The sequence below is a fragment of the Megasphaera sp. AM44-1BH genome (genome assembly GCF_003467125.1).
In the GTDB taxonomy this organism is placed as follows: Bacteria; Bacillota; Negativicutes; order Veillonellales; family Megasphaeraceae; genus Megasphaera.
In genome coordinates, this window is record NZ_QSFA01000017.1 from 1 (window position 1) to 57671 (window position 57671).

A 57671-nucleotide genomic window follows, 5' to 3' on the forward strand; every position below is an offset into this window, starting at 1 on the left:
ACCAGATTGTCGTTGACCTGTTTGATGACTTTATCCTGTGCAGCATCGGCACCGATACGGTCTGCAATTTCCTTATGCAGAGCCGTATCTACATTAGTGAGATTCTGACCGATAGACTGATCTTTCTTAATCAAATCACTTTCCGATGTGACATTCTGGTTATTAGAGATCAGATTGACCCGGTCTTTCAATCCATTAGCAACATTATTGGCATTGGTGGCGGCTGCCGTAGCATCACTAGCTGCCTGCGTAGCAGCTTTAGTAGCATCAGCCGTAGCTAAAGCGTTGGCATTCTTCAAAGTGTCCTGAATATTGGCAATATCCTGTTTGTTCTGGGCAATATTACCTGCATTAGTATGGATTTCAGCATTTGCCTTATCTACCCGGCTATCGGTGTCAGAAAGATGCTTTTCCAAATTCTTTGCACTGTCAACGATAGCCTTAGAATTGTTCTGAACGGCTGTAGTCAACGTTTCATTAATCTTACCTTGGTTAGTTAAAGAGTCGGTAATATTTTTCTGAAGGTTGGCAACATCGGTCTGGCGAGCTGTTGTTTCTGCATCAATATTCTTCTGTAAGGTCTGGTCTGCAGCGTCACGTGCCTGAGCTTCAGCAAAATCGTTCTTGTTCAGTTGATCGGTAATCGTTCCGATATTCTGATTAATTGTATTGAAACCATCGGTTACATTCTTATTGAGTGCGCTAATGACTTTATCCTGCGCAGCATCGGCGCCTTTACGATCAGCCCGTTCCTGTGCGACAGCCTGATCACGGGCAGTTGCTTCTGCGTCGATATTCTTCTGCAAGGTCTGGTCTGCAGCATCACGTGCCTGAGCTTCAGCAAGATCGTTCTTGTTCAGTTGATCGGTAATCGTTCCGATATTCTGATTAATTGTATTGAAACCATCGGTTACATTCTTATTGAGTGCGCTAATGACTTTATCCTGTGCAGCATCGGCACCTTTACGATCAGCCCGTTCCTGTGCGACAGCCTGATCACGGGCAGTTGCTTCTGCGTCGATATTCTTCTGCAAGGGCTGGTCTGCAGCATCACGTGCCTGAGCTTCAGCAAGATCGTTCTTGTTCAGTTGATCGGTAATCGTTCCGATATTCTGATTAATTGTATTGAAACCATCGGTTACATTCTTATTGAGTGCGCTAATGACTTTATCCTGCGCAGCATCGGCGCCTTTACGATCAGCCCGTTCCTGTGCGACAGCCTGATCACGGGCAGTTACTTCTGCATCAATAGCTTTAGCATTAGCATCTACGCTGTTTTGCAGCTTCGTATCGGCATCTGTACGGGCAGTTGCTTCATTAGCAATAGCTGTCGTATTGGCAGCAATATCTTTAGAGTAATCTTTTGCAGCCGACTGTGCGCTTTCCAACTGGGAAATTCTCTGGGTATTGGAATTAACGCCTTGTCTTACTTCATTAAATTCCTGATCTGTAACTTCAGCAAATACACTGCCACCGAACATGGTTGCGCCCATCAAGCCTGCTAAAATAGCGGTCGTTAATTTTTTTCCTGATAAATTCATGATTCTCTCCTCCTGTTGCATGAAATATGTTTACAGACTTTTATTTCACGAGCTAATTGCGCTTGTCCCTGACCGGTACGTCAGGTTTCCCGAAGGAAGGAGCAGAGAATATAAAACAGGCAGCATATCGTTGTGGCTGTGTCTTTTTTTATATTTATGGTAATGATTTCTTATATTAATATAAAGTAACGTTGAACAAATACCCCCCCCGGTATATTTGAGAGTCAAAAATTACTTCTTTTTCATATGTCATATCATATGTTGCTGACACAAATATACACTGGTCAGGAGCCATATTGCCACCTCCTTTCTTATACATATTAAACAAAGTAAACAAATCATTTTGCTTGCCCCTATTGTACCAAATTTATATATATTTGTCACGAAATTACCATGTTTTTACCTTGTAATGATATTTTGTTCTATGTTTACGCCTATTTTGCTCTAATATGTATATAAATATTCTATATTGATATATCCGCAACTGATACGCTCCCTTCCAAATAAACAAGCTTTTATTATTTCGCTTGTCTACCTAGAAGAGAGTATATCATTATGATAAATTCTATTTATTTGTGTATCCTATTTTAAAAATTCGTTACTTATTTTTGTTTCCCTAAAAGATTAAATTTTTTTAGTTTATATTGCAACGTTCTACGAGAAATCCCTAAATATTGCGCTGTTTTCTCCCTATGTCCTCCATTAACTTCTAACGCTCGTATGATTTGTAATTTCTCATTATCTTTTGTTAACTTCTTACCAAATCCTTCCTCCTGAAATAGGCCCCGTGGCACTTCATGCAGTGTAATTGTCTCGGCTGTACTCATAATCATCATTCGTTCAATGACATTTTTTAATTCTCTTACATTTCCGGGCCAGTCATAGGAAATCAAGGTTTGATAAACCGATTTAGAAAATTTCTTATGCATTGAATAACGTTCGCAAAATTTGTTTAGAAAAAAGTCTATCAATGTAGGAATATCTTCTTTTCGTTCTCGTAGTGGTGGTATTGTAATTGGGATAACATTCAATCGATAAAACAAATCTTCACGAAATGTCTTATTCAAAACACATTGCCACAAATCTTTGTTGGTTGCAGCAATCAAACGAAAATCCACATCAATAGGACGTGTAGAACCTAACCTCGTAATAGATTTATTTTCCAATACCCGCAACAATTTTGCCTGTAAATCTAACGGCATAGAGTTTATTTCATCAAGAAATAATGTTCCTTGATTTGCTGCTTCGATTAAACCAATTTTCCCCTTACTAGATGCTCCTGTAAAAGCACCTTTTGTATATCCAAATAATTCCGATTCTAAAATAGATTCCGCAATAGAGGCACAGTTAATTTCTATCATAGGTCCCATTTTAACAGGGCTGTGATCATGAATATAGTGAGCAAATACCTCTTTTCCCGTTCCCGATTCACCTTGTAATAAAATAACACTGGCTACTGAAGCAGCTTGTTCTATCTTTTTTATTAAACACTCCATAACTTTGCTTTTATAAATAAGTTCAAATTTTCTATTATGTCGTTTTACAAATGATACTTCGTCTTCTTTCTTCGCTTTTATAGCAAAATCAAATTTACCCTTCACACGTGATACTTCAATGCGATCTGCAACGACAAATTTAATTTTCCCATAACTATTAAAAATTGGGGTTGCTGTAACGACATAATCAATAAGTTGTCCATTTTCTTTTTTTGATCTCTGTAATCCCGTTATTTTCTTTTTCTCTTTAAAAACTTTTGTACAAATCGGCTCGTCTAAAATGTGGAGTTGTTTAAAATCCATCACCGATTTTCCTTCGTAAAAGCGTCTGGGTCTGCCACTACATTTTGTTACATAACGATTGACCCATAAAAAATTTCCCTTTTCATCAAAAATACTAACTCCCCAATCTAAAGCATCTAATAAGGAAAATAAATCTGGTAATAATAACTCAGACATACTCATACCAATCACCTCTTTTAACAAAAACATCAGCATGACCATACTTTCACAAAAGGTAATGCTGATGTTTTTATTATACGCAATATATAATCCTGTTTGCAAGGAATCGATATGTAATCATTCACCCTGCATCTTGGATATATTTTAGTGCCATTTCCCTTAATTTGCTGTTCTTTATTTTCCCATTGGCATTAGTAGGGAACGATTGCAGATATACAAAATACTTGGGGATTTTAAACGGAGCCATTTTTTGTTCCAGGTAGTGGTAGATTTCTTTTTGCTGCATAACATGTCCCTTTTTCCAAATAATGCAGGCACATACAGCTTCTCCATATACATAGTCGGGAACACCAATTACTTTACATGATATAACTTCTTGCAGCTGGTTGATAACATTTTCTACTTCTGTCGGGTTTATTTTTTCACCACCGCGATTAATCAGTTCTTTGACTCGCCCAGCATAATGGAGATATCCATGTTCGTCCTGCCATGCAAGATCGCCCGTATGAAGCCAGCCATCTTCGTCGATTACTTCTTTTGTCAAATCAGGCCTCTTATAATAACCCGTCATTAACAAGGGACTCTTCATGTAAATTTCTCCCACCTGGCCCTGCTCTGCTTCTAACCCCGTCTTCATATCAACAATTTTCCCTTCACTGTATGAGACAAAATGTCCCAACGTTGTACTCCTCACTTCCAGGGAATCAGAAATATCCGCAATAGCCACACCAGCCGTCGCTTCTGTCTGCCCCAGTCCAGGCAGTAACGTAAGTCCAAAATTCTTTTCAATATTAATGAATTGTTCCGTCGAGCAATATGCTCCACCCACAATTCCCGTACGGAGAGACGAAAGATTATACGTATAAAAATCATTTCGTTCCATCATAGCCCAGAACATACAGGGAATACAACTAAGGACAGTACAATGTTCTTTTTCAATGGTTTCCAAAATACTCTTCGTATGCAAATCAACTGGCATAGCCAACTGAGCTCCGCTGGTAAATGCAGCCATAATATTAACATCAATGCAGAAAATATGGGGCATCTGCAAAGCACAACAAACAACATCTTGTTCCGTAATATTTTGTGCAGCTGCTTTTTGTATACCTCCATTAATGAGATTAAAATAACTGGAAACGATAGCTTTCGGCATTTGTCCCGTTGTTCCAGAGGAAAACAGGATCATTCCATTATCCTGACAGGAAATGGGGAGTTGTCCCGTTTGATACGAATCTTCCCGGCCGGCTCCCATATTCCGGAGATCATCGAATGAAATATACCCTTCTCTTGGTTCGAATGAGATATCAAATATTTTCTGAAGCAAATAATTTTTCGTCGCTTTCTGAACGGTAAAGGCAAAATCATTCTGTTTGTATGCACCGCCTATCATCAAATATTTAAGATCTGCCAAATGAAATAATCTATGTAATTCATCTGCATTCAGTGCCGTATTAAACAGACAGGCAACAGCTCCCATTTTTTCAATAGCTAGGAAAGAAAAGATCGCATTCGGAGTGTTTTCAGAAAGGATTCCGACATGATCTCCTTTTTGGATACCTTGCAAATTAAGCCCGGCTGCAATTTCTTCAGTTATGACATCCAATTCTTTATATGTCCATTTGATATTGCCATAGCTAAGTGCTGTACGACTACCATATTGGTCAGCCATTTTGTGTAATATCATGGACATCGTATCCTGTACAAGCGGTTTCATTTGTTTCTCCTTCTTTTATTATCAGATAATTGCCTGTGCCAACTGCAGCCCTACAATAAAAAGAAGCACCAGACTTGCTGCAGCCGCAGTCATACCGTAATTGAACAACCGTGACGTCTTAATCCAGCCCGAACCAGCTACGATAGCAACGGGCGGTGTTGCAGGCGCCGTAGCAAAAGCATAATTGATTCCCATCGTAATCATAACGGCCATGACAAAGGGATCAATAGCCCCTTGATAAATCGTCGATACCAATGGCATGGCAATAGACATACATACAGCACAGGTAACAGCATTAGACATAAAATTCGTACCAATGACAGCAACGGATGTAACCAGAATAATGAACACGATAGGAGAAATCCCATCGCAAAGACTGCCAATGGTTGTACTCATCCAGGCAGAAATCCCGATTTGTTTGTTTGCAAAAATGCTTCCTAGTTCAAGCAAAGCCCCCATAAAGAGCAGCATACCAATGGGAGCTCCTTTTAAGGCATCCTTATAAGATAAAACGGGTTTACCATTGACGGAAATAAAATTAAGCAGAATCAATGCAACAATAGGGGGATAACATTGCTGAATTACGCCAAATAAGGGGGCCAGTGAAGGCGTAATATACTTGGAAAGCCCTGGTGCCAGCCAGAAGAAAATGACCATTATATACAGACCGGCTGCAATTTTTTCTTCCTTTCTTATTGGTCCTAAATCGCCTTTTAAAGCTTCGTAATTCAGATGCTGGAAGCGGGATGTATCAGGACGAAGTAAAAATTTACTAATCAGGAACCAGGCAACAACAACGAGTATTCCCATAGGCAAAGCTACCATGACATACTGACCAAAATCCATCGTCTGTCCTGTATAACTGGCATACTGTGAAAAACCGATAAGTGTCATAGCATGAGAGATAGGAGTCGTTGACTGGGCAACCTGACATACGATGGGTAAACTGGCGATGAGAACTGCCGGAAGCTTTTGATCGTCGCCTTTGGTATAACCTAATGACTCAATAATTTCATATAAAATTGGTAAAAAGATCATAACAGTTGCGCTTGACGAAAGTCCTGATGACAGAACAAAGATAGAGATAAATATCATAGCAATCGTATGCCATGCACCTTTACGGCTAAAATCGCAAGTCAAAAACCAAACTGCCAAGCGATGAGCTACACCGGTAACTTTCAGACTTTCCGCCAACATGAAACATAGCATCAAATAAAATACCAGCCCATTTCCCAAAGAGCCAGCAGCAGCCTTCCCCATACCAACTTCTGGAATCAGAGCCATTGAGAAAATGACTGCCATACTGGTCCAGTCTACTCCGACCAATAACCACATGAGCAACCCGCCTATCATGATAAAAAGCGTCTGCGTACCTGACGGGCTCAGTCCATCAAATACAGGAATATACCTGCCAAAGAAACATAAAAATAATCCAATCACAATTGCAACAATCTGATACGTTTTGTATCCCTTCATCCTTATTCCTCCTTTTTTTGATTCCGGTCAGTATATATCTTACACAAATTATCATGAAATAATTATGCCATAAAAAACCTGTAAAAAACTTTCTACCAATCATTTTTTTGCACTATTTGCACACAAAGAGCCTGGCATTTATTTTATAATTGCACAAAATATGGTGCAAACTCAATTTTCAATTGTGCAGTGTCATGTAATTTTTTCGTAAAATCAGTGCAATATTGTGCAATTATCCTTTTATTGCACGTATTTTTTTGTAAACGATATGGCAAGCTTGCACATATATATGTTGAAACCAATAATTTTACAATCTAATTCATTTCAATAAGATTTAATTTTCCATTCTTTTATAGTCCATATACAATAAAGTAATGCTTTATTTTTATATTAATATAGGTATAAAAAAGTCATATTTTTTGTATTTAAGCAATATTGGCATTTAAATTTCATATATATTGGCAAGTAATACATCAAACACCAAGTTTCAATACACGTGTTTATTCATTGTCAATTTTAATCAAGATTAGGAGGTCAAGATATGAAACCCTTAGAAGGCATTAAAGTAGTCGAATTGTCCACGTATTTTGCAGCACCTATGTGTGCCCGTATCCTCGCCGATTGGGGAGCTGAAGTCATTAAAATTGAAGGACCTAAAGGAGATCCATATCGGCATGCATACAAAGGTCAACGGACTCCTCAATTTGAGGAAGGCTGCCCTAGTTTCGACTTAGAAAACTCAAATAAATCCTTTGTTTGTCTGAATGCAAAATCCGAAAAAGGGCGCGATGCTATCTTAAAACTGATTGCTGGCGCCGATGTTTTCCTTACAAATAACCGCCCCAAAGCGTTGCAGAAAATGGAGCTGACCTATGATGATATCCACAAGCTATATCCTAATGTTGTATACGCTGAAATACTCGGGTATGGTGCCAAAGGTCCTATGAAAGACCGCCCAGGCTATGATTACACAGCATTCTTCTCCCGCAGCGGCCTCATGGCAGATCTCAGTCCAAAAGGGGAAAGCGTCATGAGCACCTGCGCAGGTTTCGGCGACCACGCCGCTGCTATCACTCTGGCTGGCGGTATTGCTGCCGCTCTCGTTAAAGCCAAAATGACCGGCGTTGGAGAACACGTCACGACTTCTCTCTATCAAACGGCCATTTACATCCTCAGCAATGGAATTCTTTGTGCCGAATACGGTCGCGAATATCCCCGCTCTCATTTCGATTGCAACAGCCCGTTGCTGCAATGTTATAAATGCAAAGATGGAGAATGGATTTATCTTTCTATGCCTGAATACGATAAAATGTGGCCGATTATTTGCACAAAAATTTTTGATCGTCCTGATCTTGCAACAGATCCCCGTTTTTACTGCATCGCTGAAACAAATAAACGTATTGATGAAGCTGTTCGGACACTGGATGATATATTCATTCTGCATGACAGCGAATATTGGGATAAAAAGATGGTAGAAAACGATATTGCCCATGAAAAATTAGCCCATTTCAAAGATGTACTCAAAGATGAACAAGCCTGGGCCAACGATTTTCTTCAAGAATACACCTATCCTTGTGGTGAAAAAACAGCCTTCTCTAGTACACCCGTATGTTTCTCTTCCATTGAGAAAATGCCATTTAAACATAGTGGAAAAGTAGGCCGCGATACGAAAGAAGTCCTGAAAAAATTCGGATATACCGACCAAATGATTGATGAAATGATTGCTGCTGGCGATGCCAAATAATAAAAAGGAGTTGTAACTATGCTCACTCTCGGTATCGATATTGGTTCGACTACATCGAAAGCTGCCATCATAGAAAATGGACATAAAGTTGTTGCCAAAAATATTATTCCTGTTGGTACAGGTACGCGCGGTCCTGAAGAAGTGTTTAAGAGCGTTCTTGATCAGCTTCATATCAAAAGGAATGATATAAACCGCATCGTCGCCACCGGGTACGGCCGCATGAAATTTGAACATGCTGACCGTGAACTCAGCGAAATCAGCTGTCATGGAAAGGGCGTCCGTTTTCTCATACCTGATGTCCGCACCATCATTGACATCGGCGGTCAGGATGCCAAAGTTCTTCAATTAAATGATAAAGGACTTCTGGAAAATTTTATCATGAATGATAAATGTGCTGCTGGTACAGGCCGATTTCTCGACGTTATGGCCAGTGTCCTGGACATTGATATCAATGATATGGGTCCCCGGTCACTACAAGCAGACGCTCCCGTTTCCATCAGCAGCACCTGTACTGTATTTGCCGAATCTGAAGTTATTTCGCGCCTGTCCAATGGTGAAAACATCAATAACATCATTGCCGGCATCCATCGTTCCGTAGCAAAAAAAGTAGGAGGACTTGCTATCCGTCTGGGATATACAGACCATGTTGCTATGAGTGGCGGTGTAGCACGAAACATTGGAATCGTGAAAGCGATGGAAGAAGAATTAAAATGTCCCATCGCAGTACACCCGGACTGCCAATTAGCCGGAGCCATCGGTGCAGCTCTATTCGCTTACGATGATTTAACTAAAAAATAATTACTATAAAAGGAGCGATTAAAATGAGTGAAGAAGTTATCAAAAAGCCAAAAAGAAAAAAATCAAAATCTCAGTTAATGGCCAGTGCTTTACTGGACAAAGCCTATCAGGAAACGATTGAAGCAAAAGCCCGTGGTGAAAAAATCGGCTGGTCCACCTCTTTATTCCCGCAGGAAATCGCCGAAACATTGGGACTGCACATCGTTTATCCTGAAAATCACGGTGCTGCAATCGCAGCCAAAAAATTAGCTGACCCCTTCCTACAATATGCAGAAGCCCATGATTGTAACAATGACCTCTGCTCCTATGCCAAAATCGATCTGGCATATGCAGATATCCTTGATTGCGATGCCAGCAATATGCCCCGGCCGGATTTTCTGCTCGTCGGCAATAATGGCTGCAACGAAATCACAAAATGGTTCGAATTATTAAGCCGCAAATATAATATTCCTCTCTTTATGGTAGATATGACCTACAACCATCAAGATCATGTTACAAAATCCCGTACGAAGTATATCCGTGCCCAACTAGAACAACTGATCACTGACCTTTGCGAACTGACAGGCCAAACATGGGACCCTGACAAATTCGCTGAAATCATGAAGATTTCCACAATAAACCGGAATCTTTGGGAACAAGTAGCAGATTATCTGGCAATCGTACCTAGCCCGATCAGCGGTTTTGATTTATTCAACTATATGGGACCTATGGTTTTTACCCGTGGCCGCACAGAAACAGCTGATGTCCTCCGCCAATTGATTGCAGAAACAGAAGAAAATATTAAAAATGGCAAATCCACTTTCCCAGCAAAAGAAGAATTCCGCGTATTCTGGGAAGGAATCGCCTGCTGGCCTTATCTGTCACATAACTTGAAGACCTTGAAAAAATACGGCATCAACGTCTGTGCTACCGCCTATGCCCGCGCCTGGTCGCTGGATTATACCCCTGGGGATCTTGATAGCCTGGCTGCTGCCTATTCGTTCACCAGCTCCAATAATATTCTTCTGGAAGAAAGTGTCAGAAGGAGAAAAGAATGGAATGAAAAATTCCATATCGATGGCACAATTTATCACGTTAACCGCGCATGCAAAGTCATGGTCTGCCAGCAGCAGGAATTAATGAGACAGGTTTCCGAAGCCTGTGGCGGTCTTCCTTATATGAGTTTTGATGGAGACCAGGCAGATTATCGCAATTTTAGTGAAGCTCAGTTTGAACAAAGAATCGAAGCATTTGCTGAAACGATGAGAAACCGCAAGGAGGCTTTGAAAAATGGCTGATTTACATGAAAATTTACAAAAACTACGGAATATTTCCCATAATCCAAAAAAACAGCTAGATACGTATCTTTCTGATGGAAAGCAAGTTATAGGCGCTTTTCCGTATTACACGCCGGAAGTAATGGCCGATGCTGCAGGAATCATCCCAATGGGGATGTGGGGCGCCCAAACCGAATTTTCCCTGGCAAAGAAATATCTCGTCCCCTTTGCATGCCCTATCATGCAAGCCTGCATGGAATTGGGACTGCAGGGCAAATATGCTGGCGTCAAGGCTGTCATGATTCCGACTATGTGCGATACACTCCGCGACGTCACACAAGATTTTAAAACAGGTGTTAAAGACATTTCCACAATCGCTTATACATTGCCTCAGAACCGTAAATTAGCTGCAGCAAAAGAATATTTGATTGAGGAACTTACCTATGTAAAAGAACAAATTGAAAAAATTTATGGCGTCACGATTACGGAAGAAGCCATGCAAAAAAGCATTGCTGTCTACAATAAGCATAATTCGGTTATGCGTGAATTTGCTGCTATTGCCAATGATCACCTTGATATCATCACTCCGGCCGTCCGTCATTCCGTATTTAAGAGTGCATGGTTTATGTCCAAATCAGAGCATATTGCGGCAGTTGAAGAAATCATCAATCAACTGAAAGCCCTGCCGGTATACAATTTCACCGGACACCGGCTGATTCTCACAGGCATCACGGCAGAACCGTGCAGCCTGCTCAACATTCTTTCTGACAATAACTTTGCCGTTGTCGGTGATGATGTTGCTCAGGAAATGCGTCAGTACCGTACAGATATTCCGGAAGATACCTCGTCTCTTGCCAGCTTGGCACAACAATGGCTGGACCGTAGTGACCCTATGGCACATGATGACCATATCGATCGCGTTAATCTGTTAGAAAAACTGTATAAAGAAAATAATGCTGATGCAATTTTAGTATGTCTTATGAAATTCTGCGATCCGGAAGAATATGAATTCGTCGCATATAATTCGGCACTCAAAGAAGCTGGTATCAAGGTGCTTTCCATCGATATAGACCAACAACCCAACAACTATGACCAGGCCCGTACACGTATTGAAACATTGGCTGAATTACTCTGACCTACTACGCAGAAAGGATTAAAGACTCATGATTTTAGATGAAGAACACGTAATGATGCAAAAAGTATTCCGTGATTTCGCCGAAAGCGAATTTACTCCGGAATTGCAGGAACGGCTCGATACAACTGGTGAATTCGACTGGGACATGCATAAAGAAATGGCAAAGTATGGATTCATGGGCGCGCGTATTCCAGAGGAATATGGAGGTCAGGGTGGCGATACTTTGACTTACGTCCTCATGATGGAAGAATTTGCCCGTGTCTGCCCTGTACTGGCTATTTATCCGAACACACCGAATTCTCTCGGTGGCGGCCCAATTATGGCCTGTGGCACGGAAGAACAGAAAAAGAAATATATTCCCTTGATTGCAACAGGCAAAAAGAAACTCTGCTTTGCTCTAACAGAACCGGGTGCTGGTTCCGATGCCGGTGGCACGACGACCAAGGCTGTCGCTGACGGTGATGACTTCATCATCAATGGCCGCAAGACATTTATTTCTGGTGCTCCAGTTTCCGATTATGCTGTCGTTTACGCTAAAACCGATCCAACACAAAAAGGCAGCAAAGGCATCTCCATGTTTATCGTGGACTTGAAACTGCCCGGCGTATCGTTTGGAAAACCAGAAAAGAAAATGGGTATCAATGGATATCCGACTAGTGATATTGTATTCGACGATGTACGCGTTTCCAAAAATGATTTGCTTGGTCCGTTGCATAATGGATTTTCCACTGCTATGAAGACACTTGGCATTGGCCGTCTCGGTGTATCCGCTCAAGCTCTCGGCATTGCCCAGGGGTGTCTCGAAGCAGCTGTCAAGCATGCTAAAGAACGTGAACAATTTGGCCGTCCTCTGGCAAAATTCCAAGCTATCAGCTTTATGTTAGCTGATATGGCAACGGAAATAACACTGGCACGTGAATTGATTTACAATACAGCTGTAGAATTTGATGCAGGCAAAGACGTAGCTGCCAAACTCTCTATGTGCAAGTATTTTACAACAGAAATGTCAAATAGGGTCGCCTATAAGGCCGTCCAGATTCATGGCGGGTACGGCTACATCAAAGACTATCCTGTTGAACGCATGTATCGTGATGCGCGCATTACGACGCTGTATGAAGGTACCAGTCAGATTCAGCAGCTTGTTATTGCCCGCAGCCTATTAAAATAACATTTCCTTCTTTTTGTAAATAAGGAAACCTGCTGTCGGCAAATGCCGTAACAGGTTTCCTTATTGCTTTTAGAAGGTAATATGAAGATGGTACAATGATTAGATAACGCCCGATAGTTTCAAATATTGTTCGAGATGTATATCTACCCAGGATGTTTAAAGTAACACAGCACTTTCCCCACGAAAAACTGGATTCTTCCAAAATTCCTGAAATAATCACAGCGTTGTTATCTACTCCCAAATTTTCTAACCAAATCAAACCAGGTATGCGCATTGCTATTACAGCCGGATCCCGTGGTATAGCCAATATGCCACTCATTACTCGTTCTATTGTAGATGTCGTCAAGTCTCATGGATCAAAGCCTTTTATTGTACCGGCTATAGGAAGCCACGGAGGCGCAACAGCTGAAGGACAAAAGGCAATGTTGGAAACACTGGGATTTACAGAAAAAAGCATGGGATGCCCCATTATCTCTTCCATGGAAGTAAAAAAAATCGGCGTTACCGAGGAAGGTGAAGATACTTTTATCGACAAAAACGCCGCAGAAGCCGATGGCATTATTATTAGCTGCAGAATCAAGCCACACACAGGCTTCCGGGGGAAATATGAAAGCGGTATTATGAAGATGATGGCGATTGGGCTCGGAAAACAACACGGCGCTGAAGTCTGCCATAGAGAAGGCTTCAAAAACATGGCTAAGAACATCCCTCTTTTTGGTAAAGCCATCATTAAACATGCTCCCATTCTTTTTGCTGTTGCTACACTAGAAAACGCCTTTGATGAAACTCGTAAGCTCATTGTATTAAATGCCGATGAAATAGAAAGAGAAAAGCCCAGATTTTTAAAAGAAGCTTTTCATTATATGCCGCGTATCCTGGTTGACTCTTACGATATTCTGGTTGTTGACCAGATTGGTAAAAATTACGCCGGCAGTGGCATGAATCCCAATATCACTGGCACATTCAGCACACCTTATGCCAGTGGCGGAATCAAAGCTCAACAGGTATGCGTTCTGGACGTAAGCCCGGAAAGCCACGGAAATGCTATTGGCATTGGCAATGCCAACGCCACAACAACACGAGTATTTAATCAGCTTGACGTCGCTGCCATGTACCCAAATGCTATTACAGCTAAAATACTAAGTGTTGTCCGCATTCCCATCGTTATGGAAAGTGACAAAGAAGCTATTCAAGTATGTGTAAAAGTTTGTACAGAAATTGACGAAAAAAAATCCCCGTATTGTACGGATTCCAAACAGCCTTCATATTGAGCATATCTGGCTTTCTGAAGCATATTATAAAGAAGCCATGAACAATCCGGACCTTATCATCGAAACTGAACCGGATTACATGCCTTTTGATGAAAAAGGAAATTTATTATAACTAATTTATAAAAAAATAAATATTTTACAATGTGAGGTAACCTTATGAAAATTGGTATTTTTAATACCGTTCGCGACGGTAATACACGCTTTAACGAAAGCGTAAAAAAATACGATGGAAAATTAGAATTGTGCTACTTTGATTGTCTGCCTACAATCAAAAATCATAGTTTACTAAAAGATTGTGAAGCACTCATCTATACGCCTGCAGGAAAAACAACAGATGAGTTTTGGAAATCGCTAGCAGATACCGGCATCAAATATGTGTTAACACCCACCGAGGGCTATGATCACTTCGACTTGACAGCCATGAAAAAATATGGTCTGAAAGGGGCTAACGTTCCTCGATATTCCCCTAATGCTATTTCAGAAACAGCTGTAGGTTTTATTTTTGCATTATTGCGTAAGTTCCGGGAGCAGATACACCGAATTGATAAGGGAGATTTTACACTTTATGGATTAATGGGTAAAGAAATCCGAAACCAGACAATAGGTATTGTTGGAGCCGGCCGTATCGGCTTTACTACAATGAAATGCCTCAGTGGATTTGGTCCTAAGAAAATATTGGCTTACGATCCATACCAAAATGACGAAGTAAAAAAAATTGCCAGTTATGTTACATTAAATGAATTATATGCACAATCTGATATTATAGTTTTTCACTGCAATGCTACAAAAGAAACATATCACATGGTAAATAATGATTCCATCAAAACAATGAAAAACGGTGTATTTCTGATTAACGTTGCACGAGGACAATTGTTTGATAATGATAGCATTTTGAGTGGAATAAAATCAGGGAAATTAGGCGGGGTCGCCATGGATGTAATCGAAGGGGAAAATGCACTAAAAAATATAAGCCAGGATGTTTGTCCTATATCTATTTTAAAAGAACTTTTAACTTATGAAAATTTTATTTATACTAGCCACTCCGCTTTTTATACTGATGAAGCAGATAGAAACATGTCTGATACAACAATGGAAAATGCATATTCATATATGACAACGGGAGCATGCTCTAATGAATTAGTCAAATAAAAAATTTCTAATTGAAAGGGCTGTAACAAAATGAACTTTTTGTCCATCTTGTTACAGCCCTTCTCATTTTCTGATATCTTATCCGCCCAATAAAAAGCGAGGGATGTCTTATTCTATTCTTTTAATACGTATCCATATGCACGGATGCGATTACCTTCGTGTTCCAGGTATACCCCCTGTATTTCCAGGGCAAAGCCGGGGAGTTCATTCAGGCTTTCTTCCAATGCCTTGAAATACTGGACAGCCGTATGGGACCAGCGTTCCCCCGGTACGACGCAAAGGACGCCCGGTGGATATGGGAGTGCTCCTTCCAGGGCAATGCGGCCTTCGATTTCATCGAGAGGCACCAGTTCCCGTTCCCCCCGGATAAAGGCGTAATGGGCTTCCTGGGGACGCATAACATATTCCGGGAAAAATTCTTTGCGGAACAGTTTTTTCTGCAGATCTTTGACATTCCGGTCTTTGAAGAAATCGTGCATTTCCTGACAAAGCTGGCGCAGCGTATATCCCGTATAGCGGCCGGGATACTTATTGTATACTCCCAGCAGGACTTCCTGCATAGGGACATTGTTATCCACAAACCGTTCGAAGCGTACAAGCTGGCTCGTAAGAAAGCGGAGTTTGTTCTTGTTTTCTGCCGGCGTCAGCAGGAACAGGATAGAGTTGAGATCGCATTTTTCCGGAATGACGCCATTTCCCCGCAGATACGTGGCCAGAATATTGGCATGGATACCGAAGTTTTCATATTCCCCTGTTTCGGCATCAATTCCAGGCGTTGTCAGCAACAATTTACATGGATCGACGCGATACTGATTGGGACCATACCCTTCAAAGGCATGCCATCTGGCACCGGGTTCAAAGGTGAAATAATCGATATCATCAGCCATGGCTTCCGTATTTCCCTTCTGCCATGGCCGGTCATGCACGACAGGTGCCACAAAGGGACGGATATAGTGGCAGCGACGAAGAATATCCTTACGGGCTTCTATTCCCATCTTCACGCAGTCCCGCCACATTTTGCGCCCGGCATCGCCGGCATGGATTTTGGCATTGACATCGAGAGTGGCAAAGAGCGGATAAAAAGGACTCGTCGTCGCCTGAGCCATGAATGCATTATTAATGGTCTTGTGATTCACATAACGCGGCTGGTCGTGAATATGACTATCCTTTTTGTGAATCTGTGACGTCTGGGAAAAACCAGCCTGTTGTTTGTGTACAGACTGGACGACAAAGATACCCGGATCGTCTTTTCCCAAGTCCAGAAGCAGGGGACTACTGTCTTTGAGCATGGGAATGAATTGTTCGTATCCGGCCCAGGCCGAATCAAAGAGGATGTAATCGCAGAGATGTCCGATGCGGTCTACTACATAACGGGCATTGTACAGCGTACCATCGTAGGTATCCAGCTGGATGACTGCCAGGCGGAACGGTCGGGGCTGCTTCGCCTTTTCCGGATCCCGTTCGGCCGCGAGCTGCCGCAGATACGTTTCGTCGAAGCAATGAGCATCAATGCCGCCGATAAAGCCGTACGGATTCCGGGCCGTTTCCAGGTACACCGGCGTAGCTCCGGCCTGTATGAGTGCGCCGATAGCCACGGATTTATGATTATTCCGGTCATAGAGCACCAGATCTCCCGGAGTAAGAAGAGCATTGGTCACAACACGGTTGGATGCGGACGACCCATTGAGAACAAAGTACGTCTTATCCGCATGAAAGACCTTAGCCGCAAAATCCTGTGAATCGAGAGCCGGCCCTTCATGGATGAGCAGATCCCCCAACGTGACGTCGGCATTACAAATGTCTGACTGAAAAATATGAGAACCAAAGAAATCGTACAGATACCGGCCTGCGGGATGCTTTTTGAAAAAGGCGCCATCCTGATGGCCCGGGCAGTCGAACGGGTTATTCTTTTCGCTGACGTATTCGACAAGCTCCCCGAAAAACGGAGGTAATACGGTCTGTTCATAATTACTGGCCAGCCGTTCTGCCGTTTCAATGCAGCGGCTCTTATTGACCATTTCTTCCGATAGGACCATATCTACCTTGTCCAGATAATGGGACGGCAGCTTTTCCCCACTTGGCATGATGACCATGATAGGGACACCAAACCCCGTAGCATCAATCTTATCAATGTAGTCGTAATCCTGATCCGATAAAACGGCGACAGCCACATCAGTAAAATCTGTCTGTTCCACAGGCACGATTTCCCGGTCGCTGTCCACAAAATAATACTGCACGTCAAAACTGTACGCAATCTTTAAATGTTTCATATGTTTTCTCTCCTATCCTCTTCCTTTCAATTTGATAGCCCTATTTTAGTCTTAATATGTAAGAATAACAAGACTTGACAGACAATTTTTATCTAAAGTAAAATAGTTAAAAGAATCAGACATGTTACGTTTCCTGCACCAAGACATGATGCAATTAAATAAATCTATCACATCCTTACATTATCTAATATTCCTCGCTAAGGTATAATCACCGTTGAATTTGTTGTATGCTGTACCGAGTTGTAGTTCCCTAATATTCCTCGCTAAGGTATAATAAGAGTGGTGCGGATTTCACGCAAGACCAGGTTGTAGTTCCCTAATATTCCTCGCTAAGGTATAATAAAGGGATGATTCAGGCCGGTGCTGTTACGGTTGTAGTTCCCTAATATTCCTCGCTAAGGTATAATCATACGTTGAATAAATATGGTTCCGTATGGGTTGTAGTTCCCTAATATTCCTCGCTAAGGTATAATCAGGCTATCTTACGGTATGACATGCTGAGAGTTGTAGTTCCCTAATATTCCTCGCTAAGGTATAATGCAGAGCAACTCTATGCCTACAGCAATGCTGTTGTAGTTCCCTAATATTCCTCGCTAAGGTATAATGAATTGCTGAAACAGTATCGCACAGCCGAAGTTGTAGTTCCCTAATATTCCTCGCTAAGGTATAATCGCGTCTATACGCACAAAAACTTGCGACAGGTTGTAGTTCCCTAATATTCCTCGCTAAGGTATAATACTATCTGATAAAGTCGTTGAAACAACTCACTTCAACGACTTTATTTCTGCAAAAAAAACGAAAAACAAACATGAAAAAATCGCCATTGCTGGCGATTTTTTCATAATATCATCACAGTATTTTGTTGTTGCTTTTCATCTAATTCCGGAATTTTCCTGCCACAAAGAATTTCCATCGCCTCAAACTGTCGTTCTGTAATAGTCAACATCCGCACCGATCCTTGCGGGGGGAGTTGATGTAAAATGCGTTGACGATGCTTTTCTACTGCATCTCTCCCATTACAGATACGAACATAAACTGAAAATTGCATCATATAATATCCATCATGTAATAAAAAATGCCTGAACTGATTAGCCGCCTTGCGTTCCATTTTTGTTTTGACCGGTAAATCGAACATAACCAATAAGCGCATAAATTTACTCATATGAATGGATTTGCAAAGGCATAAGCTCCGGCAAAAGCAATGTTGACTCTTTTCCCTTATAGCAACGAACAAGACTCTGTACTGTCCGTTCTATCGCATAGTTAACTGCATGTACCTCATTACCTGATTGGATATTAAAACTTAATAATTGCACTAATTCATGACGTACAGCGGGTACCATCTCCTTTATTTTCACTCCGACAAAACGGCTGGCATACATATCAACCACTGGCCGGAACGGTTCCAACAAGTCGTCGGCAAGATTAAATGTATTTAGTTCACTGTGATGAAATATTCCTAAACTGGGTTCAAACCCATAAATAGCTAAGTATCTCGCAATAGCACTACGAATAATTGTATATCCATAATTGAGAATATCATTAAGTAAATCATCTTGATGACGGGTAAAATTATCCCCAAAAAGAGTTCGAAAATACAGTGATGCCGCTGTACTTTCCACATTCATAAAATCCCCAGATTTTACTCTATCTACCAAATGGGTAACAGTATCTTTTTTTCCGCAATTGACTAGACAGCGGCCTTGATTGCGGATTTTTTCTTGTACAATCTGTTTCCAAAGTTGTTTCAAATGAGGCCGAGTCTAACTTATTTGCAGACGAATCATTTTTAACCGACGCGAATTAGTTGCGTAAGGTAAAAGCATCCCAGCCGGAAGATGACTGCCATTACAAAGTATAACTGCCGTTCCTTGCTCCGCCAGAGTTTCAAGACAATATGTTGTTATAGATATCTGCCTGTTTGCCAAAAGCAAGGTCGCTATGTCTTCTATTGGTATATGATGCTTTTCATCTGCTTCAATATAAAGCTGGGAATTTTTTTGATATAATCGAGCACCGTGTTCAATAATAACATGGCGATACATTTTTTATCACCTCTGTTCCTGACTCACTTTTTTGACAGTTGAAATGGTTGTCTATTCTCTCTCCCCACAAAGGTCACATTTCCCAAGATATCTACATTTGCTTTTTTCATACATTCCAAAGTTTTGATGCCTAAACTATGTTGTCCATATGTATCATCATTATTAATAATACTAATACTTCCTACTGAGATATTAGCACCTTTATAATAAAACAGTCCTTCTTTAATTTTTATTTGAGGAGATAATGTACTTCTCTTTGACGCTTTTAAAAGAATCGACTTTTTATGTCTGACATATACCAAATCATTAGGATATAAAGAAAAAATAAAATCATCATCATCTACATTTTTCCATTCTTCACATGGCTTATATGCTACCACTGCTTTATGTGGTAATTCTTTCTTTACTGTATCTGCCACATATATAGGCACAAAATAATAAGCTTTTTTACCTTTCTCAGAAACATAAAAAACATCAATACGCACCATAGCACCATTATCGGCAACGCCTCTACCATGGTTTAACAGAACGTTCAAGCTTGAGTTAGTCATAATTTTAACTTTTTTGACCATTGGTCCTGGACTTCCATCTGAACGTGGTTTATAAAAAGGTTCTTTAAAAGCTGCTCTTCCCTCGCCATCAAACTGTATCAGTCTTCTTTTTAATGCCTGGTAGAGAATACGGTCACTATCAGGATTATAATACCCTTGAATTTCTCCATCTTTCAATTTAAGGTTAGTTAGGCTTGTTTTGACAATAGTAATTCCTTTATAAAGCAGTTTACTACTGCGTATTGTCTCAAGATGAGCTGGACCATGAACCTTCCGATTAGGCATACGAGAAACAAACGGGGTATAAATTGATTCTACATTTTCATATGTCGGAAGATGTAGTGCAGCAATAGCTTCTTGTGGCTGTTTACCGACTCGTGCTTCTAGTTCCTGGCGAAAATGAGGCCACGGCTCTGGAAATGGATCTTTTTTATGCACGTGTTTCAATGTTAACATTTCACCTGTTACTGAATCTACGACTTGACCATCATTAGTTTGAAAATTTTGCAATTCTTTTATCTTACTATACCTTGATATACGATTTATAACGCCTTGCGTAACGCAGGCAATAATAACTGCATCCACTGCATGGTGAAGATCTCCATTGGAACGAATCTTATTTATACCTAAACGTTTCCGCACATAAGCAGTTACAGCTCCATTTACCGCAATAATGCGTCGTTTGCGTTCTGTACAGCCTGGTGTTAATTTCATCACATGACATAAATAATTATAAAGATATGTACTAAGATATTGAGTATCCTGCAAATGCCGTCGTTTCCAATCAGCTTCGTCCTCGGACGTATACGTTTCTCGTAAAAGATTATTCCTTTTTTTATAATCTCGAATAGTATTTTTGACCCATGTAATAAACTGCTCCTTTCGTTCTGATTGATTTTTCAGATATTCCATCGGAGTACGATTCCCTTTGTTTCTATTTTCTGCTGTAAAAACAAGTACTTTATTTCTATACGAATCATCAAATGATCGGCTATAAGGAATAATATGATCTACTTCAGCATATGATGGATCATGAAAAAGCTGATAGATATTAAACATTTTCTGTGAATATGCACAAGCTCCCTGTTGCTGCTCATATAATTTGAATTTTACAATATCCATTCCGGTTGGTGATAAAATATTATATTCTTGAACCAGTCGTTCTTTTATTTTTTCATTTCGTGACTGATTCTCTTCCATACTTTTTTGCATCTTTACTCGATTTTGAAAACTTCGCGCCAATTCTCTGGCTAATTCTATATGTATTTCTACAGGCTCACATCCGTATTTTTTTATAATAGCCCGTATCACTTTCAAAGTTTGACTAACAGCACGCTTTACAACTGGATTCGGAATATCTTTTATCTCTTCCAAACTACTATTTCGAAAATCATATCCCGCACTGGTACAAGCCGCCGCATAAGTTTTTCCTTCTTTTAAATATGGCAAAATACGATAACAAGCTTTAATCGATAAATGACCAAATTTATTGAATGTCCTTAACTGCGCTAAAAGAGCTTCCACATCTTGCTGTTCTATACTATGAGCCAAAAGATAAGATGAAATCTTATCATCATTTTTATATACAGTAAAAGCATAGGCAATTGTATCCAATTGCTCATGAGATAATTTCTGAATTCGATTTTTTTCTACTGCATCTAATGCTTTACGCATAGCATGATAAGAGCGAACTAAGTTAAATTTCGTTTTCTTTTCACATTCTTCTAGTGATACCTCTGATGCATAGTGGACATCTTGAAATAATTCATCTCCGGAAAGTGAAATCGCAGTTCGGATATCTTTAAACGTCAAGTTTTCTTTTTTCCAAGCAAGCCCTGCAATATTATTTCGTTCTTCTTGTGTTAAAAAGCGTTGCTTTCCTTTTCTTTCAATCCGAAGATGATTGATTTTCTGCAAGAGATTAAAAGCCATAAAGGCATAACTAGCTTTCGGCGCTCTTTTTTCATTTTTTTCAAATGCACAATTACCAATCATTTTTTCAATTTGGTTTCCACTATATGGGCTATTACCACCCGGTCCTTCATCAAAATTTCGTTGTGCCAAAAAAATGGAAAGATATTCGTCCTCTAACGATGGTGTAGCAAAAGATTGTCCCAAATCTCTTTGAATACAAAATAGCGTCCGTATTTCATCGGTCAGCATACGCCGACTGACTGTAAATGTATAGGATTCTCCTTTATTTCGCTTAGCATTCGCAAATTTTGTATCACTATACAACATATCTCCAACCGTTCGATATGCTTTTAATAATTCTTGATTTTCTTTAACGGCTTGTAACATTACTCCTTCGTCACCAGAAGCAATAATAGATTTACGATTAGATTTGAATCCCCGATGTTTACCAAAAAAAATTAAAAGTCTAGCCCATTCCTTTGAAGTTACAGCTCTATCCAGTGCTTCATGGCGTAATGTATAGATATCCTTCATATCTCCACAATTATCATACAATATTTTCATATCGGATGGCGTTATAATTTGATTCCGAAGTAGATACCTGCGAATTCGGTATAAGCGAAAGCGCCGACGACGGGTTCGTCGTCTACTACTACGGGCTACTCTCCGCGGAGCAGCTAATGATTCCCCGGTCTTTGGAATTTCTGCTCTCTCAAAAATTCGTGAGTTCAGGTCTACAATACGAATTGGTTCATCCTGTATGTTCAATTCTAAAACAGCCCAACCAACAGACGTTATACCAATATCTAATCCCAACACATAATGCATAGCCCGTCACCCCTGATCTATTATTTGAATATAAAATAGTCCGTATAAAAAGATAACGGTACGCCAATAGGCGTACCGTTAGAGCTTTGCGGTACCAACACTCCTGTTGGACCTTATTGTAATAACCTAATATCCCTCGCTAAGATATAATTATTACATATTTACTATAACTAAAAATTGTAGTGTTGTCAATAAGACATAATATATAAGATTTCAGAAAAATACCAATCATTTCATTCATGCTTTATTGTGCCGTAAGATGTCGAAGTGTCTGATAGAGGACTTCGGCCCCCTGTTGGATATACTTGTAATCGGTCCATTCTTCCGGCACATGGCTTCGTCCATCCCGACTGGGTACGAAAATCATAGCAGTCGGCATCAGATGATTGAAAACCATCGTGTCATGACCGGCTCCAGAACACATGCGTTTGTATGGAATATGAAGCAGCTGTGTCTGTGTTTCCAGAAGGCTCTGCAAAGACTGATCCATTTCGACAGGATCGGCATGTAACCGCTCTTCGATAGTATAGGAAAGGCCGGAATTCTGTTTCTTACTCGTTTCCAGTGAGGCTTTTACAGCCTTCATGACCGTTTCAATACTATTCATGTTCCGGCTTCGGCAATCAATGGAAAATACCGTCTTATCCGGGATAATATTACCTGCCCCGGGGTGAGTCTGGATTATTCCGGTGGTAAAGACTGTACCGTCTCCCAATGTCAACGCTGTATCAGCGCCGGCCGATACAGCGTTTGCCATAGCTAATACAGTATCAGCCCGCATTGTCATCGGTGTGGCACCTGCATGGTTAGAAATTCCTTTGATAGTAACAAAATAATATTTCAATCCTACGATTGCTTCAACGATTCCCAGTTCAAGATGTTCCCGGTCAAGGACAGGCCCTTGTTCGATATGTAATTCTAAAAAAGCAGCCCAGTCGCCTTTGTGTATCATCTCACTGGCAATCTTTTCAGGATTCTTACCATAGGCCGTAAGGACCTCTGCTATCGATTTCCCCTGAGCGTTGCGAAAACGATGAATTTCATCGTCATAAAGCTGCCCGCACATAGCCCGGCTGCCAAACAAGCCAGAGCCAAACTGAGGTCCTTCTTCTTCCGGAATAGCTATACAGCAAAAAGACCGGCGGGGCCGGATCCCTGCATCGTGAAAAGCCCTTGCCGCTTCCAGTGCGGCACAGATACCTGCAATCCCATCGAAATTGCCTCCTTCTGGCACGGAATCGAGGTGGCTGCCTGAAACAACAGGGGCAAGTTCCGGTTGTTCTCCCTGCAGGGTCCCTAATATGGCACCTACGGCATTTTCCCGTACTGTAAGTCCGGCTTTTTTCATTTCCTCTGCAATATAATCAGCAGCCTGCCGGAATGCCGGCGTATAGGAAAAACGATTACATCCCCGTCCTTTCTTTGACTGAAACCGGGCAATCGTCGTTATATCTTTCTTTATTCGTTCTGTTTTTGTTATCATAGAAACTTTCCTTTCTTTATAAACTATGACATATTATAGCATGAACAATATAAAAAAAGAAGCGGCTGTAAGAGTCCGTTTACCGGGAAACAACTTCTGCCTCTCACAGCAGCTTCTGTTTTAGATTTTATCAGCCATCAATGACGGCTTTGATTTTTTCTATACCTTTCTGCAGTACGTCCATGGGGATATTCAGCGGCGGCAGCAGGCGCAAGAGACCGTTGGCTGTCAGGACCAGGACGCCGGCATCGACACATCCGTTGACGACTTCCATGAGGTCTTTCTTCAATTTGACGCCTATCATGAGTCCCAGGCCGGATACCCATTCTACATTCTGGCAGCTTTCCAGTTCTTTCTTCACGTATTCCCCTTTTTTGAGGACATCGGCCATGAGGTCGTCGTCAAGGCGGTCAATAATGGAAATCGCCCCGGCAGCACAGATAGGATTACCTCCAAAGGTAGAGCCATGGGTATGATCCGTCAGGGCATGCTGGCAGGAATCGGCAAACATCGTTACGGCAAATGGCAGCCCGCCTCCGATGGCCTTTGCTGTCGTTACAATATCCGGATGGATGCCATATCTCATATAAGCGTAAAGAGCGCCCGTACGGCCGTTGCCAGTCTGTACTTCATCAATGATGAGCAGAATGTCGTGTGCTTTGGCATAGTCAGCGACCTGATGTACGAAATCCGGATTCAGTGGATGGACACCGCCTTCGCCCTGGACCAGTTCCATCATGATGGCACAGGTCTTATTTTCTTCAGCCAGCTTTTTGACCGATTCAAAATTATCCGGTTCAGCATACACGAATCCCGGCAGGAAGGGCCCAAAATCCTGATGGAGCGATTCCTGGCCGCAAGCCGTAAGAGTAGCCATCGTCCGGCCGTGGAAGCTATTTTTCAGAGTAATGATGGTATAGCGGCCATCACCATATTTATCGTGAGAATATTTACGGGCCGCTTTAATGGCACATTCGTTAGTTTCAGCACCGGAATTGGAGAAAAAGACTTTCTTCATGCCTGTTTTTTCACAGAGTTTTTTAGCCAGGATAATCTGCGGTTCCGTATAGAATACGTTGGACATATGACTGAGTTTTCCCAGCTGATTGATAACGGCTTTTTCCCATACGTCATCGCAGACGCCAAACACATTGACGGCGATACCGGCACTGAGATCGATATATTCTTTGCCATTGACATCGTATACCAGAGACCCTTTGCCATGATCGAGAACGGCATCGAGGCGGTTATATACGTTGACAATATATTCTTTATCCAGTTTTTCAAATTCTTTCTTTTCTGTTTCTGCAGACATATCCATTTCCTCCTTCAAAACAACTTCCTATATTGCAGATGCCCCGTTGTAATCGCGATGGCTGAGACAGCCGCTACAGAGGCATTATTGCTTAACAAACATGGTTCCCAGCCCTTCTTCTGTCAGCATTTCGATGAGAATGGCGTGGGGTACCGTACCGTTGATGATGAATACCCGTTTGACACCACAGTCAATGGCATCGGTGCAGCACTTGACTTTTGGAATCATACCGCCGGCAATGATTCCTTCGTCCGTAAGCTGCTGCACGTCCTGCATAGTCAGGCTGTGGAACAGGGTGGACGAATCATCGGGATTCCGGAGCACTCCGTCAATATTAGTCAGGGAAATCATGCACTCTGCCTGAAGCGCACCGGCAATTTCGGCCGCGGCCGTATCGGCATTGATATTATAGGAAACACCTTTTCCATCGGTTCCGATAGATGAAATGACGGGGATGTATCCATTGGCCAGACTGTCATGGATGAGTTCCGGATTGATGTGTGTGATTTCTCCGACCAGTCCCAGTTCATCACTTTGTTTTTGTACCTGGATCATGGCATCATCGATGCCGCACAGGCCAATGGCTTTTCCTCCCAGTGCCCCCAAAAGGTTGACCAGATCCTTATTGACCTGGCCGGCCAGTACCATCTGGACAATTTTCATCGTCGCTTCATCGGTCACGCGCAGGCCGTTCAGGAATTTCGATTCCAACCCTACCTGATTGAGGGCTTCTTTGATATGGGGGCCGCCGCCGTGGACGAGGACGACTTTGACACCAATGAGATGCAGGAGCACGATATCTGCCAGTACGGCTTTCCGGAGTTCTTCATTGACCATCGCATTGCCGCCGTATTTGACGACGACTACCTTGCCGTAATATTCCCGGATATAAGGAAGGGCATCGCGCAATATGCGTGCTTTCTGGGCATTGCTCACTTCCTGTATATCGTGATCTATAAAAGTTGTCGTTGTCATAACTGTACTATTCTCCTTATTCTCCCAGATTCAGACCCGTTTTCGGATCGATGCCGAGCATAATATTCATGTTCTGGATGGCCGCCCCCGACGCACCTTTTCCCAGGTTATCAAAAACAGAAGTGAGCAGTATCCGCTGATCATTGCCCGTTACGAAAATTTCCATATCGTCACGGCCACTCATGTCATTGGCTGCCAGGAAACCGCCTTTATCTTCTCCCAGAGGACGCACATGAATAAAATCACATCCCTCATAGTGAGCTGCCAGTGCCTCCCATACAGACTGTATACCCGGCGTGCCTTTCAGCAGCTTCGTAAAGACCGGGACGGTCACTTCCATGCCACTGTAATAATCGTCTACGATAGGTGAAAACAGCGGTTTATCTGCCAAATGACAAATGGTGACGATTTCCGGCAGATGTTTATGCGTCTGTCCCAGTCCGTACTGGCGGGGTGCCAGGAGATCTGTCGTCTTTTCTCCTTCATAAGCGGCTATCATCTTTTTGCCGCCGCCACTGTACCCGGTAAGGGAAAAGGCAGTGACGGGATAGTCAGCAGGCATGATCCCCGATGCCGTCAGAGGCTGGACAAGAGAAATGACGCCGCTGGCATGACATCCAGGATTGCCAACGCGGCTGCTATGGGCAATCATTCCGCTCTGCTGCGGCGATAATTCCGGGAACCCATAGACCCATCCCGGCGCAATACGGTGTGCTGTAGACGTATCGATGATTTTTACGTCAGCTCCTTCAGCCAATCCGGCCGCTTCGACAGCTGCCGCATCAGGCAGACAGAGAAATGCAATATCTGCCGCCTTCATGTATTTTTTTACTTCTTCCGGATTTTTCCGTAATTCTTCAGAAATCTGTAATACTTCAATATCCTGACGCGCTGCCAGCCGTTCATGGATGCGCAGACCTGTCGTACCTGAATGACCGTCGATAAATACTTTCGTTTTCATGGTGACACTCCTTAGATGCTGTATGTGCAGCTTAATTTATTTTAATGAATGTTTATTGAATTTTTATTCATTATAGTTAATGCCGCCCTGTTTGTCAAGAAAAAAATGCTGCATGAAAAAAATCTGTATCATCCCTCTCTGTCATCCGGGCCATATTCTGACAGTCTTACATTGCCTGCATCAGCCCCGTACGGTATAATATCGTCAATAGAAAAAATCCACTGCATCATCTTGCGCTAGGAGGAATATACTATTATGGTTAAAATCGGTAATGTTACCCTCGACAACGGTATGCCCAAAATTTGTGTTCCTATTGTCGGCCGTTCTCTTGATGAGCTCATCCATGAATGTCTCTATCTTCAGGATAAAATCTACGATGTCGTTGAACTGCGCATCGACTTCTTAAAAGATGTCACGTCCCTAGATGCCGTCGGCCAGGCTCTGGCAGCTGTCCGCCAGGAATTGCCTAACGGGGCAATCTTGTTTACGTTCCGTACCAAAGAAGAAGGCGGCGAAACAGAAGTTCCTGAAAGCTACTATTTCGACCTCATCACTTATGCCATCAAAACGGGGAAAGTCGATGCCGTAGACGTGGAATATTTCCGCAACCGCACCAGCATCGAAAAAATCCTCACCATCGCCAAAGAACACAGCGTCACTGTCATCATGAGCAATCACGACTTCGATAAGACCCCGTCATTCGATGAAATCACAGGCCGTCTCCTGGGCATGAAAAAACTCGGTGCCGATGTAGCTAAACTGGCCTGCATGCCCCAATCGGCCAAAGACGTACTGACCCTCTTATCAGCAACGGAAGATGTCAAATCCCAGTATCCCGATGAACCGATTATCACCATGTCTATGGGGAAACTCGGCACCATCAGCCGTATCAGCGGGGAAATCTTCGGTTCGGCCCTTACCTTCGGTTCAGCAAAAAAAGCTTCAGCTCCTGGCCAGCTGGAAGTGACGACATTACATCAGATTTTACAGGCGCTCCATAGCTGAATTACACTGCCCATTTTTTCTTCTTCCCAGCATACGACAAAAACCGACTGCCGCATGAAGCAATTTCTGCTCCACCTGACAGTCGGTTTTTATATTACCGTATGTTTCCAATCAGTATTTCAAACTCATCGAGAACGTCTTCTATATCCTTATTATTATCAATGCAATAATCGGCAGCATCCCGGTACAGGCCGATACGCTCCTTATAGAGATTGTACACTTTCTGTCTGCCATCTTTCAGCAGAGGGCGTACGGAGACATCGACATCGCTGACAATATCGTCCGGCGAGCGATCCAGGAAAAAGACCGTTCCCGTTTTTTTGAATATGGCAATATTTTCCTGCCGTTTGATGACACCACCGCCACAGGCAACGACGATGCCTTTTTTATCGGCCAGGAAGCGGCTGGCCCGTACCTCTGCATCGCGGAAGCAGTCTTCACTGATGGCAAAGAGTTCAGGAATCGTTTTTCCTTCCTGCTGGACAATAACGTCGTCAGCATCATAAAACGGACGGCCCAGCCGGCTGGCAAGAGCTTTTCCCAATGTACTTTTGCCACAGCCCGGCATGCCGATGATGATGATATTCTGTTTATCATTCATAGAGGCGTTCCATCTCCTTAGCAATTTGTTCAATGACAGAAGAAGGGATTTCCCGTCCCATCCAGATTTCTTCTGATCCCACAGCCTGGGCCACGAGCATATACATGCCATTCAAAGTCCGGGCACCGTGGCGGCGTGCCATTTTTAAAAGTCCTGTGTCTTTGGGATTGTAAATGAGGTCTACGACAGCAGGGAAAGCAGCAATACGTTGTTCAGACAAAGGACATCCGTCAATATGCGGAAACATGCCTACAGGAGTACAATTAACCAGCACATCTCCTGCCTGCACTGTTTCAAAAGTCTGGTAATCTGTCTCAGATGCCCCGGTTTTCTTCGTGAACTCATCGAATTCAATTTTGAAATGAGGATGGCGGGAAATGACCGTAATCGACTTGGCATTCTTGTCTGCCAGATACTGGATGACAGCCCTGGCGGCTCCTCCTGTTCCCAGGACGACACAGTCCTGTCCGGCAATTCTGATACCGGCATGTTCCAAAGACCGGCCAAATCCGCTATAATCGGTATTATACCCAAAAACTCCTTCATCGGTAAAATAAATCGTATTGACGGCCCCGATAATCCGTGCTTCCCGGGATATATCCGTCAGATAGGGTATGACATCCCTTTTATAGGGAATAGTAACATTGCAGCCTGTATATCCATCCTGTGCCAGTCGTTTCAGATTTTCTGCCAGACTATCCGGGGACATTTCCAGTACATCATACGTTCCGGTTATTCCCATAATCTGATAGATTTTTTCATGGATAGCCGGAGATGCCGTATGGCCCAGTGTTTTTCCTATAAGGCCTGCTTTCATCGTATATTACCCCCTTTGTCAGACGGATAGTTCCCCAGGATTTTAAAATAATTGCAATGTTCCTCCAGATTGTGCAGCACGATAGACGTTGCCGGATTTCGTATATTACCCATGACATCGATATGGAAGAAATATTCGAATGGACGCCCCTTGATAGGCCGCGATTCCAGATGGGTCATATTCATGGCATTATAAAAGAAATGGCCTAAAACATGGTACAGGGCACCGGGCTTATGCTTCGTCGTCAATACCAGGGTAATCTTATCCATATCATCGCTTTCTTCCATTTCGGCAGAAATGATGAAAAAGCGGGTATAGTTCATGGTGTTATCATTGATATGGCGTGCCAATATGGTAAGTCCGTACATGTCAGCAGCTATCGTATTGGCAATGGCCCCGATATGGACATCACCAGTCTGATGCACCTTTTCCGCACTCTGGGATGTACTGAAATAGGGATGGAGCAGCCAGTTTTCGTGTTCTTTCAAAAATTCCCGGCACTGGGCAATACCCTGCGGATGAGAATACACTTCCTGTATGTCGGCCAGAGACGCCCCCGGCAATCCCAGAAGATTATGTTCAATACGCACGTATTTTTCACCGGCAATATGGCAATCATAGCGGTGAATGAGATCGTATACATCGGTAATGCCACCAGTCGAGGAATTTTCAATAGGCAGGACACCATAATGTACTTGCCTCCGGGCTACAGCCTGAACCACATCTTCAAACTGCGAAGCATACCGGGGTTCTATATCCTTCCCGTCAAAATAGGCCATCATCGCCTCATACGTGTAGGACCCGGGCAGGCCAAAACAGGCAATGACCATAGGCATCGTCTTAGTCATGAAGTCCACCCGTCTTTCTGCTGCCGAGGAAAATATCCAGTATCGTCCAGGCTGCAGCAGCTTCTACAACTGGTACGGCACGCTGAACAATGCAGGGGTCATGACGGCCTTTTATAACCAGTTTGCAATTTTCCTTCGTATCCGTATCAATCGTATCCTGTTCTTTTGAAATAGATGCTGTCGGCTTGATAACCAGATGGAAATTGACTGGCATGCCATTGGTGATGCCACCGTTGATTCCCCCATTATGGTTCGTCCGTGTCCTGACCTCTGCTCCGTCATAGTAAAAGGAATCATTCGTCTCGGATCCATGGTGCAGTGCCATATCAAATCCATCACCAAAAGCCACTCCCTTGACGGCAGGAATAGAAAAAAACATATGGGACAAACGGCTTTCAATGGAATCAAAGAAAGGGTCACCGAAGCCGGCAGGCAATCCCAGTATTTGACCTTCTATCATGCCACCTACGGAATCAAGCTGGCTTTTGGCCGTCAGGATTTCTTGTTCCATCATAGGAGCCTTTGTTTCATCGAGAACGGGAAGCGTCTGCTGTTTCAACTTCTGAAACAGGGCTGCCGATTCGCCACAGGGAGCAAAACAGCGGTCTGCAACCGATCCGATACGCAGGATATGGGCACCAATGCAAATGCCTTCTCTGGCCAGAATCTGGGACGCTATGGCACCAGCAAAGACGAGCGGTGCTGTAATACGGCCGGAGAAATGACCGCCCCCACGGTAATCATTGTATCCGTCATACCGTACCTTGCCGCTGTAATCGGCATGACCGGGCCGCATCATATGACGCAGCTGGTCGTAATCCCGGCTGTGCTGATCCGTATTGCGTATCAGGACACACAGCGGAGTTCCTGTCGTATGATCATGGAAATAACCGCTTTCGATTTCAAAGGCATCGGCTTCCTGCCGTGCCGTAGACATGGCATTCCTTCCGGGAGCACGACGGGCCATTTCCTGCCGTACAGCATCCCAGTCTATCGAAATACCAGCAGGAAGCCCGTCGAGGACAGCCCCGATGGCATTTCCATGGGATTCTCCAAAAATTGTCAGTCCTGCATGATAACCAAAGGTATTATTCATTGCTGCCTGCCTCCTCCGTATACATTCCACCCATAGCTGATACATCCTGCCAGAACCGGGGATACGATTTTTTGACGCATTCTGCCCCATCGATTTGTACCGGTCCTTCGGCAATCTGGGAAGCCACTGCCAGTGACATGGCAATGCGATGATCATTCCAGGCCTGCACGCGGCCGCCATGAAGATGACCAGTACCTTCAATGATGAGGCCGTCTGGTTCTTCTGTCACTCTGCCCCCCAGTTTATTCAGTTCTTCTGCCATAGCATGGAGCCGGTCGCATTCCTTGAGGCGGACGCGGGCTGCATTGACAATATGGGTTGTACCAGTAGCAGCCGTTGCAAGAACAGTCAGCACAGGAACCAGATCCGGGCAGTCGCCGGCATCAATCGTCGTCCCTTTCAAAGCAGACGTACTGGCCATGAGGCTGTCTGGTTCTTCTGTTATCCTGCCACCCATCCGGCGGATGATATCAATGATGACTTCATCACCCTGGGCACTGTGACGGCGGAGTCCGGTCAGTTTCACATCATGTCCAAGGCATCCTGCAGCCAGCCAGAATGCAGCCTGGGAATAATCCCCTTCTACTTCGTACTGGCCCGGCCGGTATGACTGACCACCGGCAATCTGATACACACCTGGTTTTTCTTCTTCAATATGTACACCATGACGGGCCATCGTATCCAGGGTAAGGCCGACATAACTGGCTGATTCCAGTGTCGTCGAGCTATAGAGGGAGGAGTCCCCCGCAAGAAGCGGCAGCGTCAGGAGCAGCCCTGTAAAGAACTGGGAACTGACATTACCCGGCAGTGTATACGCCCCGGGAGACAGTGTCCCCGTCACGGTCAGGGGAAGTCCGCCGCCATCAGCTGTCTGATAGGCAATGTGACGGGACCGGAAGATGGCATAATACGGCTGGAGGGGCCGCGAGACGAGCCGCCCCCGTCCTATATAGGTAACAGAGCGGCCGGTCAAAAGTCCAAGTGGGATAAGGAAACGCAGTGTTGAGCCCGACTCGCCACAGTCTGCCGTTACCGGTGTACAGCCTTTACGGATACCACCTTGTATACGGTAGGAAATGCGGCCCGGCAGTATATCGGCAACTTCTTCTATCTCAGCACCAAAACACCGTAAAACCCGGCAGGTCGCATCGATGTCCTCGGATGCAGAAATATGTTCGACCAGACTTTCTCCTTCTGCCAGGGCGGCACAAATGAGGTCACGATGCCCCAGGCTTTTTGACGAGGGAACGGCTAGTATGCCCCCAAACGGATGAGGTGTGATACAGATATTCATGACGGGCTCCCTCCTGTGATATATGTGGGAATATCTGCCAGTTCTACCGGCAGCAGACGGCACGAACCAATGCGGTTGAGAATAATGAGAGTCATATGCGAGCCACGCTTTTTCTTGTCATGGCCGATATAAGGAAACAAATCCGCCGCAGATGCATCCACCGTATACGGCAGGTGATACCGCTTCAGGATAGCCGTCAGACGCCGGGCCGTTCCCGGTTCAGTCAGTCCCAGTTCTTCTGTCCGCGCCGTGAGAAGAGCCATCCCTATGGCCACGCCTTCCCCATGAGTATAATGGCCAAACCCATACAAGCGTTCAATGGCGTGCCCGATAGTATGACCAAAGTTCAGTATCATCCGTTCTCCTGTATCATACACATCGTGTTCCACTACATCTGCCTTAATCCGGCAGCACGTTTCAATGATTTTATCCCAATGAGAAACTATACTATGTTCATCTAGTGTTTCCAGAAGAGTAAACAATCTGGCATCACGGATGCAGCCATACTTGATAACTTCTCCCAATCCATCACGGACAAACCGTTCTGGCAGCGTCTGTAATAAATCCGGGTCAATCAGAACTGCTTTTGGCTGATAAAAAGCGCCGGCCTGATTTTTGCCGCTCGGCAGATCAATGGCCACTTTACCGCCAACACTACTATCCACTTGGGCAATAATGGAAGTGGCAATCTGAACAAACGGCACGCCACGCAAAAAGGTCGCAGCCGCAAATCCCCCCAAATCTCCAACGACGCCGCCACCGAAAGTAATAATCATATCTGACCGGGTAATACCCAGATCAGACAGCTTCTGATAGATATCTAAAAGCTGATTGGCATTCTTGGAAGCTTCACCGGCAGGAATCACGATACAGCCTGTCCGGAATCCAGCCTGCTGCAAACTGTATTCCAGGCGCTTTCCATAGAGTGGTTCCAATACATTGTCTGTAATAACGGCAACTGTTTCTGCTTTTGTCAGACTGCGGATATACTCACCGGCCCGGTCGAGAAGGCCATTTTCAATGTGAATTTCATACGAATCTTTTCCTAATTCAACGTGAATGTGTTTCATGAACTAATTCCCTTCTCCGCAACGCGGCCTGCTGTAAAAAACGGGTCATGCCCTTTGTATCTTCTTCAGAAAGCAGATTGGCAAATACTTTCAGTGATGCGCTGAACTGGTCAATTTCTTTCAAAAGATTTTCTTTATTGGAAAAGAATAATTTTGTCCAGAGCGGAGCATTGATGTCTGCAACGCGTGTCCCATCGCGAAAACTTCCGGCTACAAAATACCGGGTCATCGTATCCATGGATTCACTATTAATAAGAGATGTTGCCAATACATGGGGCAGACTGCTCGTGTAGGCAATGAGTTTGTCATGTTCTGCTGCCCCTACCCGGACCACATGGGCACAACCAAGGGCCCGTGCCATCCGTTCAATCGCATCGACATGCTCCGGCTTATTATCTGCCATAGGCACCAGTATGTAATTAGCGCCATCAAAAATTTCTGCCCGGGACATGCCATAACCGCTGCCTTCCCGGCCTGCCATCGGATGCCCCGGGACAAAATCCAGATCGTCCCGCAGCACCGCTTTGATGCGGTCAGCCGAATCCCCCTTGATACCAGCCACATCAGTTAGTAGTGCGCCTTGCTTAAAATCCTGACGATGCTCTTTGATAAACGCCATCATGCTGTCTGCAGCCATACAGAAAATAACAATATCTGCTTCCCCCAGAATCTGGCTGCCATCTGTTGACGCCTCATCAATGGACCCATCAGCCAGTGCCTCTGCCAGAGACTCCTGATTGACATCGATCCCGATGACGGATTTCACCTTCAATTTCCGGAATCCTTTGGCATACGAACCACCAATCAGGCCTAATCCGACAATCGCTATGACTTGATCCGTAAAAAAACCGCTGTCTGTACTTTCCATTGCGTTCCCCCCAAATACTCGTGAATGTATATTATGCAGCGTTTCCTCTTTAGTATACTAAATGACGTGCTGCAGAAAAAGGTTTTTATTCAGATTTTCTTTTCTTTTACACCGTGCGGCCTACGACAGGCGCCAGCTGACGGAGACTGTCCATCAAATGAGAAAACATGGCCGGCGTAATTGACTGGGCACCGTCACAGAGTGCATGATCGGGGTCATTGTGTACTTCTACCATGATACCATCGGCCCCGACGGCGACGGCTGCCTTCGCCAGGTCTTCTACCATCCAGCGTTTTCCCGTAGCGTGGCTGGGGTCCACAATAACCGGCAGATGACTCTGACGCTTGACGGCAAGAACAGCGGAAAGGTCCAGTGTATTGCGCGTGTAGGTTTCAAATGTACGGATTCCCCGTTCACAGAGAATGACATTGTGATTTCCCCCTGCCATAATGTATTCCGCACTCATGAGCCACTCTTCTACGGTCGCGCTCAGGCCCCGTTTCAGCAGGATGGGAATCCGTGTCTTTCCCAGTCCCCGGAGCAGTTCAAAGTTCTGCATATTGCGTGCTCCGACCTGAATGATATCGACGCCGGCTTTTATAAACTCATCGAGTTTATCCAGTGACATGATTTCGGTAACGACAGGAAGGCCGGCGTGGCGCCCGGCTCCACATAATAAGTCCAGCCCTTTTTCCCGGAGGCCCTGGAAGGAATACGGAGAAGTCCGCGGTTTAAATGCTCCGCCCCGGAGCATGACCGCTCCGGCTGCTTTGACCGCATCAGCCACGCCATTGATCTGCTCCGGCGTTTCGACAGAACACGGACCTGCCATGACCGCCAGTTTCTTACCGCCGATTTCCACACCTCCGGCACGGATGATCGAATTTTGCGGATGAAATGCGCGGCTTGCCCGTTTATACGGTTCTTCTACGCGGAGCACCTTATCGACATAGTCATACCCCTGAACATGCTCCATATCGATAACAGAAGTGTCACCAACGAGACCGAGGACCGTCTTTCGCGTCCCCTTACTGACATCAATCTGCAATCCTTTTGCTCTGATTTCTTTCATCAGTTTTTCTGCCGCCTGTTGCGGTGCATTTTCTTTCAGTACAATAATCATTATGCTCCCTGCCTCCCGGATATAAAAAAAGCAGGCTCCCATGAGCCTGCTTTATCCTGCATCTGCTGATACCGTCTTATACAGTGATACTATGCCACTTTCTCAGACAACCCATGTTCTCATCTTGTTTATGCAATTGGTCGCAGCAAAAATAGCCAGTGCCAAAATACAGGTAGGCCTGGCTGTTTCTAAAGCTGTATGCAATTGCCGTGAAAGACATAGTGTTGTTCATGGTACTGCTCCTTGCAGAATTAAAATGCAAAATGTGATGAATACATACTATACCGAAACTGTTTTCTTGTCAAGGACTTTTGTATATTTTTACCAGCTTGGCGGAATGGCCGTAGTGACGACACGGAAGGTATACCCCTGGCTCTTGAGCAGTTTAATGAGTTCCGGCAGGGCTTCTACCGTCGCCTGATGACCGCTGGCGTCATGCATGAGAATGACCAGATGACTGTGCAGATACGGCCGCAGTGCCAGCTGCTTCTTAATATTTTCCACTTCTTTTCCGGCAGTCTTTCCTGTTCCATCGGCGTCCCCGGTCAGAGAATTCCAGCCCACTTCAATATAGCCCTCCTGATTGAGGGCCTGCCAGAAAGCCTTGGTAAAATGTCCCGCCGTACCGCCCGGCGCACGGCTGATAACTGGACGTACATGAATGACATCATAAATCAGTCCTGCCGTCTTATCGACTTCATCCATATAAGCCTGCGGCGACGCATAGATTTTTTTATAGTCATGACTGTATGAATGAATGCCAATAGCATTGCCCGATTCATAAATGGCTTTCACGACATCGGGATAACGTTCTACATTATTGCCTGTCAGGAAAAACGTAGCATGTATCTGTTCGTCTTTCAGGATTTTCAGGATTTTTGTCGTATTTTCTTTATTCGGACCATCATCAAAAGTCAGATAGGCCACATGATCCCCATAATAATAATCTCTGGTCGTGCCATATGTCAGAGGAAGCCCCTTATCTTTACGCTGCTGTACCGTATAACGGTCGTATACAGGCAGGTCATTATCGACAGCCGGCAGCGTAAAATCCTCTCCCACAAATGCCACATCGGGATGAGAAATAGAAGCAGCCTGCTGATGTACAGTCGCCGCAATATGCTGGCCGTGATGACTGTACAACAGCCATCCGCTTCCTGCTAACACACATATGGCCAATAAGCCGACGATTATTTTTCCCTTCACGTTCTCGACTCCTTGTTTCCTTTAACTACTTTTTAACCGGTTTCGTCGTCAGGCTGTTCTGACGGCTGAATCCTTTCCACGCTTTTTTAATCAGTATGCGCATCATATCGATAGTCAGATTACGGCGTTCCTGCTCTGAACAGGGACCGAAATTTTCAAAATCCAGTTCTTCACTGACCATATGAGCCACATTTTCTCTGGCCTGCAATCCTTTGGCCGATAATTCTTCACTGGCATTTTCCGCAATAGCAGCCACACCGGGCCGGCCACCGACGACGATACGCCACTGATGTTCTCCCATGGTGACGGCACCTGTCAGATACGGCTGCTGTCCTGCTTCGCTTCGATAAGCCATATATGCCGTATAAACAAATTCCCGGGCAATCACGATTTCCGTAATCAATTCCCCCATAGGCGGACAAGACAGATAATCCCGCAATTCCATGCGCCCTTTGTCTTCCAGGACTACATCGACAGTCAGGGACAAGAGAACTGGCAGCAGGACAGAAAAGGGCTGTTTGGACGCAATCAGGCCACCCAGCGTCGCATGCTGTTTCAACTCCCGGTCCGGCACATCTCTGAGTGATGCACAAATAGCGCCTCCTGCCAGCTCTTTCAACAAGGGGGATTTCTCTATTTCTGCCATCGTCGTCATCGCGCCGACAGCGATTTCCTCTCCTCTGTCCCGGATATAGGAAAGCCCGGCATGATTCAATTCGATGGCTAATTTATAATGAGCCCCTTTGCGTTTCAGCTCCTGCGCACCGGCTACCAGGACCGACGAGGCAACAGTCCGGTAGGCACTATACGCTTCAGCCGGTGTATGGGGAGCAATGACACTATCACTCGATACCACTTGACTCTCCTCCTTTCACAATAGTTTTATTCTATTACTTTAACAGCCCTTGTGCAACATGGCTGCGATGCAAATCCAAAATAAACGACTCATGGGTACAATCCAGAATCCTCTCAATCAGCGTATCCGGTCCCAGTTTATCATAAGCTTCCATCTCATCGGCATACACCAGAACGGGCATCAGCAGTTGTATGGTTATCCCATCGTCCAGAGTCAGTTCTCCCAGTTCACCGTCAAACTGCACCATAAGAACCCCGCAAAGGTCGCTTCCCGGTATAAACGGTTCGCCCTGTTCCGAATTGGGGAGCATGAATCCGTACGACATCCACAGATGATGGGCATGGGGAAATTTAGCCAGATCGCGGAGCATACGCAGCGGCCAGGCCGACGGTTCTTCGATGGAAAGATGATGGCTATCGGCAAACGGCCAGTCTGACGGCAGCATCAGGCAAAGCTCACTATAGGATTCCCGTACTTCGCCATTTTCAGTCCCTTCGGGATATGTCATGGGCGCCGCACTCATTCCCAGGGTATGAATAAAATAGAACGGTTCTTCTGCTGTAGGATACAAAACCTCTATATCTACCGGCAAGGGCAGTGATCCGGTATCTGCCAGGGCCGCCCGGGTCCGGTTTGGGAACAGCCTATAGAAATACTGCTCCACCGCTTCGGCATAGTCACGATGCAATACTGGCACGGGCTCCATTATCCGGTCATTCATAGAAAAGAAATGCGTGCTTTTATGAATAGTACAACGGTCCATCGGTATCCCCCCTTACTTTCTACCTTACTATAACATAGACCGGCCGTTTGTTGAACCCGTCAAACAGCCTTTCCCGCCTTCTGGCTGCGAACAAATACCATTAAACAGGGAAAAGGCTGTCTTTTTACCTGTTTTAGTCAGTATACACTATATATACATTATATGCAGACGTACCTTTTGTTACGTATAATACGTATGGTTTATAATACATTTTGTCCTCATATAGCAAACATATATAGTTTATTTATACTATATTACAAATTATCATTTATCAAATAATATTAAAGCATGATACAGAAGTTTATTTAAACTTTAACGTAATCAAATTAATATAATTTATTTATTGTCACGTCTCATTTATATTTTTAGCATTTTGTTGAAAACGTTATAATTTATTTTCACATTATGGTATTTGCAAACGAAAAAAAAAGTGTTATGATAAGGCCGTAGAGAGAAGTTCGGGGTAAACTAATTTTTCAAATGAGGTGAAGCTTTATGAACAAGTATCTTGCATCTGTAATCGAAAACGTCAAAACGAAACATGCCAATGAACCGGAATTTGTCCAGACCGTAGAAGAAGTATTGTCGTCTCTGGATCCTGTTGTAGAACGCCATCCGGAATACGAAAAATACGATCTCCTGAATCGTATGGTCGAACCAGAACGGATGTTTACATTCCGCGTTGTCTGGGAAGATGACAACGGCAAAATCCATACGAACACCGGTTACCGTTGCCAGTTCAACGGCGCAATCGGGCCATACAAAGGCGGTCTCCGTTTCCAGAAAAACGTATATCCCGGTATCATTAAGTTCCTCGGTTTCGAACAGATTTTCAAGAACTCTCTGACGGGTCTTCCTATTGGCGGCGCTAAAGGCGGCGCAGACTTTGATCCTGATGGCAAATCCGATGCTGAAATCATGCGTTTCTGCCAGAGCTATATGCAGGCCCTGTATCGGTACATCGGTCCGGATATCGACGTTCCGGCTGGTGATATGGGCGTTGGCGGCCGTGAAATCGGTTATCTCTTTGGTGAATACCGCCGTCTGAAAGGATGCTTCGAAAATGGCGTACTGACCGGCAAAGGCTTCAGCTATGGCGGTTCCCGTATCCGTCCGGAAGCAACAGGTTATGGTGCCGTATACTATCTGGAAAATGTCCTCAAACACGATGGCGAAGACATTAAGGGCAAAACGATTGCCGCTGCTGGTTTCGGTAACGTTTGCTGGGGTATCTGCAAGAAAGCTGCCCAGCTCGGTGCCAAAGTCGTTACTCTCTCTGGTCCGGATGGCTACATCTATGATCCCGATGGCGTCGTAACAGAAGAAAAAATCAATTACCTCCTCGAAATGCGTGCTTCCGGCCGCAACCGTGTCCAGGACTATGCTGATAAATTCGGCGTAGAATTCCATCCGGGTGAAAAACCTTGGGGTGTCAAAGTTGATATCATTATGCCGTCGGCTATGCAGAACGACGTACATATGAAAGAAGCAAAACAGATCGTCGCTAATGGTATCCGGTATTACATCGAAGTTGCCAACATGCCTACTACCAACGACGCACTGAAATATTTAATGGAACAGCCGAACATGATCGTTGCTCCGTCCAAAGCCGTAAACGCCGGTGGCGTTGCTACATCCGCTCTGGAAATGAGCCAGAACAGCGAACGTCTCGTCTGGACAGCTGAAGAAGTCGATGCCCGTCTCCATGAAATCATGAACACGATTTATCAGAACTCCGTAGACGCAGCAGAACGTAATGGCTTAGGATACAACCTCGTAGCCGGTGCTAACATTGCAGGCTTCGAACGCGTAGCCGATGCTATGCTCCAGCAGGGTGTATTCTAAATTTACAACTTCATAACCCACGCGAATCACTTAGGAGGCTGTCTTTTCAGACAGCCTCTTTTTTATACCGTCATGATGCAGCTGGCAAAGACATAGTATCCTATCGATACCCGGCAAAGGAAAACGCAACACAAAAGAACGGGATTGCATGCAGGCTCCGACCCTCATGCAATCCCGTTTTACTATACAAAAATCCACCTGCGTTTCGTCAGTCATCGCGCCGTTCGATAATAATCCCCTGCCGGTATGCCTGGAGCAGAGCTTTCAGATCATCAATCATCTGCAATAGCTTTTTGCCATTGTCCGTGTCACCAATCATGACCCGTTTGGGTTCCAGTTCGACCTGCGTCGATTCTGAACCCATATCGGCATTGGTCCGCAGAACTTCCTCTACGTCCGTAAACGGATAATGCGCCTTGATACGGATACCGTGAGAATTGAAAATCAATGTATAACCGGCAATGCCTGTCGAATTCTGATAGGCTTTGCAAAAGCCCCCGTCAATGCAGAGTTCTTTACCTTCTGCCCGGATAGGACTTTCTCCTTTTTTGACTTTTACCGGCGTATGTCCATTGATAATATGACCTTGCGGAGAATCGATACCAAATTCATGAAGAATCTTGACGCATTCATCCTTATCCCTGTTCAACCGGAAATAAGCATTTTCCGGTTCTTTCCACGTCTCTTTATCGGCAATATAGCTGCGTTCAAAGGTCTTTACAATCCGGCCGGATACAGGGGAATCGGGGCCGCCCCACATATACCACATGTAATCCAGGCTGTCCGTATCCCGTTTGGTATACGCCCGACGCGCCATATAGTCGGCCCGATCCATAAAAGCCCGGCCTTTGTAACCATGACCGTCAAAATAAATTTCTTTAAAGCTCCCATCATCGTTGAGGGGCAGGCTGCCATGGAACAATAAATTGTTATTGTAGCAACGGTACATAGAGCCATGGCTGTACAGGAACTGAATATGCCGCTGGAGCCGTTCGCTCTGCAAAAATTCAGTCTGCAAATCAGCCATAATGCGATGTTCCTCCGGAGACAGGGTATAGGGATCCTGAGGATTGAACGTAGGAAAATCCGTCGTAGTCAGTTCATAGGTTCCGGAATCCAGCGTAATGGTCCCTGTTTCCAGATTGATTTTATGGAACAGCAGGCGGTCATCCATATTATATTCCGGATGACGGAATATAACCTGCCCTTCCAGCTTGGATAAAATGACATTAATTGCCTTGACCATCGGTTCGATGCCGTCATCTTTGGTATACATTTTCAAGGCAAACAGGGCCAGCGGACGCAGACTGATGCCATACCCGCTTTCCAGAATCTCCAAATTATGATAGCGGATATTATTGCGCAGGACATTGGCAATACAGGCAGCACTGCCGGCGGCAGCTCCCATCCAGAGAATGTCATGATTACCCCACTGGATATCCATGGAATGATGATGCATGAGATTATCCATGATTTTATCTGCATGGGGACCCCGGTCATAAATATCGCCGATAATATGCAGATGATCCACAGCCAGCCGTTTAATCAAAGCCGTCAGCGCATAAATAAAAGAACGGGTACTCCCCGTTTCCAGAATCGTGTCGAGGATTTTGGAATGATAGACATGACGGTTTTTATCTTCATCCGGCTGGGCATGAAGCAATTCATCGATGACGAACCGGAAAACCGGTGGCATCGCCTTACGTACCTTGGAACGGGTATACTTGGACGAAAGCAATTTCGCCAGACGAATCAGATGATGGAGCGTCTTACGGGCCCATTTGTCCGTTACCAGCTTTTTGCGGTTCATAAGATCCAGTTTTTCTTTTGGATAATAAATGAGTGTCAGCAGGTCATCCCGTTCTTCCTGACTCATGGAATTGGAAAAGAGCATTTCCACTTTTTCCCGGATAACACCGGAACAATTATTCAATATATGATAAAACGCTTCATATTCACCATGGAGGTCGCTCATGAAATGTTCCGTTCCCTTTGGCAGATTCACGATAGCCTGCAAATTGATGATTTCTGTAAACGTCGCTTCCTGGGTCGGGTATTCTTTAGCCAGGAGTTCCAGATATTTGATATATTCATCGGAATATCCAGCATAATTTTCCATTTATCGTATCTCCCCATTCTTCGGCCGTGCCGATCATGATATACAAAGTCTTTACTTATATTGTACACGAAAACCGGCATAAAAATCTAGGGATGTACAGAGGATGCACAAAACCCTCACAAGACAGACCGGAAAAATCTGACTTGTGAGGGTAGTATGCTATTTCATACTCCCTGTTTCCAGGTAGCGCTGCTGCCATGACAGGGCCTCTTTCAGGAGCTGTGGTTCATGCTGGCTGCCCGTTGCAGCAATAGCCCGGTTCAGATAATCTGTGAGCTGGTCTCTGTAATCCGGGTGGGCACAGTTAGCTATGATAGTCCTTGCCCGTTCGACAGGAGAAAGACCGCGCAGGTCTGCAATGCCCTGTTCCGTACAGAGGACATCCACATCGTGCTCCGTGTGATCTACGTGGGAGCACATGGGAACTACGGAACTGATGGCGCCGTTTTTTGCCGTCGAACTGGTAAAGAAAATCGTCAGATATCCCGCCCGGGCAAAGTCCCCGGAACCGCCAATTCCATTCATGAGACGACTGCCACAGATATGTGTCGAATTGACCTGACCATAGATATCAAACTCAATGGCCGTATTCATGGCAATAGCTCCGATGCGGCGGATCACTTCGGGATTATTAGAAATTTCCTGGGGTCGTATGACGATTTTTTTCCGGTACTCATCGATGTGTTCATAGAAATGCTTCAGCCCTTCCGGTGATGCTGAAATAGAAGCCGTCGATACGGCATCGACTTTCCCGGCATCGATGAGGGTAAACATGCCGTCCTGGAGCACTTCCGTAAAGATAGACAAATGTTCGAAATCACTTTTGGCCAGCCCCTGAATGACCGCATTGGCTACGGATCCGACACCGGACTGGAGTGGCAGGAGATGCTCCGGCAGCCGGCCTTTAGCTACTTCATCCTTAAAAAACTGCACGATGAGATTTCCCATTTTCCGGCCCGCATCATCAACAGGTTTAAACGACCGGGGAGCATCGGGAATATCACAGGGGACAATAGCAACGATTTTATCCCAGCCGCAGGTGATATACGGCTTCCCAATACGGTCCCCTGTATGGACGATGGGAATGGGTACACGGAATGGAGGATTGGGAATATCGTATACGTCGTGCATCCCTTCCAGACTGAGTGGCTGGGTCACGTTGATTTCTACGACGACTTTCTGACACACGTCAATCATAGCCGGCGTCGTTCCTACAGACGTAGTAGGGATGAGATTTCCTTCTTCTGTGATAGCTGCCGCTTCCACCACGACGATATCGGGGTGCTTCATGAACCCTTCCCTTAGCATCTGGGCAAATACGCTGACGTGATAATCGGCATAAGCCACACTGCCATCATTGATTTCGCGGCGCAGATCTTTATTCGTATGATAGGAAAACCGGCGGGAAATGCCATGTACCCGTGCCAGGGCCCCATCAATTTCATCACCGATGGATGCCCCAGCATACAGCGTAATCTGAAAATGTTCCCGTTCTATCCGCTTCGCCAGAGCCAGCGGTACGGCTTTGGGATACCCGGCCGGTGTAAACCCCGATACAGCCACAATATCATCGGGATGAATCAGCTCCGCCGCTTCTTCTGCCGTCGTAACTCTGGACATGTATGCTTTATTTCGTATGCGATCTGAAATATCAATCATCAAAATCCCTCATTTCCTGCATCAAGTTTCTTATCATGCATAAGTAAAAAACATAATTCGTATGTATTTCATATATTAGTATAGCACGATTCATAGCATTCTGGTACATGCCGATACGCCTATATCCGGAAAGAGGGGAATTTATTTCATCAGCGTTTTAGCGGCTGCCACGCCGGCTTCAAAAGCTTTATCATTGGATGGCCGCAATTTAGGTTTGAAGTGTTCCCGGACAGCCCGTTTGACAACGTCCAGGTCTTCTACACCGGTGAGAGCTGCAATGGCCCCGATGGCCACAACGTTGGCTGCCAGTGTTTTTCCGGTCACGTCCTCTGCAATCTGGGTGAGAGGAATGGCGTATACATGTTTTACGTTTTCCGGTACAGTATGGACAAATTTGGGGTCAATAAGAAAAATGCCTTCCGGTTTCATGTCTTTCCAGTATGTATCCGCAGCCTGCTGGGACATGGCCAGAACAAAATCGGGACGACGCACGCTGGGATAATTAATCGGTTCATCGTCAATAATGAGTTCAGACCGGCAGGCTCCTCCCCGTGCTTCCGGGCCATAGGAACGGGTAAGGACGATTTCCTTCGTGTCCAGTCCGCCCGCAGCCTGAGCCATGATATCGCCCATGAGCATCATGCCCTGGCCGCCGCTTCCGGCGAAACGCATTTCATAATGTTGTTTTCCCATACTTATTCTCTCCCTTCGGCTCTGGCAATGACATGCTGATACTGGTCAGAATATTCCGGGCGGTCTTTGCGGTCCGTGAAGACACCCGTGACGATTTTATCCTGCAATTCCTCTTCACTCAGCTGTCGGGCTTTCTGAACTGGAATAGCCTGGTCTTTGAAACGCTGCAGCATAGCCGGTCCGTCCCCCAGTTTATTGAGACGGCCATATAACGTCGGGCAGCAGCTCATGGCTTCAATCACAGAAAACCCTTTGTGTTCTATCCCCTTTGCAATCAGCTCAGCCAGCTGTGTCACGTGGTAGACCGTCGAACGGGCTACAAACGTGGCACCTGCTGCGCTGGCCAGTTTGCACAAGTCAAACGGAGTATCTATATTACCGTATACAGTCGTCTTGGATTTTGCCCCTGTCGGCGTCGTCGGCGAATACTGGCCGCCGGTCATGCCATAATTGTCATTGTTGTAGATGACCGTCGTAATATCTAGATTGCGGCGGCAGGCATGGATGAAATGATTCCCGCCAATGGAAGCACTATCACCATCGCCGGTAACGACGATGACATGAAGTTTGGGATTGGCCATCTTGACCCCCGTAGCGTATGCCAGGGGACGTCCGTGATTCGTATGGAGACCACAGAAATCGAGATATCCGTTTGCCCGGCTCGAACAGCCGACGCCGGCTACTACGACGATCTGATTCTGATCAATGCCCGTTTTTTCAATGGCCCGGATGAGGGCATTGGTCACAATGCCATTTCCACAGCCGGAACACCAGATATGGGGCAGCTTGTCCTGCCGCAAAAATCTATCATATACATGCACACCCGCCATGTTATTTCCCCTCCCTCAGTCCTGCAAGAATCGTATCGGCTGACAATATGACGCCGTTATTCTGGTTAATCATGCGAACCGGTGTATTACCACTGACTTCACGGACCATATGATATAACTGGCCTTCATTCATTTCACAGGTAACGATTTCCTTTACGCCGCGGCACAGCGTCTCCAGACGGCTTTCCGGGAATGGCCATACCGTGATGGGCCGGAACAGTCCTGCCTTGACACCTTCCTTGCGGATATCATCGATTGCCGCTTTGGCTGAACGGGCGACGACACCCATCGAAACGATGAGGATATCGGCATCATCAGTTTTATACTCTTCGTATTTTTCGATATCCGCGCGGTTATGTTCAATTTTCGCATGGAGCCGTTTTACCAGATAGGAAACCCGGTCGGCATTGTTTGTAACTGGAAAACCCGTATCATCATGGACCATGCCGGTCACGAACCAGCGGTATCCATCACCGAATGAAGCCATAGGCGGGATGCCCGTACCATCGTCGGCATAGGCCTGAAATTCTGACGGCGGACAGGTGGGCCGTTTACGGCTGACTACGTCATATTCATCCGGATCCGGAATGCGGACCCGTTCACTCATATGGGCCAGCATGGCGTCGCTGAGGATATAGACAGGATTCCGGTACGTTTCTGCCAGATTAAAGGCCCGTATCGTTTCTTCATATAATTCACCAACGGAAGCCGGGGCAATCGCAATGATGGGATGATCCCCGTTCGTACCCCAGCGGGCCTGCATAATATCGCCCTGGGCCGGTACGGTAGCCACACCCTGGCATGGACCCTGACGCATGCAATCGACGAGGACCAGAGGAATTTCCGCCATAATAGCATATCCCAGATTTTCCTGCATGAGCGAAACTCCGGGCCCGCTCGTTGCCGTCATGGCCTTGACACCGGCTGCCGAGGCACCGATGACGGCGGCAATAGAAGCCAGTTCATCTTCCATCTGCATATATGTGCCGCCGGCTTTCGGCAGCAGTTCCGATGCCATTTCGGCAATTTCCGTAGCCGGCGTGATGGGATAACCGGCAAAAAACCTCATCCCTGCCGCGATAGCAGCCCTGGTACAAGCTTCATTGCCTGTCATAATTTCATAGGTTCCAGCCATGTCAAATTCCTCCTGTCACACGGATTGCAAAATCAGGACACCGTAATTCACACATCTTACACCCAATACATACCATATCGTCAGATATCACGGGTTTTCCATCGTCATCCCGGGTAAAAACACCTTTCGGACAGAAAACGGCACAAATGCCACAGCCTTTGCATAACCGGCTGTCCAGTATGATTTGAAATTTCTTTGTTACGCCCATATGCAATTCCTCCCAGCATTCTGCGTAGTACCTCTTCTTTCTTCTTACAGTTGCAGTATACATCACAAAAATGTATACTAAAAATACAGGTCGGACATGGAACCCATAATGAAATCATATAGTTTTTACTTGTCACTTCTTGCTTCTTACTCCTATGATTTCATCTAAATGCCGGCATGATGGTATTGGTGAAGGAAACCGGCATCCTTATCCGCCTAAAAAGCATATGCAGACTGTATAGGACACGGTTCTCTTATTCCCGTGCAGAAAGACAAAAAAAGTAAAGTCTTTCTCTCACACACAGGAGGAATCATCATGAATCTGGAAGTATACCGCAATTACGTCGCCATTATTGATGCCGGCACGATTTCTGCGGCTTCCCGGGAATTACACATCGCCCAACCCGCCCTGAGCAACCAGCTGAAAGCACTGGAAGCCGCGTATGGCACCCAGCTTGTTGAACGGGGTCCCCGCCACATTACCCCCAACAATGCCGGGAAAATTCTCTATGAAAAAGCCCGCCGCATGTGTCAGCTGGAAGATGCGGCGCAGAAAGAAATCAACGCCAGTATCCTCGGGACAAAGGGAACGCTTCACCTGGGTATCACACCCACCTGGCCCGATACCAACAGTGCCAATATGATCCTTGATTTCAGCAATACCTATCCGGAAATCGACTTCGATATATACGAAGAAAATTCCGGACAGCTGCTGGAGCTTCTGGAAAAAGGGACGATAGAGGTAGCTGTCATCCGCAGTGCCGGACAGTTGCCACCGTCATTTTCCGTCCGCCATACCATTGACGAACGGCTGATGGTGGCCTTTCACAAAAAAAGTCCATGGCTGTCTTCTCATCTGGATGCAGTGCCTCTCACGGCTCTGGAAGATGTGCCTCTGGCCATTTCCCGCGGCTTTTGGCAAAAAATCCTGGAAATCTGTCAGAATGCAGGATTTACGCCACATATCCGGGCCGTCTGTTCGTCCCGTTATATGCCGCTGCGCTGGGCCTCCAGCGGGACCGTCGCTGCCATTTTCGTCGGGCCGGTACGCCCGGATCAGCTCAGCCAGGATATCTGCTGTATTCCTCTTCTGGGGCCGGGGCTGGAAACGCGCCGCCTGTTTGCCATCAGCAAATCCCACAGCCTTTCCGCCGTTGCTGAAGCCTTTCTGAATTATATCCATGACCGTTCCTCTGACCAATATCTGACTAATAAAGGAAAGAAGTGACATCGTATAATTCGTGAAAACGACATATTTTCCATACAAAAACGGGGCTATCCCACAAAGCACTGTGTCTTTGTAGGATAGCCCCGTTTTACATCAGAGAGACTCTGCCATTTCCATGGTCTGGAAATCCGGGTGGTTATTTTTCTGCCGCATCAAATTCTTCTTTCATCGCTTTGCGCAAAGCTTCATTTCCGGCCAGACGCAATACGGTTGCACCGATAATTTCTGCGCCGCGGACGATGACCGGTTCAATAGCCTTGTCTTTGACCATATCGGCAATTTCCTTGGAATGGTCCGGATAGAACGTGTCCCCCATAGCCAGATGGACGTGGAGCACCGGGCATTGATGGCTGACATTGGCAATATCCGAGCTGCCGCCGCAGTCCGGTTCTACAAAGGGAATCTTCATATCCCGGAGCACGCCACGAACGACGTCAGTTGCCGTTTCATTCCACACAAGGTCATCATATTTATACCCCAGCTGGGATACATCAAAGGTCGTTTCCGTAGCAATAGCTGCCCCTTCAAAGCAATGCATCAGGCGCTGGACCACTTCGTTGAGATAGGTCCGGGTGGAATGGCGGACACAGCATTCTACCTCGGCGTAATCGGGAATGACATTAGAAGCCGTGCCACCATGGACGATATACGTGCCAATCCGCGTATCGGGCTTTACATGCTGACGTATCATATCGATAGCATGGAGGGCCAGCATGGCCCCGTTCAGTGCATTCCGGCCTTTCCACGGATGGGCTGCCGCATGGGCCGTCTGTCCGTGAAACCGGATGCGATAATCATCGAGGGCCAGAAAGCGGGAATTGGGCGTCGTCTGACACGACGACATATGGACCATTATGGCAAGATCGTAGTCCTTGAAAATCCCCTGCTGGCACATGGGAATTTTGCCACCCCGCAGTTCTTCATCCGGCGTGCCGATGACATCGACAGAGACGGGCAGATCCGTCATGGCATGAAACGCAGCTCCGGCTAGAAAACTGATAGCACCGCCAGCCGAATGACCGCAGCCATGACCGATATCGGGAAGAGCATCGTATTCAGCCAGGACGGCTACCCGCAAAACCGGCGATTCCGCATGGCAGGCAACCGCCTTATAGGCGGTTGCCTGTCCGCTGAACCGTTCCGTCACATCCATGCCGGCATCCCGGCAGGCCGCTATGTGACGGGCACAGGCATGATATTCTTCCCCGGATAACTCGGGATCATTGGCAATCGCATAATTCAATTCAAAGGCAGCAGGAGCATACTGCTGCACCTTCTTAGAAAATTCATCATAGAGAGACATGGCTTACTCCTTTTATTTCATCGTTTCAACTAAAAAGGACGGCATCTGCATTGGGACAGCCGTCCTTTTACTATTATATAATTCTTTATCTCAACCGACAATAGCCATATACAGGGGAATGACCACCAATCCAAGAGCAATAGACAGGAAACTGATTTCGGTGGCATATTGCACATCAGCACCGACGGATTTCGCCACGACGGTCATTTGCGTCATAGCCGGCATACTGGCCTGCATGGTAAATACCTTGGCCGACATATCCGTAATAGGGATAAATGGCAGCAGCACCAGCACACAACAGGGACAGATGAGGAACCGGCCACATAAGGCGCCGATGATATCCCGGTCCCAATGAATGTCTTTCCAGGAAATGAGGCTCATTTCAATGCCGATGACAATCAGGGACAACGGCGTTGCCATGTTTCCGACATATTGGAAACTCATGACCAGAAAATCAGGCAGCTTCACGTCGAGCATAACCAGAACGAGGCCGATGAGAAAGCCCTCCAGCGGCGGTGAAAAAACCTTTTTAATCGTCTGCACAGAAAAGAGCGGCATATGCTTTCCCCCTGTACTATCATTGACAATATGATACACCGCCAGTGTCCAGAACATGGTCGTATTAGCCATATAATAAAGCATGACCGATGGTACACTTTTAGGACCAAACAAGGCCAGATTAACAGGCAGGCCGATAAAAATCGTATTGGCAATAAAAAAGCAGGTAATGAATATCCCCTGCCGGTCCTTGCGGATATGCAGGACTGCCGCCGCAAGCCGGCCTACAAAGTAGGCCAGGAAAATAGAAGTAAAAGGCAGTACCAGGTCCGGCGCAATCTGTACCAATGAATCATGCGTAAAATCCCGGACCATGTTAACTACCATATAAAAGGGCAGCGCCACTTTCATGACAATCTTCGTCAAAAGAGCGCTCGTACTGCTATCAAACCATCCCTTACGGGACAAAATAAAGCCGATGGAAATAATAAAAATAACTTCAAAAATACCCTGCAGGCCATGTATAGCCCCTTCCATACCAACACTTCCTCACTTATCTATAATCGGGGCATATCAGAGATGATATAATTCCGGCCGACGGTCACGGAATACATTGATGCTATGACGGATGCCTTCGATGACAGACAAATCGACATCACTGGTGATAATCTGCTCCCGTCCATCTGCCTGGGAAAGGACCTTGCCCCAGGGATCGATAATCATGGAACCGCCACAGAACTGATACTCTCCGGCCTTGCCGCAACTGTTGACAGCTACGACAAACATCTGATTTTCAATGGCCCGTGCCTGATTCAGGATCTGCCAGTGTCCCAACCGCGGATTGGGCCAGGCCGCCGGTACGAAAAGGATCTGCGCGCCGGCCAGCGCTGCCATACGCACCCATTCGCCAAATCGCACATCATAACAGATAATCGACGCCATTTTCACACCATCTAATTCAAAAATATTGAGAGGATCTCCCGGCGTAAAAACGGTATCTTCCTTTCCCGGCGTAAACAGATGTACTTTGTCATACTCTCCGACAACCTGACCCGTCCTGTCTACAACAAAAGTCGAATTATACAACTTTCCCTGCTTTTTATTGGCTACAGAACCCCCAACAATGTGAACATGATGCCGTTTTGCCTCATCGGAAAGAAAAGCCTTTGTTCTCTTTCCCTCTTCATCGGCCAGATTATAGACATCTGGTGGATAAAACGACGTATTCCACAACTCTGATAACACGACAATATCGGCATCTGCTGCAGCCGCCGCTTCTACGGCCTGATCGGCTATATGATAATTGGCATCTACATCGCCATAGCTGATGGCTGCCTGTACCGCTGCTATCTTCATAAACCCACCCCCATTAATACAAAAATGCAAACCCGCATATTTATTATATAAAAGGCTGGCAGGCAATGCAACGGCTGATACACGTCCCAGTATAAGAAAACTCCTGGAAATCACTGTCTTCCTATGCTATAGTAGTATCGAAACGACTGGAATGGGAGGAACGGAGCATGGCAAAGGTGAAGAAAACGAATGTTATGCGCATTCTGGACAAGCATAAAATCATGTACGATACCAAAACATATGCTTATACAGAAGATGATTTGTCTGGCATTCATGCGGCGGCTGAGCTGGGATTGGATGCTGCCCGGTTATTCAAGACCCTCGTCGGTAAGGGCAATAGGACCGGAATCGTCGTCTTCTGTATTCCCAGCGACCGGGAACTGGACCTGAAAAAGGCAGCTGCAGTAAGCGGTAACAAGCACGTGGAACTGCTCCATGTCAAAGACCTGCCCGGCATCACTGGATATATCCGTGGTGGCTGTTCCCCCATTGGCATGAAAAAACAATTTCCGACGTATATTGATACATCTGCTGAGAATTTTGATACCATCAGTATCAGTGCCGGCCAACGGGGACTGCAGGTGTTATTGCCGGTCTCCTGTATCTGCACGGTCACCGGTGCCAGCATGGCCGGCCTGACAGCAGATCATGGGGAGGCAGAATGCGATGAGTGATGACAAGATGAAAGAATGGCTCCAGAATCTCATGAACTGTGATGCCTGCAAACTGCGCCACGAAGGAAACAGGGGCCCGACACGGTATTCCGGGGACCCGGCTTCACCGCTTATGTTTGTCGGCGAAGGACCTGGGGGCGTCGAAGATGAATATGGCGTCCCTCTTGTAGGACCGTCCGGCCAGCTTCTCGACAAAGCCCTGTGGAGTGTCGGCCTGACCAGGGATCACGTGTATGTGACCAACATTGTCAAATGCCGTCCTAAAAATAACCGGACTCCTACGCTGGAAGAAGGAAAGGCCTGTGCCAATATTCATCTCGTGAAAGAAATCGGACTGGTACAGCCAAAAGTCATCGTCTGCCTCGGCAAGGTAGCCTTCCAGTATTTTTATGGCCACACGGCCAGCATTATGCGCAACCGGGGAAAATGGTTCACCTGGCATGACATCCCGGTCATGCCGACCTATCATCCGGCATTTCTCCTGCGTCAGACTGGAAAAGAACTGGTAGAATCCAAATGGCAGGTATACTACGACTTCAAAGCGGCTGTAGAAAAAGCCGTTGCCGCCGAACCGGATTTCGTATACAAGAGCGAGGAAAAGCCAGACCTTCTTGCCCAATACGAAGGACTCCGGGAAAGCCGTCATTTCTAATTCTCCCCAGCATATGATATTTCTTTCTAAACTAAAATAGGTTGTCTCACAAAGCAATCATAGCTTCATGAGACAACCTATTTTTATCTTAACCCCCTGCCAGGGATGATCAAAACCAGAACACCCTGACAACTGTTTTTATTGTATATTTATTCCTGAACAAAATCGCCTGTCATATCGACGAGTTTGCCCGGATTCATGATGTTGTTTGGATCCAATGCTTTCTTGATTGCTTTGATGACATGCAGTTCCGGAGCCGGCGTGCATTTAGCAAATTCATCGAGTTTCTTGAAACCAATGCCGTGTTCACCGGACATTTTACCGCCCAGAGCATAGACGCGTGGGAACAGGTCGCGATGGAAGGCTTTAATCTTGTTGAACCATTCTTCCGGAGAAAGGCCTTCTTTATTCAAAGGCAGAACATGGATATTGCCATCGCCGATATGGGCAACAGTTACGCAATACAGGCCGTATTTTTCACGGAGTTCCGGAATCTGTTTGGTGATATCAGGAATCTTATCGAGAGGCACGACAAAATCTTCCGTCTGGAACATCTTATCTACGTCACGGGCCGCTTCGGCAAACTGTTTGCGCAGCGTCCAGATACGTTTATCGGCTTCGAATTCATCGATAGAACCATTGTTTTCAGCCAGATCACAGAGCAATTCCATCTTGCGGTCCGATTCTTCTTCATTGAACGATTCTACCGTGACGATGACGTAATCACAGCCTTCATCGACGTGCGGCATCTTCATATCGAGGAATTTGCAAGTCATGACCAGAGCTTCATTATCCATGAATTCGATACTGGTCGGATCGATACCAGCTTTCAGAATCTTATTCGGCAGGGCAAAGGCTTCATCATCGGTCTTGAATACGCAGACCATATTGAATACATACGGAGCCTGGGGATAGAGTTTTACCGTAACTTCCGTGATAATGCCCAGTGTGCCTTCGGAACCGGCATAGAGCTGTTCCAGGCAGAGGCCGGTAGAGCTCTTTTTCAGACGGGAGCCGGCTTCTACGACTTCCCCCGTCGGAGTTACGACTTTCAGGCTGTATACCTGATGACGGGTCGTGCCATACTTTACAGCCTTGTTGCCGCCGGCGTTATTAGCTACGTTGCCGCCGATCTGGCTGCTGTCGGCACTGGAAGGGTCGCCGGCATACAGAAGGCCATGACGGGCAGCTTCACGCTGTAAATCCCCGGTGATGACGCCAGTCTGGCAGACAGCGTACATGTTGTCCGGATCGAGTTTGAGAATCTTATTCATCCGTTCCAGTTCGACGACGATACCATGATATACAGGGATAGCGCCACAGGCAACACCGGAGCCAGCTGAACGCGGGGTAATTGGGACGAGATATTTATTCGCCAGTTTGACGATTTCTACGACCTGTTCCGTCGATTCCGGGAATACGACGACTTCCGGTTTGCTGAAATAATGAGAATTCCCTTCTTCGTCTGTCTGATAGGCTACGAGGTAATCTTCATCAGTCTTTACTTGTTTCGGGCTCATTACGCGTTTCAGTTCTTCTACCAATTCGGGGGTTACGGGATTAAAATGTGCCATGAGGAACACGACCTTTCTGTACGTTTTGATGGAATGTGTGACCAGAATGTCTGATTAATTATTTAAGCTCACTCTTACAGCTCTTAGGCTGCAGCCGTCGTGAACTTGATGTTTGACAGTATATCACGATGTCAACGTTTGTAAAGTCCCGATTTTTCCGTAAAAAGATTTGTCAACCCCAGGATAAAGCCTGTAATTCCGGTACCTTTTACGTTTAACGAAAACCGTAAAATTTTTTGCATGCTACTTGCGAAATGATATTATTCCTGTTTAGCATGGATATCTCGTCTTATTTATATACATGTCCTAATGACGTAACGCAAAAAATCGCCGTACAACGTTTAATTATTTATTGTGTTGCAAACATAAACTTAATAAATTTACAAAAAGGGCTTGACTTCTTCTCCCATGGTAGCGTATAATACGCATCAAGCAAACAACCAAACAGTGTTGATTGGGAAAAGTACTTACAGACCCTGACAGTACAGAGAACCTGCTGCATGGTGAGAGGCAGGATGTAAAGACTATAAGGAATATCACCCAGGAGCTGCCAGCTGAAAGCAAAGCAAGTAAGCGTGGCCGATTGACAACCGTTATCTTGTCCGGCATTGAACGTCAGAGAAATCTTTCGGTGATGTCAGTAGAGTGGTCGTTCACGACAATAAGAGTGGTACCGCAGAGCTATAACGCTTTGTCTCTTTCTAAGAGGCAAAGCGTTTTTTTTAACTCCAGGTAAACGCAATCAGCCGTTTGTTATTTGCAGCAATCTTACATTTATATTTTTTATTCGGAGGTATGCAATTATGATGAACTTTGTTACAAAACTAAGCGGTTTCGTAGGGAAAAATCTTACCTGGCTCGTATTACTCACTATCGTGGGCGGTTATTTCGTTCCTTCCGGTTTCACCTGGGCTGTAAAAAATACGGTCTGGCTTCTGGGAGTCGTCATGTTCGGCATGGGCATGACACTCCATGCGTCGGATTTTAAACTCGTACTCCAGCGTCCCCGCGAAGTCCTCGCCGGCACGGTCTGCCATTACACCATTATGCCCCTTGTCGCCTATGCCCTGGTCATGGTATTCGGCCTGACTCCGGAACTGGCTGTCGGCATGGTTCTTCTCGGCTCCTGCCCCAGCGGCACGGCATCCAATGTCATGAGCTTCCTTGCCAAAGGTGATGTTCCTCTGGCCGTTTCCATCACAACCGTATCGACGCTGCTGGCACCTGTCATGATGCCTTTCCTCGTCTGGGCACTGGCCGGCCAGTGGGTTACGGTATCCTTCCTTTCTATGGCCATGACAGTCATGAAAGTCATCCTCGTACCGCTCGTTCTTGGCCTGCTCGTCCATCGTCTTGTCGGTGAAACCTATCTGGCACAGATGCAGAAGGTCCTCGTTCTCGTATCCGCCTTTGCCGTTCTTTCCATCCTCGGGGGTGTCGTCGCTGTCAATGGTGCTAAAATCGTTTCCCTCGGCGTATTCATGGTCGTCCTCGTCCTCTTGCACAATCTGTTCGGTTTTGCTCTCGGCTATTTCATCACGGGAAAACTTGGTTTTGGCAAACGCCAGCAGCATTCAGTTACACTGGAAGTCGGCATGCAGAATGATGCCCTTGCTCTTTCTATCTGCTCCATCTACTTTGCCCCGGCTGTCGCTATCCCGGCCGCTGTAGGTGCCGCTGTCCATCAGATCACAGGCTCCATGCTGGCCGGACTCTTTGCCCGCAACATGGACAAATATGAAGCCCGCCAGCAGGCTGCTTCCACACAGAAAGAAGCAGCGCCTGCCCCGTCGGCTCACTAATCAGCTCCCCAGAGACGTTGTGACCTCGTGTCGCAGCGTCTTTTTTTTGCCATATATATAGGTATTATATAAGGAAGAAAAAAACACGGTTCTGACGCCGTTTTTAAAATTCATCGGTTTTGTGAAGGAAACGAAGCCACGCCGCTACCAAATTGTCACAATCAAATCGTATACTAATAAACACAAGAAGGAGGGATACATATGAAGATAAAACGCCTTATTGCTTTGTCTATTACAGCCGCAGCACTGGCAGGTGGTGCCGCATTTGCACAGGATACTCATTTTGATGGCTATGCACACAATCCCATAGCCATGCACAACGATCAGCAGACTTCTCTTTGGAATCAAAAAAAAGACTTGAAAAAAGAAGAACAAATCCGCAAGAAACGCGAACAGGAAGAAAAAAAGCGCATCGAACGGGAAAAGAAAGAACGTCAGCGGGCAGAAGCAAACCGCAAAAAGAAAAAGTCCTACAAAAAACCGATGCCAAAGCCAAATGACCAGCACCGGCAAAATCAGCAGGATCAAAACCGGACATACCGCAACTATGCACCGGGCTACAACCGCTGATACTATGTGTGGCACCCCTGTTTTGTAAAGGTTTGAAATTCAGGTCTTTACAAAATGGGGGTTTACTGTTAAACTAATACAGTACCTATTATATGCGGGTGTAATTCAGTGGTAGAATACGAGCTTCCCAAGCCGATTCACCTATTTTTTTTATCTTTTTTAAATCGCTTAACCATGCGGTTTATCAGTGTTACTTACAAAAGATTTGTCGTACATTGCACCCCTTCTGCACCCCTTTTCTTAATTTATTAAACTCAAAACACAAATTTCAGGCTCTGTCGGACAGACAGAGCCTTATTTTTTTAATTAAAAATCATACTATACTGCTGTATGATAATTCAAAGTAAGTCATTAACTATAGTCATGCGCTTTCCCTTGCTTCGTGCTGACATCGCATGCAGAGAGGCTTGCCGAACTGTTGCTTGGA

Annotated in this window: 47 protein-coding genes, 1 pseudogene, 1 CRISPR repeat array and 1 other annotated feature (1 of these 50 running past the window's edge); of the genes and pseudogenes, 14 read left to right on the forward strand and 34 right to left on the reverse strand. The window is 45.4% G+C overall.

The window, feature by feature from the left end; all coding sequences use genetic code 11:
• The 4 genes from DW949_RS10470 to DW949_RS10485 all read right to left on the reverse strand — a co-directional run.
• Window positions 1–1541, reverse strand: a 1541-nt coding sequence (locus tag DW949_RS10470) for a hypothetical protein (protein WP_147349056.1), incomplete at its 3' end; no start/stop codon positions are given.
• Between the two features lie 602 nt (window positions 1542–2143).
• Window positions 2144–3502 (reverse strand): sigma-54-dependent Fis family transcriptional regulator, encoded by a 1359-nt coding sequence (locus DW949_RS10475; RefSeq protein ID WP_199595866.1) that lies wholly within the window; start codon window positions 3500–3502, stop codon window positions 2144–2146.
• Window positions 3503–3620: 118 nt separating this feature from the next.
• A complete protein-coding gene (locus DW949_RS10480; protein ID WP_118023170.1) occupies window positions 3621–5213 on the reverse strand; it encodes a class I adenylate-forming enzyme family protein in 1593 nt (530 codons plus the stop codon).
• A gap of 21 nt (window positions 5214–5234) precedes the next feature.
• Window positions 5235–6689, reverse strand: coding sequence for an SLC13 family permease (locus DW949_RS10485; RefSeq protein ID WP_118023171.1), 1455 nt, complete (start codon window positions 6687–6689; stop codon window positions 5235–5237).
• A 541-nt stretch (window positions 6690–7230) separates the two neighbouring features.
• On the opposite strand from DW949_RS10485, the gene DW949_RS10490 reads away from it, so the two are divergent.
• The 7 genes from DW949_RS10490 to DW949_RS10520 all read left to right on the forward strand — a co-directional run bounded on the left by DW949_RS10490 (window position 7231) and on the right by DW949_RS10520 (window position 15210).
• Window positions 7231–8433: a CaiB/BaiF CoA-transferase family protein gene (locus DW949_RS10490; RefSeq protein WP_118023172.1), complete on the forward strand. Its 1203-nt coding sequence runs from the start codon at window positions 7231–7233 to the stop codon at window positions 8431–8433.
• A gap of 18 nt (window positions 8434–8451) precedes the next feature.
• Window positions 8452–9231, forward strand: coding sequence for an acyl-CoA dehydratase activase (locus tag DW949_RS10495; protein ID WP_118023173.1), 780 nt, complete (start codon window positions 8452–8454; stop codon window positions 9229–9231).
• Between the two features lie 23 nt (window positions 9232–9254).
• Complete coding sequence (locus DW949_RS10500; RefSeq protein WP_199595868.1) at window positions 9255–10508, forward strand: 2-hydroxyacyl-CoA dehydratase subunit D; 1254 nt, start codon at window positions 9255–9257, stop codon at window positions 10506–10508.
• A complete protein-coding gene (locus DW949_RS10505; RefSeq protein WP_118023174.1) occupies window positions 10501–11622 on the forward strand; it encodes a 2-hydroxyacyl-CoA dehydratase subunit D in 1122 nt (373 codons plus the stop codon). Before DW949_RS10500 ends, DW949_RS10505 begins: the two co-directional genes overlap by 8 nt.
• 28 nt (window positions 11623–11650) lie before the next feature.
• The gene (locus tag DW949_RS10510; protein ID WP_118023175.1) at window positions 11651–12790 is read left to right on the forward strand and encodes an acyl-CoA dehydrogenase family protein; all 1140 of its coding nucleotides are present in this window, start codon (window positions 11651–11653) and stop codon (window positions 12788–12790) included.
• A gap of 152 nt (window positions 12791–12942) precedes the next feature.
• Complete coding sequence (locus DW949_RS10515) at window positions 12943–14061, forward strand: lactate racemase domain-containing protein (RefSeq protein ID WP_199595869.1); 1119 nt, start codon at window positions 12943–12945, stop codon at window positions 14059–14061.
• Window positions 14062–14217: 156 nt separating this feature from the next.
• The gene (locus tag DW949_RS10520) at window positions 14218–15210 is read left to right on the forward strand and encodes an NAD(P)-dependent oxidoreductase (protein WP_118023176.1); all 993 of its coding nucleotides are present in this window, start codon (window positions 14218–14220) and stop codon (window positions 15208–15210) included.
• Between the two features lie 113 nt (window positions 15211–15323).
• On the opposite strand, the gene speC is transcribed toward DW949_RS10520, so the two are convergent.
• The 8 genes and pseudogenes from speC to argC all read right to left on the reverse strand — a co-directional run bounded on the left by speC (window position 15324) and on the right by argC (window position 27552).
• Window positions 15324–17480: an ornithine decarboxylase gene (speC, locus tag DW949_RS10525; RefSeq protein ID WP_118023177.1), complete on the reverse strand. Its 2157-nt coding sequence runs from the start codon at window positions 17478–17480 to the stop codon at window positions 15324–15326.
• A 173-nt stretch (window positions 17481–17653) separates the two neighbouring features.
• A CRISPR array of direct repeats spans window positions 17654–18217; the repeat unit is 36 nt; unit sequence GTTGTAGTTCCCTAATATTCCTCGCTAAGGTATAAT.
• A gap of 101 nt (window positions 18218–18318) precedes the next feature.
• Window positions 18319–18630 carry a CRISPR-associated endonuclease Cas2 gene (gene cas2, locus DW949_RS10530; protein ID WP_199595870.1) on the reverse strand — a complete coding sequence of 104 codons (312 nt, stop codon included), beginning with the start codon at window positions 18628–18630 and terminating at the stop codon, window positions 18319–18321.
• Between the two features lie 4 nt (window positions 18631–18634).
• Window positions 18635–19525 (reverse strand): annotated as a pseudogene (gene cas1, locus DW949_RS10535) (type II CRISPR-associated endonuclease Cas1).
• Window positions 19526–19548: 23 nt separating this feature from the next.
• Window positions 19549–22818, reverse strand: a complete 3270-nt coding sequence (gene cas9 / locus DW949_RS10545) for a type II CRISPR RNA-guided endonuclease Cas9 (protein WP_118023181.1) — start codon at window positions 22816–22818, stop codon at window positions 19549–19551.
• A 244-nt stretch (window positions 22819–23062) separates the two neighbouring features.
• Window positions 23063–24301 carry a M20 family metallo-hydrolase gene (locus DW949_RS10550; protein ID WP_118023182.1) on the reverse strand — a complete coding sequence of 413 codons (1239 nt, stop codon included), beginning with the start codon at window positions 24299–24301 and terminating at the stop codon, window positions 23063–23065.
• Between the two features lie 130 nt (window positions 24302–24431).
• Entirely contained in the window at window positions 24432–25616 is a 1185-nt protein-coding gene (locus tag DW949_RS10555; RefSeq protein WP_118023183.1) for an acetylornithine/succinylornithine family transaminase, read from the reverse strand.
• 84 nt (window positions 25617–25700) lie between these two features.
• Window positions 25701–26561, reverse strand: coding sequence for an acetylglutamate kinase (gene argB / locus DW949_RS10560; RefSeq protein ID WP_118023214.1), 861 nt, complete (start codon window positions 26559–26561; stop codon window positions 25701–25703).
• A gap of 46 nt (window positions 26562–26607) precedes the next feature.
• Complete coding sequence (argC, locus tag DW949_RS10565; RefSeq protein WP_118023184.1) at window positions 26608–27552, reverse strand: N-acetyl-gamma-glutamyl-phosphate reductase; 945 nt, start codon at window positions 27550–27552, stop codon at window positions 26608–26610.
• Window positions 27553–27807: 255 nt separating this feature from the next.
• Between argC and aroD the strand changes: the two genes are divergently transcribed.
• On the forward strand, window positions 27808–28557 hold the full coding sequence (gene aroD, locus DW949_RS10570) for a type I 3-dehydroquinate dehydratase (protein WP_118023185.1): 750 nt from the start codon (window positions 27808–27810) through the stop codon (window positions 28555–28557).
• A gap of 94 nt (window positions 28558–28651) precedes the next feature.
• Here aroD and DW949_RS10575 read toward each other — a convergent pair whose 3' ends face one another.
• The 11 genes from DW949_RS10575 to DW949_RS10625 form a co-directional block, all read right to left on the reverse strand.
• Window positions 28652–29158, reverse strand: coding sequence for a shikimate kinase (locus tag DW949_RS10575; protein ID WP_118023186.1), 507 nt, complete (start codon window positions 29156–29158; stop codon window positions 28652–28654).
• Window positions 29151–29975, reverse strand: a complete 825-nt coding sequence (aroE, locus tag DW949_RS10580; RefSeq protein WP_118023187.1) for a shikimate dehydrogenase — start codon at window positions 29973–29975, stop codon at window positions 29151–29153. The genes DW949_RS10575 and aroE overlap by 8 nt, the downstream gene beginning before the upstream one ends.
• Window positions 29972–30823, reverse strand: coding sequence for a prephenate dehydratase (gene pheA, locus DW949_RS10585; protein ID WP_199595871.1), 852 nt, complete (start codon window positions 30821–30823; stop codon window positions 29972–29974). The genes aroE and pheA overlap by 4 nt, the downstream gene beginning before the upstream one ends.
• The gene (gene aroC, locus DW949_RS10590) at window positions 30816–31919 is read right to left on the reverse strand and encodes a chorismate synthase (RefSeq protein WP_118023188.1); all 1104 of its coding nucleotides are present in this window, start codon (window positions 31917–31919) and stop codon (window positions 30816–30818) included. The genes pheA and aroC overlap by 8 nt, the downstream gene beginning before the upstream one ends.
• Window positions 31912–33213: a 3-phosphoshikimate 1-carboxyvinyltransferase gene (gene aroA / locus DW949_RS10595; protein ID WP_118023189.1), complete on the reverse strand. Its 1302-nt coding sequence runs from the start codon at window positions 33211–33213 to the stop codon at window positions 31912–31914. The genes aroC and aroA overlap by 8 nt, the downstream gene beginning before the upstream one ends.
• Window positions 33210–34283: a 3-dehydroquinate synthase gene (gene aroB / locus DW949_RS10600; protein WP_118023190.1), complete on the reverse strand. Its 1074-nt coding sequence runs from the start codon at window positions 34281–34283 to the stop codon at window positions 33210–33212. The genes aroA and aroB overlap by 4 nt, the downstream gene beginning before the upstream one ends.
• The gene (locus tag DW949_RS10605; RefSeq protein WP_118023191.1) at window positions 34264–35151 is read right to left on the reverse strand and encodes a prephenate dehydrogenase; all 888 of its coding nucleotides are present in this window, start codon (window positions 35149–35151) and stop codon (window positions 34264–34266) included. Before DW949_RS10605 ends, aroB begins: the two co-directional genes overlap by 20 nt.
• Before the next feature lie 106 nt (window positions 35152–35257).
• On the reverse strand, window positions 35258–36274 hold the full coding sequence (gene aroF / locus DW949_RS10610; RefSeq protein WP_118023192.1) for a 3-deoxy-7-phosphoheptulonate synthase: 1017 nt from the start codon (window positions 36272–36274) through the stop codon (window positions 35258–35260).
• A 321-nt stretch (window positions 36275–36595) separates the two neighbouring features.
• A complete protein-coding gene (locus tag DW949_RS10615; RefSeq protein WP_118023193.1) occupies window positions 36596–37480 on the reverse strand; it encodes a polysaccharide deacetylase family protein in 885 nt (294 codons plus the stop codon).
• Between the two features lie 25 nt (window positions 37481–37505).
• The gene (locus DW949_RS10620; protein ID WP_118023194.1) at window positions 37506–38336 is read right to left on the reverse strand and encodes an FAD binding domain-containing protein; all 831 of its coding nucleotides are present in this window, start codon (window positions 38334–38336) and stop codon (window positions 37506–37508) included.
• A 34-nt stretch (window positions 38337–38370) separates the two neighbouring features.
• The gene (locus DW949_RS10625) at window positions 38371–39099 is read right to left on the reverse strand and encodes a suppressor of fused domain protein (protein WP_118023195.1); all 729 of its coding nucleotides are present in this window, start codon (window positions 39097–39099) and stop codon (window positions 38371–38373) included.
• Window positions 39100–39594: 495 nt separating this feature from the next.
• Between DW949_RS10625 and gdhA the strand changes: the two genes are divergently transcribed.
• A complete protein-coding gene (gene gdhA / locus DW949_RS10630; RefSeq protein ID WP_118023196.1) occupies window positions 39595–40944 on the forward strand; it encodes an NADP-specific glutamate dehydrogenase in 1350 nt (449 codons plus the stop codon).
• A gap of 208 nt (window positions 40945–41152) precedes the next feature.
• Here the strand turns inward: gdhA and DW949_RS10635 are convergent, their stop codons facing one another.
• From DW949_RS10635 to DW949_RS13965, 6 genes are all read right to left on the reverse strand, one after another.
• Complete coding sequence (locus tag DW949_RS10635) at window positions 41153–43063, reverse strand: fructose-1,6-bisphosphatase (RefSeq protein WP_118023197.1); 1911 nt, start codon at window positions 43061–43063, stop codon at window positions 41153–41155.
• 159 nt (window positions 43064–43222) lie between these two features.
• On the reverse strand, window positions 43223–44722 hold the full coding sequence (locus DW949_RS10640; protein WP_118023198.1) for a succinate CoA transferase: 1500 nt from the start codon (window positions 44720–44722) through the stop codon (window positions 43223–43225).
• Window positions 44723–44863: 141 nt separating this feature from the next.
• Window positions 44864–45415 carry a 2-oxoacid:acceptor oxidoreductase family protein gene (locus tag DW949_RS10645; protein ID WP_113856285.1) on the reverse strand — a complete coding sequence of 184 codons (552 nt, stop codon included), beginning with the start codon at window positions 45413–45415 and terminating at the stop codon, window positions 44864–44866.
• Between the two features lie 2 nt (window positions 45416–45417).
• Entirely contained in the window at window positions 45418–46245 is an 828-nt protein-coding gene (locus DW949_RS10650; protein ID WP_118023199.1) for a 2-oxoacid:ferredoxin oxidoreductase subunit beta, read from the reverse strand.
• 1 nt (window position 46246) lies between these two features.
• Entirely contained in the window at window positions 46247–47380 is a 1134-nt protein-coding gene (locus DW949_RS10655; protein ID WP_118023200.1) for a 2-oxoacid:acceptor oxidoreductase subunit alpha, read from the reverse strand.
• Window position 47381: 1 nt separating this feature from the next.
• The gene (locus tag DW949_RS13965; RefSeq protein WP_370448746.1) at window positions 47382–47651 is read right to left on the reverse strand and encodes a ferredoxin family protein; all 270 of its coding nucleotides are present in this window, start codon (window positions 47649–47651) and stop codon (window positions 47382–47384) included.
• A gap of 252 nt (window positions 47652–47903) precedes the next feature.
• Between DW949_RS13965 and DW949_RS10665 the strand changes: the two genes are divergently transcribed.
• On the forward strand, window positions 47904–48815 hold the full coding sequence (locus tag DW949_RS10665) for a LysR family transcriptional regulator (RefSeq protein ID WP_118023202.1): 912 nt from the start codon (window positions 47904–47906) through the stop codon (window positions 48813–48815).
• 136 nt (window positions 48816–48951) lie between these two features.
• Here the strand turns inward: DW949_RS10665 and DW949_RS10670 are convergent, their stop codons facing one another.
• The 3 genes from DW949_RS10670 to DW949_RS10680 form a co-directional block, all read right to left on the reverse strand.
• Window positions 48952–50118, reverse strand: coding sequence for a M20/M25/M40 family metallo-hydrolase (locus DW949_RS10670; protein ID WP_118023203.1), 1167 nt, complete (start codon window positions 50116–50118; stop codon window positions 48952–48954).
• 90 nt (window positions 50119–50208) lie between these two features.
• Complete coding sequence (locus DW949_RS10675) at window positions 50209–51153, reverse strand: AEC family transporter (RefSeq protein WP_118023204.1); 945 nt, start codon at window positions 51151–51153, stop codon at window positions 50209–50211.
• A gap of 36 nt (window positions 51154–51189) precedes the next feature.
• The gene (locus DW949_RS10680) at window positions 51190–51972 is read right to left on the reverse strand and encodes a carbon-nitrogen family hydrolase (protein WP_118023205.1); all 783 of its coding nucleotides are present in this window, start codon (window positions 51970–51972) and stop codon (window positions 51190–51192) included.
• Between the two features lie 167 nt (window positions 51973–52139).
• Between DW949_RS10680 and ybaK the strand changes: the two genes are divergently transcribed.
• Complete coding sequence (gene ybaK, locus DW949_RS10685; protein ID WP_118023206.1) at window positions 52140–52646, forward strand: Cys-tRNA(Pro) deacylase; 507 nt, start codon at window positions 52140–52142, stop codon at window positions 52644–52646.
• On the forward strand, window positions 52639–53298 hold the full coding sequence (locus tag DW949_RS10690) for a uracil-DNA glycosylase (RefSeq protein ID WP_118023207.1): 660 nt from the start codon (window positions 52639–52641) through the stop codon (window positions 53296–53298). Before ybaK ends, DW949_RS10690 begins: the two co-directional genes overlap by 8 nt.
• 149 nt (window positions 53299–53447) lie before the next feature.
• On the opposite strand, the gene DW949_RS10695 is transcribed toward DW949_RS10690, so the two are convergent.
• A complete protein-coding gene (locus DW949_RS10695) occupies window positions 53448–54872 on the reverse strand; it encodes an FAD-binding oxidoreductase (RefSeq protein WP_059075646.1) in 1425 nt (474 codons plus the stop codon).
• 441 nt (window positions 54873–55313) lie between these two features.
• Window positions 55314–55574, forward strand: a binding site (T-box leader).
• Between the two features lie 101 nt (window positions 55575–55675).
• Here DW949_RS10695 and DW949_RS10700 point away from each other — a divergent pair.
• Complete coding sequence (locus DW949_RS10700; protein WP_199595872.1) at window positions 55676–56674, forward strand: bile acid:sodium symporter family protein; 999 nt, start codon at window positions 55676–55678, stop codon at window positions 56672–56674.
• Between the two features lie 201 nt (window positions 56675–56875).
• Complete coding sequence (locus DW949_RS10705; RefSeq protein ID WP_118023208.1) at window positions 56876–57244, forward strand: hypothetical protein; 369 nt, start codon at window positions 56876–56878, stop codon at window positions 57242–57244.
• A gap of 361 nt (window positions 57245–57605) precedes the next feature.
• Here DW949_RS10705 and DW949_RS10710 read toward each other — a convergent pair whose 3' ends face one another.
• Window positions 57606–57671, reverse strand: partial view of an ERF family protein gene (locus DW949_RS10710; protein ID WP_255417826.1) — the final stretch only. The gene runs 555 nt beyond the window's last position; 66 of the gene's 621 nt are visible here — the last part of the coding sequence; its start codon lies beyond the right edge, outside the window; its stop codon occupies window positions 57606–57608.

Bases quoted from the DNA above. Each gene is read 5' to 3' on its own strand.
- aroC (WP_118023188.1), bottom strand. From the start codon at position 31,919: ATGAATAATACCTTTGGTTATCATGCAGGACTGACAATTTTTGGAGAA.
- DW949_RS10640 (WP_118023198.1), bottom strand. From the start codon at position 44,722: ATGATTGATATTTCAGATCGCATACGAAATAAAGCATACATGTCCAGA.
- pheA (WP_199595871.1), bottom strand. From the start codon at position 30,823: ATGACTAAGACGATGCCTATGGTCATTGCCTGTTTTGGCCTGCCCGGG.
- DW949_RS10690 (WP_118023207.1), top strand. From the start codon at position 52,639: ATGAGTGATGACAAGATGAAAGAATGGCTCCAGAATCTCATGAACTGT.
- aroA (WP_118023189.1), bottom strand. From the start codon at position 33,213: ATGAATATCTGTATCACACCTCATCCGTTTGGGGGCATACTAGCCGTT.
- DW949_RS10505 (WP_118023174.1), top strand. From the start codon at position 10,501: ATGGCTGATTTACATGAAAATTTACAAAAACTACGGAATATTTCCCAT.
- DW949_RS10625 (WP_118023195.1), bottom strand. From the start codon at position 39,099: ATGGACCGTTGTACTATTCATAAAAGCACGCATTTCTTTTCTATGAAT.
- DW949_RS10675 (WP_118023204.1), bottom strand. From the start codon at position 51,153: ATGGAAGGGGCTATACATGGCCTGCAGGGTATTTTTGAAGTTATTTTT.
- cas9 (WP_118023181.1), bottom strand. From the start codon at position 22,818: ATGCATTATGTGTTGGGATTAGATATTGGTATAACGTCTGTTGGTTGG.
- DW949_RS13965 (WP_370448746.1), bottom strand. From the start codon at position 47,651: ATGTATACTGCAACTGTAAGAAGAAAGAAGAGGTACTACGCAGAATGC.
- cas2 (WP_199595870.1), bottom strand. From the start codon at position 18,630: ATGCGCTTATTGGTTATGTTCGATTTACCGGTCAAAACAAAAATGGAA.
- argC (WP_118023184.1), bottom strand. From the start codon at position 27,552: ATGAAAACGAAAGTATTTATCGACGGTCATTCAGGTACGACAGGTCTG.
- DW949_RS10490 (WP_118023172.1), top strand. From the start codon at position 7,231: ATGAAACCCTTAGAAGGCATTAAAGTAGTCGAATTGTCCACGTATTTT.
- DW949_RS10635 (WP_118023197.1), bottom strand. From the start codon at position 43,063: ATGGAAAATTATGCTGGATATTCCGATGAATATATCAAATATCTGGAA.
- DW949_RS10665 (WP_118023202.1), top strand. From the start codon at position 47,904: ATGAATCTGGAAGTATACCGCAATTACGTCGCCATTATTGATGCCGGC.
- gdhA (WP_118023196.1), top strand. From the start codon at position 39,595: ATGAACAAGTATCTTGCATCTGTAATCGAAAACGTCAAAACGAAACAT.
- DW949_RS10645 (WP_113856285.1), bottom strand. From the start codon at position 45,415: ATGGGAAAACAACATTATGAAATGCGTTTCGCCGGAAGCGGCGGCCAG.
- DW949_RS10650 (WP_118023199.1), bottom strand. From the start codon at position 46,245: ATGGCGGGTGTGCATGTATATGATAGATTTTTGCGGCAGGACAAGCTG.
- DW949_RS10550 (WP_118023182.1), bottom strand. From the start codon at position 24,301: ATGATAACAAAAACAGAACGAATAAAGAAAGATATAACGACGATTGCC.
- DW949_RS10485 (WP_118023171.1), bottom strand. From the start codon at position 6,689: ATGAAGGGATACAAAACGTATCAGATTGTTGCAATTGTGATTGGATTA.
- speC (WP_118023177.1), bottom strand. From the start codon at position 17,480: ATGAAACATTTAAAGATTGCGTACAGTTTTGACGTGCAGTATTATTTT.
- DW949_RS10670 (WP_118023203.1), bottom strand. From the start codon at position 50,118: ATGTCTCTCTATGATGAATTTTCTAAGAAGGTGCAGCAGTATGCTCCT.
- DW949_RS10680 (WP_118023205.1), bottom strand. From the start codon at position 51,972: ATGAAGATAGCAGCGGTACAGGCAGCCATCAGCTATGGCGATGTAGAT.
- DW949_RS10480 (WP_118023170.1), bottom strand. From the start codon at position 5,213: ATGAAACCGCTTGTACAGGATACGATGTCCATGATATTACACAAAATG.
- aroD (WP_118023185.1), top strand. From the start codon at position 27,808: ATGGTTAAAATCGGTAATGTTACCCTCGACAACGGTATGCCCAAAATT.
- DW949_RS10500 (WP_199595868.1), top strand. From the start codon at position 9,255: ATGAGTGAAGAAGTTATCAAAAAGCCAAAAAGAAAAAAATCAAAATCT.
- DW949_RS10495 (WP_118023173.1), top strand. From the start codon at position 8,452: ATGCTCACTCTCGGTATCGATATTGGTTCGACTACATCGAAAGCTGCC.
- DW949_RS10700 (WP_199595872.1), top strand. From the start codon at position 55,676: ATGATGAACTTTGTTACAAAACTAAGCGGTTTCGTAGGGAAAAATCTT.
- DW949_RS10510 (WP_118023175.1), top strand. From the start codon at position 11,651: ATGATTTTAGATGAAGAACACGTAATGATGCAAAAAGTATTCCGTGAT.
- DW949_RS10475 (WP_199595866.1), bottom strand. From the start codon at position 3,502: ATGAGTATGTCTGAGTTATTATTACCAGATTTATTTTCCTTATTAGAT.
- aroE (WP_118023187.1), bottom strand. From the start codon at position 29,975: ATGAAAGCAGGCCTTATAGGAAAAACACTGGGCCATACGGCATCTCCG.
- aroB (WP_118023190.1), bottom strand. From the start codon at position 34,283: ATGAAACACATTCACGTTGAATTAGGAAAAGATTCGTATGAAATTCAC.
- DW949_RS10520 (WP_118023176.1), top strand. From the start codon at position 14,218: ATGAAAATTGGTATTTTTAATACCGTTCGCGACGGTAATACACGCTTT.
- DW949_RS10605 (WP_118023191.1), bottom strand. From the start codon at position 35,151: ATGGAAAGTACAGACAGCGGTTTTTTTACGGATCAAGTCATAGCGATT.
- aroF (WP_118023192.1), bottom strand. From the start codon at position 36,274: ATGATTATTGTACTGAAAGAAAATGCACCGCAACAGGCGGCAGAAAAA.
- ybaK (WP_118023206.1), top strand. From the start codon at position 52,140: ATGGCAAAGGTGAAGAAAACGAATGTTATGCGCATTCTGGACAAGCAT.
- DW949_RS10695 (WP_059075646.1), bottom strand. From the start codon at position 54,872: ATGGCACATTTTAATCCCGTAACCCCCGAATTGGTAGAAGAACTGAAA.
- DW949_RS10575 (WP_118023186.1), bottom strand. From the start codon at position 29,158: ATGAATGATAAACAGAATATCATCATCATCGGCATGCCGGGCTGTGGC.
- DW949_RS10555 (WP_118023183.1), bottom strand. From the start codon at position 25,616: ATGTCTGCAGAAACAGAAAAGAAAGAATTTGAAAAACTGGATAAAGAA.
- DW949_RS10515 (WP_199595869.1), top strand. From the start codon at position 12,943: ATGTTTAAAGTAACACAGCACTTTCCCCACGAAAAACTGGATTCTTCC.
- DW949_RS10705 (WP_118023208.1), top strand. From the start codon at position 56,876: ATGAAGATAAAACGCCTTATTGCTTTGTCTATTACAGCCGCAGCACTG.
- DW949_RS10655 (WP_118023200.1), bottom strand. From the start codon at position 47,380: ATGGCTGGAACCTATGAAATTATGACAGGCAATGAAGCTTGTACCAGG.